At 34.8% G+C, this 57,671-nt stretch carries 46 protein-coding genes and 1 other annotated feature (1 of these 47 only partly in view); of the genes, 10 read left to right on the top strand and 36 right to left on the bottom strand.

The features are described 5' to 3' along the window. Positions 1-1,490: the 5' portion of a group II intron reverse transcriptase/maturase gene (gene ltrA, locus ACTXGU_RS15095; protein WP_443482363.1), read on the bottom strand. It extends 367 nt beyond the left edge of the window; 1,490 of the gene's 1,857 nt are visible here — the first part of the coding sequence; it begins with the start codon at positions 1,488-1,490; the stop codon falls past the left edge of the window. A 756-nt stretch (positions 1,491-2,246) separates the two neighbouring features. Next, entirely contained in the window at positions 2,247-4,253 is a 2,007-nt protein-coding gene (gene dnaE, locus ACTXGU_RS15090) for a DNA polymerase III subunit alpha (RefSeq protein WP_443482352.1), read from the bottom strand. 210 nt (positions 4,254-4,463) lie between these two features. Between dnaE and ACTXGU_RS15085 the strand changes: the two genes are divergently transcribed. Further along, positions 4,464-4,796, top strand: coding sequence for a YtrH family sporulation protein (locus ACTXGU_RS15085; RefSeq protein WP_443482351.1), 333 nt, complete (start codon positions 4,464-4,466; stop codon positions 4,794-4,796). Further along, positions 4,797-5,306 (top strand): sporulation membrane protein YtrI, encoded by a 510-nt coding sequence (gene ytrI / locus ACTXGU_RS15080; protein WP_443482350.1) that lies wholly within the window; start codon positions 4,797-4,799, stop codon positions 5,304-5,306. Positions 5,307-5,563: 257 nt separating this feature from the next. On the opposite strand, the gene ACTXGU_RS15075 is transcribed toward ytrI, so the two are convergent. The 3 genes from ACTXGU_RS15075 to ACTXGU_RS15065 form a co-directional block, all read right to left on the bottom strand. After that, the gene (locus tag ACTXGU_RS15075; RefSeq protein WP_443482349.1) at positions 5,564-6,499 is read right to left on the bottom strand and encodes a DHH family phosphoesterase; all 936 of its coding nucleotides are present in this window, start codon (positions 6,497-6,499) and stop codon (positions 5,564-5,566) included. 476 nt (positions 6,500-6,975) lie between these two features. Continuing rightward, on the bottom strand, positions 6,976-8,298 hold the full coding sequence (locus ACTXGU_RS15070; protein ID WP_443482348.1) for a DRTGG domain-containing protein: 1,323 nt from the start codon (positions 8,296-8,298) through the stop codon (positions 6,976-6,978). Between the two features lie 319 nt (positions 8,299-8,617). Beyond that, a complete protein-coding gene (locus ACTXGU_RS15065; RefSeq protein ID WP_443482347.1) occupies positions 8,618-8,863 on the bottom strand; it encodes a hypothetical protein in 246 nt (81 codons plus the stop codon). Positions 8,864-9,423: 560 nt separating this feature from the next. On the opposite strand from ACTXGU_RS15065, the gene ACTXGU_RS15060 reads away from it, so the two are divergent. Next, positions 9,424-10,521, top strand: coding sequence for a M24 family metallopeptidase (locus ACTXGU_RS15060; RefSeq protein WP_443482346.1), 1,098 nt, complete (start codon positions 9,424-9,426; stop codon positions 10,519-10,521). A gap of 168 nt (positions 10,522-10,689) precedes the next feature. Here ACTXGU_RS15060 and ACTXGU_RS15055 read toward each other — a convergent pair whose 3' ends face one another. After that, positions 10,690-10,839 (bottom strand): hypothetical protein, encoded by a 150-nt coding sequence (locus ACTXGU_RS15055; protein WP_443482345.1) that lies wholly within the window; start codon positions 10,837-10,839, stop codon positions 10,690-10,692. A gap of 111 nt (positions 10,840-10,950) precedes the next feature. Here ACTXGU_RS15055 and ACTXGU_RS15050 point away from each other — a divergent pair, with 111 nt between their 5' ends. Then, positions 10,951-11,397: a universal stress protein gene (locus tag ACTXGU_RS15050; RefSeq protein ID WP_443482344.1), complete on the top strand. Its 447-nt coding sequence runs from the start codon at positions 10,951-10,953 to the stop codon at positions 11,395-11,397. Positions 11,398-11,511: 114 nt separating this feature from the next. Here ACTXGU_RS15050 and argH read toward each other — a convergent pair whose 3' ends face one another. The 19 genes from argH to ezrA form a co-directional block, all read right to left on the bottom strand. After that, positions 11,512-12,894 carry an argininosuccinate lyase gene (gene argH, locus ACTXGU_RS15045; protein ID WP_443482343.1) on the bottom strand — a complete coding sequence of 461 codons (1,383 nt, stop codon included), beginning with the start codon at positions 12,892-12,894 and terminating at the stop codon, positions 11,512-11,514. Then, on the bottom strand, positions 12,891-14,099 hold the full coding sequence (locus ACTXGU_RS15040; protein WP_443482342.1) for an argininosuccinate synthase: 1,209 nt from the start codon (positions 14,097-14,099) through the stop codon (positions 12,891-12,893). The genes argH and ACTXGU_RS15040 overlap by 4 nt, the downstream gene beginning before the upstream one ends. A gap of 348 nt (positions 14,100-14,447) precedes the next feature. Beyond that, positions 14,448-14,957: a MogA/MoaB family molybdenum cofactor biosynthesis protein gene (locus ACTXGU_RS15035; protein WP_443482341.1), complete on the bottom strand. Its 510-nt coding sequence runs from the start codon at positions 14,955-14,957 to the stop codon at positions 14,448-14,450. A gap of 18 nt (positions 14,958-14,975) precedes the next feature. Further along, positions 14,976-17,270: an RNA polymerase recycling motor HelD gene (gene helD / locus ACTXGU_RS15030; protein WP_443482340.1), complete on the bottom strand. Its 2,295-nt coding sequence runs from the start codon at positions 17,268-17,270 to the stop codon at positions 14,976-14,978. A gap of 36 nt (positions 17,271-17,306) precedes the next feature. Continuing rightward, positions 17,307-18,143: an EcsC family protein gene (locus tag ACTXGU_RS15025; protein ID WP_443482339.1), complete on the bottom strand. Its 837-nt coding sequence runs from the start codon at positions 18,141-18,143 to the stop codon at positions 17,307-17,309. 151 nt (positions 18,144-18,294) lie between these two features. Further along, entirely contained in the window at positions 18,295-19,482 is a 1,188-nt protein-coding gene (locus ACTXGU_RS15020) for an acetate kinase (RefSeq protein ID WP_443482338.1), read from the bottom strand. Between the two features lie 236 nt (positions 19,483-19,718). After that, positions 19,719-20,708, bottom strand: coding sequence for a class I SAM-dependent methyltransferase (locus tag ACTXGU_RS15015; protein ID WP_443482337.1), 990 nt, complete (start codon positions 20,706-20,708; stop codon positions 19,719-19,721). 138 nt (positions 20,709-20,846) lie between these two features. After that, a complete protein-coding gene (tpx, locus tag ACTXGU_RS15010) occupies positions 20,847-21,347 on the bottom strand; it encodes a thiol peroxidase (protein WP_443482336.1) in 501 nt (166 codons plus the stop codon). Positions 21,348-21,625: 278 nt separating this feature from the next. Continuing rightward, complete coding sequence (gene ytfJ, locus ACTXGU_RS15005; protein WP_443482335.1) at positions 21,626-22,075, bottom strand: GerW family sporulation protein; 450 nt, start codon at positions 22,073-22,075, stop codon at positions 21,626-21,628. A 28-nt stretch (positions 22,076-22,103) separates the two neighbouring features. Next, the gene (locus ACTXGU_RS15000) at positions 22,104-22,775 is read right to left on the bottom strand and encodes a DUF2953 domain-containing protein (RefSeq protein WP_443482334.1); all 672 of its coding nucleotides are present in this window, start codon (positions 22,773-22,775) and stop codon (positions 22,104-22,106) included. A 151-nt stretch (positions 22,776-22,926) separates the two neighbouring features. Next, positions 22,927-23,460, bottom strand: a complete 534-nt coding sequence (locus tag ACTXGU_RS14995; RefSeq protein ID WP_443482333.1) for an RDD family protein — start codon at positions 23,458-23,460, stop codon at positions 22,927-22,929. A gap of 11 nt (positions 23,461-23,471) precedes the next feature. Continuing rightward, positions 23,472-24,491: a signal peptide peptidase SppA gene (gene sppA / locus ACTXGU_RS14990; RefSeq protein ID WP_443482332.1), complete on the bottom strand. Its 1,020-nt coding sequence runs from the start codon at positions 24,489-24,491 to the stop codon at positions 23,472-23,474. Between the two features lie 432 nt (positions 24,492-24,923). Then, positions 24,924-25,853, bottom strand: a complete 930-nt coding sequence (gene rarD / locus ACTXGU_RS14985; protein WP_443482331.1) for an EamA family transporter RarD — start codon at positions 25,851-25,853, stop codon at positions 24,924-24,926. A gap of 343 nt (positions 25,854-26,196) precedes the next feature. Beyond that, positions 26,197-27,804 carry an amidohydrolase gene (locus tag ACTXGU_RS14980; protein ID WP_443482330.1) on the bottom strand — a complete coding sequence of 536 codons (1,608 nt, stop codon included), beginning with the start codon at positions 27,802-27,804 and terminating at the stop codon, positions 26,197-26,199. A 94-nt stretch (positions 27,805-27,898) separates the two neighbouring features. Continuing rightward, positions 27,899-29,482, bottom strand: coding sequence for an acyl-CoA synthetase MbcS (mbcS, locus tag ACTXGU_RS14975; protein WP_443482329.1), 1,584 nt, complete (start codon positions 29,480-29,482; stop codon positions 27,899-27,901). A gap of 248 nt (positions 29,483-29,730) precedes the next feature. Beyond that, positions 29,731-29,931, bottom strand: coding sequence for a small, acid-soluble spore protein, alpha/beta type (locus tag ACTXGU_RS14970; protein ID WP_443482328.1), 201 nt, complete (start codon positions 29,929-29,931; stop codon positions 29,731-29,733). A gap of 125 nt (positions 29,932-30,056) precedes the next feature. Then, positions 30,057-31,268, bottom strand: a complete 1,212-nt coding sequence (gene thiI, locus ACTXGU_RS14965) for a tRNA uracil 4-sulfurtransferase ThiI (RefSeq protein WP_443482327.1) — start codon at positions 31,266-31,268, stop codon at positions 30,057-30,059. Further along, complete coding sequence (locus ACTXGU_RS14960) at positions 31,269-32,411, bottom strand: cysteine desulfurase family protein (RefSeq protein ID WP_443482326.1); 1,143 nt, start codon at positions 32,409-32,411, stop codon at positions 31,269-31,271. Positions 32,412-32,945: 534 nt separating this feature from the next. Continuing rightward, positions 32,946-34,658, bottom strand: coding sequence for a septation ring formation regulator EzrA (gene ezrA, locus ACTXGU_RS14955; protein WP_443482325.1), 1,713 nt, complete (start codon positions 34,656-34,658; stop codon positions 32,946-32,948). A 436-nt stretch (positions 34,659-35,094) separates the two neighbouring features. Between ezrA and hisJ the strand changes: the two genes are divergently transcribed. Further along, positions 35,095-35,892 carry a histidinol-phosphatase HisJ gene (gene hisJ, locus ACTXGU_RS14950; RefSeq protein ID WP_443482324.1) on the top strand — a complete coding sequence of 266 codons (798 nt, stop codon included), beginning with the start codon at positions 35,095-35,097 and terminating at the stop codon, positions 35,890-35,892. Here hisJ and refZ read toward each other — a convergent pair. Next, the gene (gene refZ, locus ACTXGU_RS14945; RefSeq protein ID WP_443482323.1) at positions 35,881-36,504 is read right to left on the bottom strand and encodes a forespore capture DNA-binding protein RefZ; all 624 of its coding nucleotides are present in this window, start codon (positions 36,502-36,504) and stop codon (positions 35,881-35,883) included. The genes hisJ and refZ overlap by 12 nt on opposite strands. Before the next feature lie 507 nt (positions 36,505-37,011). Here refZ and ACTXGU_RS14940 point away from each other — a divergent pair. After that, the gene (locus tag ACTXGU_RS14940) at positions 37,012-37,494 is read left to right on the top strand and encodes a GAF domain-containing protein (RefSeq protein ID WP_443482322.1); all 483 of its coding nucleotides are present in this window, start codon (positions 37,012-37,014) and stop codon (positions 37,492-37,494) included. 329 nt (positions 37,495-37,823) lie between these two features. On the opposite strand, the gene ACTXGU_RS14935 is transcribed toward ACTXGU_RS14940, so the two are convergent. After that, positions 37,824-39,701 carry a sensor domain-containing diguanylate cyclase gene (locus ACTXGU_RS14935; RefSeq protein ID WP_443482321.1) on the bottom strand — a complete coding sequence of 626 codons (1,878 nt, stop codon included), beginning with the start codon at positions 39,699-39,701 and terminating at the stop codon, positions 37,824-37,826. Positions 39,702-40,652: 951 nt separating this feature from the next. On the opposite strand from ACTXGU_RS14935, the gene rpsD reads away from it, so the two are divergent. Next, a complete protein-coding gene (gene rpsD / locus ACTXGU_RS14930) occupies positions 40,653-41,255 on the top strand; it encodes a 30S ribosomal protein S4 (RefSeq protein WP_443482320.1) in 603 nt (200 codons plus the stop codon). 221 nt (positions 41,256-41,476) lie between these two features. On the opposite strand, the gene tyrS is transcribed toward rpsD, so the two are convergent. Further along, positions 41,477-42,733 carry a tyrosine--tRNA ligase gene (gene tyrS, locus ACTXGU_RS14925; protein ID WP_443482319.1) on the bottom strand — a complete coding sequence of 419 codons (1,257 nt, stop codon included), beginning with the start codon at positions 42,731-42,733 and terminating at the stop codon, positions 41,477-41,479. A 132-nt stretch (positions 42,734-42,865) separates the two neighbouring features. Then, positions 42,866-43,083, bottom strand: a binding site (T-box leader). A 128-nt stretch (positions 43,084-43,211) separates the two neighbouring features. On the opposite strand from tyrS, the gene ACTXGU_RS14920 reads away from it, so the two are divergent. Further along, positions 43,212-46,136 (top strand): transglycosylase domain-containing protein, encoded by a 2,925-nt coding sequence (locus ACTXGU_RS14920; protein WP_443482318.1) that lies wholly within the window; start codon positions 43,212-43,214, stop codon positions 46,134-46,136. 102 nt (positions 46,137-46,238) lie between these two features. Here ACTXGU_RS14920 and ccpA read toward each other — a convergent pair whose 3' ends face one another. Then, a complete protein-coding gene (gene ccpA / locus ACTXGU_RS14915) occupies positions 46,239-47,237 on the bottom strand; it encodes a catabolite control protein A (RefSeq protein WP_443482317.1) in 999 nt (332 codons plus the stop codon). Positions 47,238-47,672: 435 nt separating this feature from the next. Then, a complete protein-coding gene (locus ACTXGU_RS14910) occupies positions 47,673-48,749 on the bottom strand; it encodes a bifunctional 3-deoxy-7-phosphoheptulonate synthase/chorismate mutase (RefSeq protein WP_443482316.1) in 1,077 nt (358 codons plus the stop codon). A 343-nt stretch (positions 48,750-49,092) separates the two neighbouring features. On the opposite strand from ACTXGU_RS14910, the gene ACTXGU_RS14905 reads away from it, so the two are divergent. Further along, positions 49,093-51,249: a cell division protein FtsA gene (locus tag ACTXGU_RS14905; protein ID WP_443482315.1), complete on the top strand. Its 2,157-nt coding sequence runs from the start codon at positions 49,093-49,095 to the stop codon at positions 51,247-51,249. A gap of 49 nt (positions 51,250-51,298) precedes the next feature. Here the strand turns inward: ACTXGU_RS14905 and ACTXGU_RS14900 are convergent, their stop codons facing one another. From ACTXGU_RS14900 to ACTXGU_RS14880, 5 genes are all read right to left on the bottom strand, one after another. Beyond that, positions 51,299-52,513: an Acg family FMN-binding oxidoreductase gene (locus ACTXGU_RS14900; RefSeq protein WP_443482314.1), complete on the bottom strand. Its 1,215-nt coding sequence runs from the start codon at positions 52,511-52,513 to the stop codon at positions 51,299-51,301. A gap of 18 nt (positions 52,514-52,531) precedes the next feature. Continuing rightward, positions 52,532-53,179 (bottom strand): TetR/AcrR family transcriptional regulator, encoded by a 648-nt coding sequence (locus tag ACTXGU_RS14895; RefSeq protein ID WP_443482313.1) that lies wholly within the window; start codon positions 53,177-53,179, stop codon positions 52,532-52,534. 343 nt (positions 53,180-53,522) lie between these two features. Continuing rightward, positions 53,523-53,852 carry a bacillithiol system redox-active protein YtxJ gene (ytxJ, locus tag ACTXGU_RS14890; RefSeq protein ID WP_443482312.1) on the bottom strand — a complete coding sequence of 110 codons (330 nt, stop codon included), beginning with the start codon at positions 53,850-53,852 and terminating at the stop codon, positions 53,523-53,525. Between the two features lie 51 nt (positions 53,853-53,903). Continuing rightward, positions 53,904-54,326 (bottom strand): YtxH domain-containing protein, encoded by a 423-nt coding sequence (locus ACTXGU_RS14885; RefSeq protein ID WP_443482311.1) that lies wholly within the window; start codon positions 54,324-54,326, stop codon positions 53,904-53,906. Between the two features lie 29 nt (positions 54,327-54,355). Continuing rightward, complete coding sequence (locus tag ACTXGU_RS14880) at positions 54,356-54,832, bottom strand: DUF948 domain-containing protein (protein WP_443482310.1); 477 nt, start codon at positions 54,830-54,832, stop codon at positions 54,356-54,358. Between the two features lie 258 nt (positions 54,833-55,090). Between ACTXGU_RS14880 and ACTXGU_RS14875 the strand changes: the two genes are divergently transcribed. Beyond that, positions 55,091-56,206 (top strand): aminopeptidase, encoded by a 1,116-nt coding sequence (locus ACTXGU_RS14875; protein ID WP_443482309.1) that lies wholly within the window; start codon positions 55,091-55,093, stop codon positions 56,204-56,206. 91 nt (positions 56,207-56,297) lie between these two features. Here the strand turns inward: ACTXGU_RS14875 and murC are convergent, their stop codons facing one another. Then, positions 56,298-57,596 carry a UDP-N-acetylmuramate--L-alanine ligase gene (murC, locus tag ACTXGU_RS14870; RefSeq protein WP_443482308.1) on the bottom strand — a complete coding sequence of 433 codons (1,299 nt, stop codon included), beginning with the start codon at positions 57,594-57,596 and terminating at the stop codon, positions 56,298-56,300. Between the last annotated feature and the right edge of the window lie 75 nt (positions 57,597-57,671).

Here is a 57,671-nt window from a genome sequence, read left to right as displayed (position 1 = left end):
ATTAGTGCTCTTCCCCTGACAGTGTAATTGCATATTTCCTTTTTGAATTGCATTGGAGCCTTATGTGATATTTTAGCAATTGGTATTATTGCTTGACTACATAAGTAATGAATTCCTTTGCTCTCACCGTAATTATCTTTAATAAATTTACTCATTGTCCCAGATGGTGTTTCAATGTCTTTAAAGCGATTTCTCCTAATATTTAAAGTAAGGTAATCCACTTTATGAAAATCTTTACTCACGTGAGACGCGGCATTGTAATAGTTGTGTAAACCACTTATTGTCGCATTATATATTCCTATATTCTTTGACAATTCTTTTGGTTTACCATGTTGTATTTGTTTTACAACCGATTTGACTTTTTCGATAGATTTGCTCAATGCTTTATCATTCATTATCGACTTTACAGTAAATTTATCTTTGCTACTCTTTTTGTGTGCACTCCATTTTGTCCCTTTACGAACTACTTTCATTTTGAATCCAAGAAATTCTGAATAGTTCTTTTTAAGGTTAACTATATTGGATTTTTCCTCACTTATCTCCAAGAATAATCTTTCTTTTAACCATTTTGTTGTTGCTGCTTTGATTATTCTTGCCTCTGTTAGAGTTCTGCAAAAGATTTTAAAGTCATCTGCATATCGAACGATATGCATTTCCTTTAATCCTGTTTTACTTAAAGCTCTGTTTACTGCAATTGAGCAACTATATTGATGTTTAGTTTTTAATCCATCCCATTGTGAATTTATCCACCAGTCGAGTTCATTAAGAACGATATTTGATAGAAGAGGCGATAAGATTCCTCCTTGAGGAGTTCCTATATTAGGGATTCCTTCTCCAACAATTTCTGCCTTTAACATTTTCGAGATAATAGAAATCAATCTTTTATCCTTGATTCCCATACTCCAAATCTGTTTAAGCAGTTTTCCATGATTTACATTGTCGAAGAATCCTTTTATATCTATATCCACTACGTAATGCAAATAACTTCTTTGCATTAGGTGATAACATCTCGCAATTGCATGTTTGGTACTTCTGTTTGGTCTAAATCCAAATGAATAATCATAGAATTTAGCTTCACATATTGGTTCAAGTACTTGTTTTATACATTGCTGTATTATCCTATCTTCTATCGTTGGTATCCCTAAAGGTCTTTGTTTTCCATTTGCTTTAGGAATTAGAACTCTTCTTACTCTATGGGGATGATAGTTACTAAGTCTCTTTCTAACATATTCCACAATTTCCTCAGGATTAAATTTTGTTAAGTCCTTAATCGTTTTCTTATTACAACCCGCTGTTAGACTTCCTTTATTTGATTTTATTTTCCTATATGCTACCAAAATGTTTTCTCGACTAGTTATTATTTCCATAATCCCTTTAAAATCTTTACCTTGTTGAGAATCCTTATAAAGATTATCGTATACACTTTGGATATCATAGTACTCATTGAATCTAAGCGAACCCTTTTTCAAAGCCTTTTCTTCTACATTCATTGTCAAAGTCGGTGTACCTCCTTTGAGTTTTCACTCAAGGTGGATTACCTCTCTTAGTCTTACTCGAACCTCTGATTACCTTATTATAACTTTTGAATTTAACTCTTGACTTGTGCCTATCCCTCCACCACTTATTATCATGGTTTCTTCGGTACTGTGGCACTACTTTCACTTAGATTAAAATAAGTTATAGCTTTAAGCTTTTCCTTATTACCGTTTCATCGAAATTAGGATTTCTCCACGTTCTAAGCTTTCCACGTTCCCATAACTTTATCTTTACATATACTTTTAGGTGCTTCCTTTGCGCCTGTTAGCTTCGATAGTGCCTGTAACACTATAAGGTATTTCATAAAATCAACTTTTACTCTACCTCACTAACCCCACATTTAAAGTGGTAATAGCCTTTCGACTATCTAGAACTTTAGACACTTACATTCGGAAGTTCGTCAGTTTTTATAAATAAACATTCTCACCATGAGTATTTTGTAGACCCCCGGCATATCACGAACCATATCGATTACTTAATACTTTCCTGACAGGTGGGCTCTAGCCACTTTTGTACCAATCTTTACTTGTATCTTTCTTGACTTAGGTTGCTTCTGCCGACTTCACCAAGCTTCATAAGATAAAATCCCTAAAATTTTATCCCATGTTGGAGTATTAGGGAGTTAGTTTCAAGGCGTTACCCTATCATTCCTAACTTCAAGTTATAAGTTCTCTACCTTTTATAGGTATGTCGCTTTTCGGATGTATTCCTTATGCGAAACGTGTCACACTGATTTGTTCTTGGTATACAATAACCCCGTACGTACTCTCTAAAATATCTTTTAAGTCATCGTGATAGTAATGAATTGGTTCTTTTCCATGCTTTCTATTAATATACAACGGAATATTTTCCATTGGACCAGGACGATAAAGTGCATTTACTGCTACAATGTCTTCAAATTCTGTAGGTTGTAATTTTTTTAATACATTTCTCATTCCATCAGATTCTAACTGGAATATTCCGGTTGTTTCTCCACTGCTTAATAACTGATAAACGGCCGGATCATCAAGTGGAATTTCTTTAATGGATATTTTTTGCTTCGTCACACGAAAAATAATATCTATGATTGACTCTATTAAAGAAAGATTTCTCAACCCTAAAAAATCCATTTTTAATAGTCCCAGCTCTTCCAAATACTCCATGCTGTATTGCGTTAAATAAATATTTTCATGACCTGATTGGATAGGGATAATCTGAATTAGCGGCTGTTCGCTTAATACTACCCCAGCAGCGTGTGTAGAAGTATGGCGCGGCAACCCTTCCAGTTTGCAAGCAGTTTCAAAGATTGTTTGGTTTCTTGGTGACTCTGCGACAAAGGTTTGCAAACTTTGAGATTGTTTTATACTTTGCTTTAAGGTAATTCCTATTTTAGATGGAATAGAACGAGACAATCCTTCTAATTCCTGCATCGATAAACCGAAAACACGTCCTACATCTCTTAACGATGCCTTCGCAGCAAGCGTTCCAAATGTAATAATTTGAGCAACATGCAACTCTCCATATTTATTTTTTACATATTCTATTACTTTTTCTCGTTTAACATCTGGAAAGTCAATATCAATATCCGGCATCGTAATCCGTTCAGGGTTTAGAAAACGTTCAAATAATAAATGGTATTTGATTGGATCAACATCTGTTATATACAAAACATAAGCAACAATAGAACCGGCAGCTGAACCTCTTCCAGGGCCTGTTAAAATATCATTTTCTCTTGCATATTTCATAAAATCCCAAACGATTAAAAAATAATCACTATAATCCATTTTATTAATGATTTTCAGTTCATAACGAAGACGTTCGATATGTTCGCTTGTTGGTTGTCCATACCTTTCCATTAATCCTCGCTGGCACAATTCTTCCAAATACTTTTGCGCCGTTTTTTCTGTTGGAACAGGATATTTTGGCAACCCGGTTATTTGTTTATCCATTTCTATGTTGCAGCTGTCCGCAAGATTCCACGTATTTTCTAACACATCTGGATCACTTGAAAATAGTTCAAGCATTTCCACTTTATCTTTTAAATAATACTGATCTGTATCCCATTCATCCTTATGTATGTCAGCTAATTTCATTCCATTTTTTAATGCTGTTAAACATCTATGAGCAAAATGATCCTCTTGATTCGCATATAAAACATTATTTGCCGCTACTCTTTTCACCTGTTCTTGTTCGGCTAGCTTTAAAATACGGTCATTTAATACATTTTGTTGCGAAATCTCATGGTTTTGAATCGTTAGAAAAAAGTGACCTGGAGCAAATATATTTTTATACAAATGAACGATATTTTTAGCATGAGTATAATCTTCTGCTAATAAAGATTGTTCTATTTCTCCTTCTCTTCCAGGCGTTATTGCAAATAATCCTTCCGAATAATGTTTCAACCACTTGATAGGAATCCCTTTTGGATTTTTTGTTTGAATAGCGCTGGAAATTTTCAGAAGCTGCTGGAAGCCAATATTGTTTTTTGCCAGTAATACGAGCGGGTTCGCTTGCTCGTTGTCTTCACTAATGACATCTACCGTCAATCCAATGATAGGCTTTATCCCTATATTTAGACATTCCTTATAAAAGGAGGCTGCCCCATACATAACATTGCGATCTGTTAGTGCAACTGCTTTATAGCCCCTATTTTTAGCTTCAGTTACTAATTGTTTAATAGAAGCTGTACTGGAAAGAAGACTAAACGCACTAGAAACTTGCAAATGAACAAATGACATTATTTTCACCACCCTATATCTTGGCTCATTTATAAAAAAAATTAATTTTTATTAGAATAACATTCGTTTTCTTACTATTATAGTAGGTTTAAAAGAAAAAAGAAAATACGTTCTCATTTCCCTTCTTAACTTAGCAAATAATTCATATTTAAGGATGTTTGTCCATATGATGAAGTAAGATCATTATCCAAAAATGTGAGGTTAAATAAAATGAATCAACAGCCATTTTTTTCATCTTTTATTGAAAGTTATTTTATTGCTCTCGGCGTAATGGTAGGAGGAACACTTGTTGGTGGGCTTGCAGCTTTTCTGACAGGTAAACCGCTGCTTACAGAAGTTCATCGAATATCAGATATGATCAGGATTTGGGCTATTGTAACCGCAATTGGCGGGACATTTGATACGATATACAGCTTTGAAAAAGGATTGTTGGATGCTGCCACAAAAGATCTCTTTAAACAAATTTTATTGATCGTTTCTGCATTTGGTGGTGCACAAACAGGCGCAACCCTAATTAAATGGATTACACAGGAGTATATATAAATGAGAGTTCCACCATTGTATAAGAGCCCAGCATTTCAACGTTTTTTTGCTGGAATGGTCATTGGAGGTTTAATCAGCTGGTGCATTTTTTTATTTATGTTTGGCGTGTGGCAAGAACGGTACAGCAAAGAATTAAAAGCGCAAAAAGATACCATTGCCGAGCTAGAAAATGAAAAAGATATTTGGCAAAAAGAATTTTCAAACTTAAATAAAAACACAGAGGAAAAATTAACTATCCAAGATTTAATAGTAAAAATTAATAGTAAAGATAAAAAAAGATATGATATCAATCCTGTAAGTGTACATGAAATGGAAGTATCTATAAAAGATGATCTTAGCACCATTATTGCTAAAGATATGGATCAAGTGTTTAAAAGCAGAGAATTATTAAAAAAATCGATTGAAAACAAAGTCATCCTTTCAGACGGCAAACGCTATAAGTTTAAAGTAACCGAATTATTTATTTACACGACTGTTTATATCGAAATTAGTGTAGCTTTTGCAGACTAAAAAGAGGAGTAGCATGATGATTCCACTCCTCTTTGGCTGTCGAGAAACGCTCGATTTCTTCGTTGTTCGCCTTGCTCGGATGCTCATTACCAGGAAAAAGAGGATGAACGACTAATTACGTCACGTCCTGTGACAACATCGTTCTGACCAACATCCTGTTGCCCGCCGCTCCTCCCAAAGCTTCACGCCTCGAAATACAAACGTTTTCGATCAGCCTAAAGTTTCTGCAATTATTACATTTTCTACTCCTCTTTTTATTATTTTTTACAAATTTCTTCCAAATCACTAATAATAGAAGGAACGGTATCCCAATCCGTTATACTTGCTCCTGATGCCAGCGGATGCCCGCCTCCATTATACTTCTTGGCAATAACATTAATTATTGGTCCTTTTGAACGGAATCTTACTCTGATTTGGTCTTCTTCTTCAATAAAGAATACCCATACTTTAACACCTTTAATGTTTCCTAAATTTCCAACAAGCATAGAAGCTTGAGAAGGTGTTGCCTCAAATTGATTTAATATTTCTTTTTTTATCGCCATATATGCTACGCCACTTTCCACCATCACAAAATTTTGCAGCACATATCCACTTAATTTAATCACATTCGGGTCTAGCTCATACATTTGATTATATATATCTGTTCTGGAGAAATCATAATTAATTAGATCTCCAGCGTAACTGAACGTTTTTTCTGTTGTACTCGGGTACAAAAATCTACCCGTGTCTCCTACAATTCCTGCATATAACAGCCTCGCTGCTTCATCATTTAATATTAACCCTTGTTCTTTGCCAAATAAATAAAACTCGTAAATCAATTCACTAGTAGAACTTGCAGACGTATCTACCCAGACAAGATCACCATATGCATCATCATTTGGATGATGGTCTATTTTAATTAGCATGTCTCCTGTTGTATATCTTTTATCACATACTCTGTCTTGGTTGGCAGTATCACAAACAATCACTAATGCATTTGTATATTCACTATCTTCTATTACATCTAGTCTTCTTAAAAAATGTAAGGACGTTTCTTCTTTACCAACTGTGTATACTTTTTTAGTCGGAAATGATGCTTTAATGATTTCCGCTAGTCCACCTTGTGATCCATATGCATCTGGATCTGGGCGAATATGTCTATGAATTATGATTGTTTCGTATTTTTTTATAGCATCGAGTATATTTTGTTTCATATTTTTCTCCTGTCCACTTTAAAGTATAAAAATTTTTATGTTTCTAGTTAGATAACTGTCTAGCTCCAGCGCCTAACCCTTGTGAAAAATAACCCTTTGCCTCTAAAAGTAAGGCTGTTTTCTCCGAGTTTGTTGTTTTTATGTACTCAGCAGACTGAATACACGTAGACTCCTGTGGGAATGCGAGAAAGACGAGACCCCACACGAGGAGGCTCGACGCTCGCCCACGGAAAGCGAAGTGTATTCGGGCTGCGGGTTTAAAAGCAACAATCTATACGAAACAGCCAAAAGTAAAGTGCACTTTTGAGCCAAGAGAACATTTTTCTTCGGGTCTATTCAAGGCGCTTCCGCTTTTCTTTGTCTAGCTTCAGCGCCTAGCCCCTGTGAAAGATAACCTCTTGTCTCTAAAAGTAAAATGCACTTTTGAGCCAAGAGAACATTTTTCTTCGGGTCTATTCAAGGCGCTTCCGCTTTTCTTAATTTCTATCAATCAATTGGCACATCATCATTGCCTTGCCTACGAGAACGTCTTGGTTAAATACTTCCACATCCACTTTTCCAAACTTTCTTCCAACTTCTAAAATTTTCGGGAAAATTTCAATGACACTGTCCATCTGAACTGGTTTGATAAAGTAGATGGTCATGTTTTCGACGACAAGGTCTCCTTTTTTATATCCTCCTCTTAACACTCTGTTTACTGCTTCTGTGACGATAGTAGTAAATACTCCATACGAAATAGTTCCAATATGATTAGTCATTTGTGGGGTGACTTCACACGTAAAAGAATTTTCCCCTTTTGCTTTTCCTTTTGTTAATACCAGCTGGTTTGTCACAATATCATCAATTGTTTCGCCTGTTTGCGGCTGCCTCTGATTCATCTGCAGTGCTTTTAATACATCTTGTCTGCTTATAATCCCAACTAAATGATTTGTTTCATCTACAACAGGAAGCATTTCAATTCCTTCCCATACCATCATATGGGAACAGGAAGCCACACTCGTCTTCCCGCTTACAGTCATCGGTTGTTTTGTCATAATCTTATCAATAGATAGATCATTGGATTTTCCAATGATATCCTTGGAAGTGATCATCCCTTGTACTTTCATATTTTGATCTACAACTGGAAACCTTCCATGTAATGTCTCCTGATTAAGCTTATGCCAATCCTCTACTTTATCCATTATTCTTAAATAGACTGTATCCTCTAACGGAGTTAATATATCTTCAACAAGTACGATTTCTTTTTTTATTAATTGATCAAAAATCGCTCGATTAATCATTGCTGCAACTGTAAAAGTATCATAGCTAGTTGAAATGACGGGAAGTTGCAAATCATCAGCCAACCGTTTGATATGATCTTCTGTATCGAAACCGCCAGTAATTAATACTGCTGCCCCTGCTTTTAAAACAAGCTCATGTGCACGAACACGATTTCCGATAATTAATAAATTTCCTGCACCAGTGTAGCGCATCATAGCATCTAGTTTCATTGCACCAATGACAAAACGGTTTAATGTTTTATGTAAGCCTGCTTTTCCACCAAGAACTTGTCCATCGACAATATTAACGACTTCTGCGTAGGTTAGCTTTTCGATATTTTCTTTCTTTTTTCTTTCAATACGAATGGTACCAACTCGTTCAATAGTGCTTACATATCCCTTATTTTCAGCCTCTTTAATCGCGCGATATGCAGTTCCCTCACTTACACTCAGCGCTTTGGCTATTTGCCTTACAGAAATCTTTTCACCAACTTGCAATTCATCAATATAACTTAATATTTGTTCATGTTTAGTAGCCAAAACGTTCACCCTCATTTTTATTTCCAATACAAAAGCAATTACTTAATTAAAAATTCAGATTGAAAATTCTGTACTTTTTATAATTATGTATCTGTTACTTTTTAAATCCAACACAAATAAAAACACAATTATTATCTTTATTATAGAGTCTATATGCGCCGGATTCAATTACTTATCTTTTCTCAAGTAAGGAAAACAAAAAAATATACGTAAAGAAAATTTCTTTACACAGAAAACTCCCATGGAGACGCGTACTCGTTCTTCATGGGAGTTTTTATGAATAATAACATTCGTGTATTATTTGTCCTGTCCACTACTTCTACTGATAATAACGAACCTTTTTTCTCTTTTGCATCTTGTTGATTTTTTTATTTGGTTGCTGCTTATTTTTTGGTGTATATAAAATAGCGGTTAAATTCCCTGCTATCACCATAAGCGCAAATGCTAGCCAGCTGAGGGAGAAAACACCAGCCAAACCATCATTATATGGTGCCAGTCTTGGAACTCCATAATATAGAAGTACTCCACATAATAACAAACATAATAAATATCTATTTTTATTCATACTATTTCCTCCTTCCTCTATTATTCCCATTTTATGCGGACAACGAATAAAAATGTCTAAGCGAAAAGTATTTCGCCTCTCAAATGTTTACAAGTCTGTTATATGTTGATAATCTAAATAGATAAAACATATAAATCAATAGATTAGAAAAATTTTTCCTATCGTTCTTACTGAGAATTATTGTTCGAACTAAATAAGTGTCTTTTAAAATAGCCTACCCTGAAAAGAAGTTCCGCAGCGTGAATACACTACGCTTCTTGCTTAGCGAGCGCCGAGCCGCTTCGTCGCTACGCTCCTGCAGGGTCTCGTCTGTCTCGCTTTCCCGCAGGAGTCTTCGTGTATTCACGCTGCTCTGCGCTATAAATGTGGAGACTGCTTCTTTCCATGTGCCATGGTGCAAATTTTGTTGCATGGGTGTCTACCCTGAAAATAAACTCTGTCAAAAGGGGCTTTCCAGCTCGTTTTTCCGCAGGAGTCTCGCAGATTCTCTTCTTAAAAACAACATTATCGATTAACAGAGGCAATAAGATAAAACAAACTATTTTTGGAGGTAATTTTATATGGAAGAACAATTTAAACTAATAGGAAATTGGATGATGGAAGAAGAAATAGATTTTACCTTTTTAACTTCCACCGATAATATTTTTTATTTTAGCGGGTTTTATAGTGATCCACATGAACGATTACTAGCATTAATTTTATTTCCTCAAGAGCAGCCAATTTTAATTTGTCCTGCTATGGAAAAAAATGATGCTAAAAATGCTGGATGGAAATATGACATTATCGGCTATAGTGATATAGAAAATCCATGGGAAGCTATCCACCAGAAGATTACTGCTAAAACACATACTGTAAAAAAAGTTGCAGTGGAAAAAGATCATATGAATGTAAGCAGATACGAATCTCTTCGCAGCGGTTTTCCTTCTATAAAACAATTTATTTCTGCAGAAGAAAAAGTCAATCAGCTGCGCATGGTGAAAACAGAAAAAGAACTTTCTTACATACGCGAAGCATGCAAATGGGCTGATTATGCGATAGAAGTTGGGTGTAGTGAAATTGCAGAAGGGAAAACAGAAATGCAAGTCCTGGCTGCTGTTGAATATGAATTAAAGAAAAAAGGGATTGCGAAAATGTCTTTTTCTACAATGGTTCTTACAGGGAAAAACGGAGCATCTCCTCATGGCAACCCAGGGGACACACCCATTCAAAAAGGAGATTTTGTTCTGTTTGATCTAGGTGTTGTAGTAGACGGCTATTGTTCTGATATTACAAGAACCGTTGCTTATGGAGAGGTCAGCGATCAACAAAAAGAAATTTATGATACAGTTCTTAAAGCACAGCTTGCGGCAATTGAAGCATCAAAACCTGGTGTAGCCTGCAAAACGGTTGACCTGGCTGCGAGACAAGCCATTCGCAATGGAGGATATGGAGAATACTTTCCTCATCGTTTAGGGCATGGTCTGGGTATTAGCGTACATGAATTTCCTTCCCTGACAGAAACAAATCCATTAGTGCTTCAAGAAGGAATGGTGTTTACGATTGAACCTGGAATATATGTGCCGAATATTGCAGGCGTTAGAATTGAAGACGATGTATATGTGACAAAAGATGGCGTAGAAATATTAACTAAATTCCCGAAAGAGCTGCAAATACTATAAAATCTAATGCGTGAAGGTGACTCAAAAAGGTTATACAAAACTTTTAGTGTCAGCGCTCTAAGGAAAAGAAACTGCTTGCTTTAACATGAAGCAGCATTCTGAAAAAAACGGAGCCTCCAATGTTGATATATCTAACCATTGGAGGCTCCGTTTACTTTTGAGTCACTCTTATGCTTTTTTGTTATTGTCTGTTTTCGTTGGAACTGCTTGGTCAATCGCTCCATCATTATACGCTTCCTTCACTTGAGCGATTACTTCATCTGTTCCATTTCCCTCGAATGTGCCACTAACTGTTTTATTTTCATCTTTACGATTCATTCCATGTAATCCTCCTAATATAAATTCTTTTTTATTCTCTCATGAGCAAGGAAAGATTATGCATGTTCAGTTATATATTATATAATATATACATAAAGGAGGTTTCTTAAAATGAGCTTACATTATGAAAATATACTTGTTGCTGTTGATGGTTCACTAGAAGCGGAAAAAGCGTTTAATAAAGCGGTTGTTTTAGCAAAAGATAATAATGCAGCCATTGTAATTGTACATGTCATCGATACTCGCTCATTTGCAGCTGTTGCTGCGTACGATCAAGAAATTGCCACAAAAGCAGATGAATATGCCAATGAATTAATTGATAAATATATGGAATTTGCTAAACTAGCAGGCATTTCCAATGTAAAAAAAATAATCGAGTTCGGATCACCTAAAGTAATCATTTCAAAAAATATTGCTAAAAAAATGAATGCTGATTTAATTGTATGCGGTGCTACTGGTTTAAATGCTGTTGAGCGATTCATTATTGGAAGCGTTTCAGAAGGAATTACAAGAAATGCACCATGTGATGTACTTATTGTTCGCAGCGATAAGAAATAATTTAACATATCCACTTCTTTACAAACAAAAAGGGTACCTAATTGCTTAAACATCACCTTTATTTTTCCAAACGGAAAGTAAGTGAAAACAAGCCTATTAGGTTACCCTTTTTTATTATTTACTGTTGTTTACACATGCCTTTGCTTTCGCAATTGCTAGTTTAATTTGTTCAAAGCCTGTACCACCAGCACTGTTTCTACGTTGAACAGCCGTAACTGGATTTAATACATGATAAATATCATCCTCAAACAACTCACTTGCATCATTAAATTCAGCTAAAGATAAGTCGCTTAAATAACAATTTTTATTTACACAATATAAAACAAGTTTTCCAACAACCTCATGTGCTTCACGGAATGGCATACCTTTATCTGATAGATAATCTGCTAATTCCGTTGCATTGGAGAAGTCATTTTTAGTAGACTGTTCCATTACATCCGTATTAACTTTCATCGTTTCAATCATGCCAGCAAAGATTTTTAATGAACCAGTAACCGTTTTAACTGTATCAAACATACCTTCTTTATCTTCTTGCATATCTTTATTATACGCAAGCGGCAAACCTTTCAACACCGTTAGAAGACCCATTAAGTTTCCATAGACACGACCAGTTTTACCGCGAATCAGCTCAGCCATATCTGGATTCTTTTTCTGCGGCATAATGCTGCTTCCTGTTGAGAAGCTGTCATCTAGATCAATAAACTTAAATTCCTGGCTTGACCATAAAATAATTTCTTCGCTAAAACGAGATAAATGCATCATTAAAATCGAACTTGTTGATAAAAATTCTAAAATAAAGTCCCTATCACTTACAGCATCCATACTGTTTTCATAAATAGAATCAAACTCCATTAATTCAGCACTATACATGCGGTCGATTGGGAAGGTTGTCCCTGCTAATGCCCCAGCACCAAGTGGCGAAACATTAATTCTTTTTAAGTTCTCCTGCAATCGACTCTTATCTCTTTCAAACATCCAAAAATATGCCATTAAATGATGGGCAAACGAAATAGGCTGTGCTCTTTGTAAATGAGTATAGCCAGGCATAATCGTTTCCACATTTTCTTCTGCCTTTTTAATCAGCGCATTTTGAAGCTCTTCTATGTAAGAAAGAATGACTTTTACTTGTCTGCGCAAATATAAATGCATATCCGTAGCAACCTGATCGTTGCGGCTTCTGCCCGTATGAAGCTTTCCACCGACAGGACCAACTAAATCTGTCAGTTGGCTTTCTAAATTCAAATGAATATCTTCAAGTTTAACGGAAAAAGACAATTCCTCTTTTTCTGCCTTTTCTTTTAATGTAAGCAAACCGCTTTTGATTTTTTCGGCTTCTTCTGCTGTTAAAATGCCGGTTTTAGAAAGCATTGTCACATGGGCAATGCTCCCTTCTATATCTTCCAGCACTAATTCTTGATCGAAAGGAATGGATGCGCCGAATTCATCTACCCATTCCTCTGCAGATTTTGTAAATCTGCCGCCCCACAATTTTTTCACACTGTCACCTTCTTGTTGTTTTCCACAATACTTTGAACTTTTGTTGGAAGACCCCATAATTGAACAAATCCAACAGCCGCTGAATGATCAAACTCATCCTCTGAGCTGTAAGTTGCCAATTTCTCATCATATAGAGAATATGGAGATTTTCTTCCTTCAATAATAGCATGACCTTTAAATAATTTCACGCGAACTGTTCCTGTTACGTTCTTTTGTGTTTCTTTTAAGAAAGCCTGCAATGCTTTTGTAATTGGGGAGAACCAAAGGCCATCATAGATTATCTCTGTTAGCTTTTTCTCAATAACCGGTTTGAAGTGTGCTACTTCTTTCACCAATGTAATATCTTCTAATTCTTTATGTGCTTTAATTAATGTCATAGCAGCAGGACACTCGTATACTTCACGAGATTTAATTCCTACAAGACGATTCTCTACATGGTCAATTCTTCCAATACCGTGTTTTCCTGCAATTTTGTTTAATTCCAAAATTAAATCAGATAATTTGTATGGAATGCCGTCAATGCTTACAGGTACCCCTTCTTTAAAATCAATTTCGATTACATCAGCAGTATCTGGTGTATTCTCTAGGCTAGCTGTTAATTCATATGCTTCTTCCGGAGGAGCAGCCCAAGGATCTTCTAATATTCCACACTCATTCGCACGGCCCCATAAATTTTGGTCGATAGAGAATGGGCTATCTAAGTTGATTGGAATTGGAATTTCTTTTTGTTTTGCATATTCAATTTCTTCTTCACGTGACCAGCCCCACTCACGTACTGGAGCTAATACTTGCAAGTTTGGATTTAATGCTTGGATGGATACTTCAAAACGTACTTGGTCGTTTCCTTTTCCTGTACATCCATGTGCAACTGCTACTGCATTTTCTTGTTCCGCAACTTCCACTAGTTTTTTTGCAATTAGTGGTCTTGACAATGCAGATACTAATGGATATTTTCCTTCATATAAAGTATGTGCTTGTAAAGATACTAACGCAAAGTCTTGTGCAAACTCTTCTTTTGCATCAATAACGTGTGATGATACTGCTCCAACAGATAATGCTTTTTTCTGAACAAAGTCCAAGTCTTTTCCTTCGCCTACGTCAAGGCAGCATGCTACTACATCATACCCTTGATCCTGAAGCCATTTAATTGCCACTGATGTATCTAATCCACCTGAATACGCTAAAACTATTTTTGGATTTGCCATTATTTGTGTTCCTCCTATATATACGAATAAATATTCATTAATTTATATTTTTATTCAAAAACTATACTACTCACTTTAACAACTTTTATACGGAAATTCAATAGTAATTATATAAAAATATAAAAAAATTTATTTGTTTTATTCTTTATGCTAGAGTACTAGTTATATTTTGGAGAAAATCAGATGAGAAAGCTGAAAATTAAAGAAAATAAGGGTTATATCCTCCCTGGATTTGTTTGAAAATTTACACTTCAAGTCCTATATATTTAGAAAAGATCATTTATTCACAACTAGAGGAAATAGAAAAAAGAAAGCAGCTTGCTTTCTTTTTTTTATGCATAAAGTTATTCATATTTTTTGAAGTTCACTTACTATATGACTTAATTCAGGAAGAATCAGTTTTTTCATTGCTAAACGCACCGCACCTGTTGATCCAGGGGTAGCAAAAACAACTTTATTATGAATAGTTCCCGCTATTGCTCTCGAAAGAATGGCAGCAGACCCAATATCTTCCGTGTAGCTCAGCATCCTGAACAGCTCGCCAAAACCATTTAGCTCTTTTATAAATAGTGGTTTTAGTGCTTCAATCGTTACATCCCTAGGTGAAATTCCCGTTCCTCCATTTAACAATACTGCATCGATTTCTTGTGATTGTACACCGAGTATAACTTCTTTTCTTATTTCATTCATATCATCTTTTATAATAATATGTTCCGAAACAAAGTGATTTTTTTCCTGTAAAAGTTCCCTCATTAATTTTCCGCTTGTATCTGTATCAACTGTTCTTGTATCACTGACGGTAATAACTTTGCAATTTATTACTTCATATTCTTGTTTAATATGTTTATTTTGACTCATTTGACACCTCTTTATCTTCTATTTAGACTCTATCTTTATATTGTTTGCCTCTATCCTATGAAGTAATAGGTCATTTTCATGTTTAGCAAACATATGCAGCATATGCATCGGTCTGGTCATCGCAACATAAAGCAGTTTTATGTCTATTTCCTCCATCTGAAAAACTTCTTGCAAAGAAACAATCAATACTGCATCAAACTCTAATCCTTTTGATAAATAAGATGGAACGATAATGATGTGTTTTTTTTCCAATTCTTCACTTTCCCTAAGAAGCTGGATTGGAAAATCTGTATGCTTTTTAAATAACGAATGAATAAGTCTGCATTCTTGATCTGTTTTTCCGATTACTGCAATGGAATAATAGCCTTGCTGGTGAATATTATTTATTGTTGCAGACAAGCTTTCAATCAGCTCTAACTTCTTATTATACGAATGAAAAACAGGTTTTTCTCCCCGGCGAACCACTGGTTTTACTTTTGGCATATTCTTATCCACCAGATTTAAAATATCATTGGCTGCTTTCATGATGTCAATTGTAGTTCGATAGCTTTTCTCCAGCGTTAAATAATTTGCTCTTGGAAATACATCCTTTCTTAATGTGTGCCAGTTTTTTAAACCTCTGAATGAATGGATGCCTTGTGCCAAATCACCGACTAATGTGAACATATCTGTTTCCAAGCCTGCTTTTAAAGCATAAAGCTGAAGTGCACTATAGTCTTGCGCTTCATCAATGACGATATTTTTCGCCTTTAACTCTTTCTCAATGCCAAAAATTCTGTGCTGCATATAAAAAAGGGCGCCTAAATCCTCTACTTCGACCTGCTTTTGTTTTAATAGCTTTTGTTGAAAAGCTACAATAAAAGTAATTTGCTCATCTGTTAAATAATCGGAAGCATAATCTTTCCATATTTGTTCACTGGAAAAAAGGGTTTGATAATATCCGTAAAGCGTATTAGTCGGCATTTTATCCATGTACTTCTTGACTGCTGTTTTCGCTTCCTTTTTTATTTGGTTTATTCTTTCCTCTTTTTTATCTAAAAAATAAACAACACGTTCTTTTCTTTTTATTGGATCTTTAATAGCAAGGGCATAATCCAGGGCATTTTCATACTTTTCGGTCAACTTATTTAATATGATTGTTTTTTTTCGTTTTAAATCAGCCTGCAATACGCCTTTGATTTTTTGTTTTCTTTTTAAAAATGGCAGATAATCATACTCTTTTTTAAATAATCTTTGCAGCTTCTTTGCGCCGTATAATGGAAACTTTTCTATTCTAAAATCCTCTTTTGGACTCATTTTATCCATTATTTCCTCTAGATAGCGATCCAGTACTTTTTTATAAATGAGCGACCCTTTAAAGTCAGCCAACCATTTGATCATCTCTTCATTTTCATATTGATGTTGAAGCAAGCCTATTAGCTTGTCATTTGGTTTCATCATTTTTATTTTTTTGCCTATGCATAATTGAACATAATCGATATAGGTTGTTTGCCTGATCTTCTCTACCCCTAAATCAGGTAGTGCTTCTGAAATATATCCAATAAACATATTGTTTGGTGCAATGATCATGAGCTGCTCTGGTTGAAAATATTTTGCATAATGATAAATAAAGTAGGAAATTCGATGCAAAGCAATGGTGGTCTTGCCACTGCCTGCTGCACCTTGCACAATAATCGGCCGGTTAAGATCAGCACGAATCACTTTATTTTGTTCTTCCTGAATGGTTGATATAATTTCAGTCAGGCGCTGATCCGCTTTTCCAGCTAATGACTGCTGCAGCAGTTCATCTGTTGTTGTTAAATCAATATCCTGATAATGAATAAGGCTTCCATCCTTCATTTTAAATTGCCTTTTTAATGAAAGATACCCGTGTATTTCTTCTTCATTCGCTAAATAAGAAACGTCTCCTAAGCGTCCGTCATAATAAACATTTGCAATTGGAGACCGCCAATCTACTATGATTGGTTTTTGTGTATCTTTTTCATATAAGGACGTTTTTCCAATATAATAGATGCCTTTGTGCTTCTTCCCTTTCATTTGATAATCAATTCGAGCGAAATACGGTGCATTCATCAATCTTTTTAATGTATGTAGTTCTGTAGTCGCGATATGCAGAAATCTGCTGTTTGTTAATAGTTGTATATAGCTCAAGCTGCTGTCTAAATAGTCAAGATCAGCACTTGCCTGTTTTATATCTACTTCCAAGTTTCCCTTGCTGTGCAATGCTTCTTCGATGACTTGCTCCATATATTGTTTCGTGTATTCAAGGTATTCCTTTTCAGCTTGAAATTCCACATCAATATGATGATCCATTCCTATTCTCCTTTCTAGGAAATGAGGCAGATAAATTTAATGGTTGGGAGGGGATTCTTCCATGTCTTTTAAAAGAAGATAACTTTTTTGATAATATTTATGGGTGAACTCCGTTATTTTTCTTGTAAACTGATAGTTTGCTCCACTGCCAACTATCATGCCAATGGTAGAGGATTTTTTGCTGAAGAAATAAATACATAAAAGTTTCACACTTTGCTTCACTAATAAAAGAAAGGTGCTCTCATCGACTATTTCTTCTTTTCCTTTGTAAAAATAATCTTGCTTATATAAATCTTCCATTAATTCAATCCACGCCTCTCCTTGCAGTTCTTTAGGAAGACAGGCTGCATGAAATACTTTTAATACCGCCATAATTTCATATGGACTAATTGCCGGACGTCCATATATTGAGGCAATGACTTGAATAGCACGAAGATTTATCACTAAAATCGCTAATATATCTGTTAATAGTAAAGAAGATTTTCCGATTCCTGTTGTACACCCTTGCCCAAATGCCAACATTCGATAGCGTGCGATTTGCTCTTTTACAATAAAGTTTAATTGATCAAGCGTCAGCTTATTCATATCTTCGAGGCTAAAAATCTCTTCATTAAATAATCTTGCAGTTTGCATTATTTTTTCGGAGACATTTTTTTGAAAGGTGGAATTAAATAGGATAGAGTGAACATAAAACAGAGAACTGTCCAATATTATAAATAAGGATTCTTTTGTTGTATCTGGAAGCAATGATATTCCCCTATCCATAAATCTCTTATATACCATTTCTCCATAAGTTGGTTCATAGTCATATAATTGCTGTTCCCATTTCTCTATTGTATGCAAGTAATATTTTTCACTTTTCGTTAAAGGCATTTTATCTCCTCCATACATATTTCTTCCAGTTATATATTGTAGGATATCACAATGTTGCCTAAAACAGTTACAAAAACGAAAAAACCCGAATTTTGTACACTTTATTGTGTACGTAACTCGGGTTGTTATATATGCCATAGTTACTGGATTATTATTTTGCTAATCTTACTACATCACGAGCAATCATTACTTCCTCGTCAGTAGGAATAACAAGCACTTTTACAGGAGAATGCGGATAGTTAATAAACGCTTCATTTCCTGATAATTTATTTAATGTTGGATCCCAGTATACTCCCATAAATTCAAGACCTTTTAGTACTCGAGCACGAACGATTTCACTATTTTCACCAATACCTGCTGTAAAAATAATTGCATCTACACCGTTCATTCCTGCTGCATAGGAACCAATATATTTATGAATATGGTCTGCAAATACAGTTAAAGCAAGTTCTGCTCTATCATTGCCTTCATTTGCAGCTTCCGTAATATCACGTAAATCACTAGAGAAACCAGAAATCCCTAATAAACCACTCTTTTTATTTAAAACTTGCAGCACTTCATCTGCTGTTTGATTTGTTTTATCCATAATATACGGGATAAGAGCTGGATCAATATTACCAGAACGTGTACCCATTGTTACCCCAGCTAGTGGTGTGAATCCCATGGATGTATCAATTGATTTACCGCCTTCAATTGCTGCAATACTTGCACCATTTCCTAAGTGACAAGAAATTAATCGTAATTGATCAATAGGACGATCTAATAATTCTGCTGCACGTTGTGAAACATATTTATGTGATGTTCCATGAAAACCATATTTACGAATGCCAAACTTTTCATAATACTCATAAGGAAGGCTATATAAATATGAACTTTCAGGCATTGTTTGGTGGAAAGCTGTATCAAACACAGCAACAGCAGGAACATTCGGCAATACTTGTTGGAATGCACGAATACCTGTAAGGTTTGCTGGGTTATGAAGTGGTGCTAATTCAGATAATGCGTCAATTTTTTCTAATACTTCTTGTGTAATTAATGCAGAATCTGCAAATTCTTCTCCACCATGAACAACACGGTGTCCAATTCCTTCAATCTCTTCTAATGAAGCGATAATGCCAAGCTCTGTTAGTTTACTAAGTAAAATTTTAACAGCTACATCGTGATCTGGAATTTCTGTCACTTCTTTAATTTTTTCTCCATTTGCTGAAATATTAAAAACAGCCTCATTTAAACCAATACGTTCGATTAAACCTTTTGTAATCACTTCTTCACTTGGCATGTCAAAAAGTTGAAATTTTAATGAAGAACTTCCTGCGTTAATTGCAATAATTTTTGCCATAAAATAAATTACGCCCCTTTTATATAACAACATTTTTTGTGTAATGTCTGACACAGAACAGTATTATTATGTACAACAGACATCATAAGTATCTCTCAATTTCTCATTTAAACATTGTACTAGCAACATTTCAAGCACTTAATCAATAGTTCTGTGTTTTTTTAAGTTTTTATTGAATTTTTTCATTAAATTGTCAAACATGTGAAGAAAATAGTAGTAACTGTTTTATTACATAATTATGCTTGTTTATTTTCTTTTATCCACTCGTCAATCTGCAGCAATATTTTTTCCATCTGCGTGATATTTGAAAGATTTGGTATCTTCGCAAGGAGCACTTGATTCGGCGTCTGAACGCTTTCCCCTTTTTTCTGCAGCACTAAAATACTTTTCGCTGCCTGTTTATTTTTAAATAAAGAAAAAGGCAATTGCAATATACTTTGGATATATACTTTTTCTTTAAAAAATTGATGCAATTTTCCTGCTTGTTCACTTTCAAATAACCCATTTGGTACCATGCAAAATACGTACCCTCCATCTTTGAGATGATTAATACTTTGCTCTAAAAAAAGATGATGCGCATAGGAATGCCCAGTCTCCGCCTTCAGCATATACTCGCTTGCACCTATATCATTAGGATAATAACCGACTGGAAGGTCACTGACAATCACGTCTACAGGATCGATAAACAGTTTTTCCAAACTATCTTGATTATAAAATTGAATAGGCTGCTCTTGTAAATTTGCATTGATATAAGCAAGCTGCAATAATAACTCATCAATTTCGACACCAAATGCCTCTATATGCTTCCCTGGCTGATGATTAATAATGGTCGTTAACAAATTTCCTGTTCCAACGGCTAAATCAAGGAGACGCATCTCTGTTGGTCTATAAAACTTTTGCACAAGATAACCGATAAACATACCAATAGAATCTGGTGTCATTTGGTGATTAGCTTGTACATTTTCTTGCATTCCCTTTAGTATCGCCAACTGAAAACTTTTACGTATTTCCTCTTTGCTATACGTATCCAAAGAAACAGATTCATAGCTTTTTTTTAACCTTTTGACACTGTACTCACTTAAGTTTTCTAGTAATATAGCTTCTTGAAATATATTTTCCCCTGTTAACGCTAACGCTTCTAAGTATGTACAATCTTGCTCTTCTTTTATGACAATCGCTGTTTCATTAAAAACAGTAAATAATTTTTCCACTGGAACCATTTTCATTTTAATACCACCCAATTTTTATTTCCACTTAATCTCTTCCATCGATAACATTTGTGATCTTCACAAAGTAAAAAGTCTCGAAAAGTTTCCGAGACCCTTACTATTATTAACAATGCAATTGCATTTGTAAACATTATATTATTTTGCTTGTTTTACTGCTTCTATTGCTGCTTCATAATTAGGATGATTGGTTGCTTCTGCTACATATTCTACATAAGTTACCGTATCGTTAGCATCTACAACAAAAATTGCACGGGTTAATAAACGCAGCTCTTCGATTGCAACACCATATGCTTTTCCAAAAGAAAGCTCTTTATGGTCTGAAACGGTTATCACCTTGTCAATGCCAGCTGCAGCACACCATCTTCTTTGAGCAAATGGCAAATCAGCACTCACTGTAATAATCTGCACATTTTCTAGTTTGGCAGCTTCTTCATTGAAGCGGCGTGTTTGAGCATCACAAACTCCTGTATCAATAGAAGGAATGACACTAAATAAACGAACTTTCCCTTTGGAGCTGTCTAATGTTACTTCAGACATGTCGTTTGCTAAAACAGAAAAATTTGGCGCTTTATCTCCAACCTTAATTTCCTTTCCAAGTAATGTTACTGGTTGGTTTTTAAACGTAATCGAAGCCATTGTTTTTATTCCTCCACTTTTTTTCAATATGTACTATATTTTCATCATATCTTTTGATGGCACCAATTGCAAAGAAAAAGGTCTGACATGATAAGTAAATCGTTGTAAAAAGGACTTCCTCCTTCGATTCACTTTTTTTATGTCAGACCTTGTTTTTTTATTTATTGGCTCTGTTAAATTCCATTGTTGATTTTCAAAAGGTCAGGGAATCCACTCCCTTTCCTATAAACAACCCTATCGTTTAACAGAGCCTATTCATTTAATCAAGCTATTTAAAATCAAAACTCAATATCTTCTTTTGGTTTTGATGGTTGTGGATTAGGTGATGCTGATTGTTGATTATTTTTTGAAAGCATTTGTTGGATTTTTTCAACTACTTGTGGTGCAAAGTCTAATATTTTTTCATAAAGATGAGTACTTTCATCTAAATGAACCATTTTTACTCCTTGACTGTTCACAATTAGAAAAGCAATTGGTGTGATGGAAACTCCTCCACCGCTACCTCCACCAAAAGGGTGCTTCGCATTCAAATTTTCTTTTGAAGAATTATTTTCCAGTGTAAACTCACTTCCACCTGCTGCAAATCCGAAACCCACTTTCGATACTGTAAGAATAACACTTCCGTCCGGTGTTTCCACAGGATCTCCTATGATGGTGTTTACATCAATCATTTCTTTTAGACTTTCCATCGCAGTTGTCATTAAACCTTGAATTGGATGATCTGACATATTCTTATTCCTCCCAATATTTCACTATTTATTTTTGGACAGACGTAGTGACATCATTTGATTTAAATTTAGGAAATCCGCCTTTCCAAAATTTCACGATTTTAATTCCTGCTACAATAGCATTCCCTAGACGGAATTGAAACATACACTTAAATAATGTTTCTGATTGCCTTAGTTGAAATTGCGGATTAATCGTTATTTTCGGTATATTCTTCATTTTCATATGGTGACTTAATATACCTATTATCGCCCCTTTAACCCCCCATAACGCTCCAGCAATTGTTCCTGTCTGGGCAGCATCACCTAATCCTACAATTGTATGCCACTCGATATTTTTTACGGTGACTTTAGAAAAAAAATATCTCATAATTCGATTAAAATTTGTTACATGCTGCAAAAGTTCTTTAGTATTAGAGAGGATGTTTAATAAATCTTCCGCTGAAAATTGTTTTATTTTCTTATTATCTTCTGAATCATTTATTTCTGTTTCTTCTTTCACTACCATAGTAGGAGAATTATTATCTATTTTAATTAAAGGTATTTTCTTTTTATATTTTATAAGTCCAAATAATACTCTGATTTCAATCGATAAATCATCATTATCTTTTGCATGATAGTATTGTACATTTACTGTTAGTTTCATTAAAAATAGTAAAATAAGCAGGAACAAAATAATGCCAACAATATTTAAGATTTCCATCCACTTCACACCTTTCAGCAATCTATTATCGGTATTTTCTCCAAAAAATAAACCTGGATTTTACAAGTTTTAGGAAATAAAAAATGAGGCCTTCATTAGTCGAATTACCGACTATCGAAAACCTCATTTTATAAATCATATTATGATGATTTTACTTAACATGAACAACTGCTGTATCGGCAAATAAATCATGCAAGCCTTGTTTTTTTGGCAAAAATGCTACTAATACGTAAAGAATAAAAATACTTGCAGAAATAAAACGACCAATCCATTCTCGGAAAAGAACCGTATCCCACGACAAGTGCTCCTTCTTTAACGGTATTACTTTTAATCCAAATATCATTTTTCCTAATGTTTGCTTCAAAAATTTTGTCATGAGGACAAAATATAAATAAAAGACAACCGCTGTTGAAATATTTACAGTTGAAAAAATTCCACCTTCATGCAACGGAATATCCATCCAGCGAAAAATTGGGTAAATAAGAATTCGATTGAGACTCCCGATAATAAGCAAATCTGCTAAATATGCCCAAAACCTCATCCAAAATCCTGCATATTGAAATTCGTTTACTTGTGCAATTGCATCCATTTTATTTAACGAAACGGATTCATCCTGTTCGTTCATTGCTGAAACGATGTTTTCTCGTTGTTCATTTTGTTCTTCAAGATCAGAATAATTACTCATGTTCTCCCCTCCTATTCTGCATATAAGTACATAAGACGAGGCGAATTTGTATTTGTAACAAGTTTTAACATGTTAGCTATGTCTTTATCCTCACCCATTAATTTTAATTTGTTGGCACTCATTCCTAGAATGGAAGCAAACCCAGTATTATCTGTATAACTTACAACTGTAGGATTTTTTAACTTATAATCTTTTTTCATTTGCTCTACTACATCGTCAAAATAACCAAAATCGTCAATTAAATTTAGTTCTTTCGCTTGGCTTCCATCGTAAATTCTTCCATCAGCAATTTTTTTCACGTCCACTTGTGACATTCCTCTTCCATCAGCAATTACTTTTACAAAGCCTTCATACGAATTATTAATCATTGTTTGCAGAATATCTTTTTCTTCTTTTGTCATGTCTCTTGAAGGACTCATAATGTCTTTATAAGGACCACTTTTAATCGTTACAAAATCGACACCATATTTTTCTGCAAGTCCTTTATAATTTACGCCATGCATAATAACACCTAGTGAACCCGTTAATGTTTCAGGACTTGCAAAAATTTTGTCAGCTCCTGCCGATATATAATAGCCGCCAGAAGCAGCCATTGATCCCATCGAAATATAGACTGGTTTTTTTGCTTCTTTTTGAATTTCTGAAATTTTATCATGTATTTCTGCACTTTCCACTACTCCGCCGCCAGGAGAATTTACTTTAATAATAAGTCCTTTTACATCATTATCTTCTTTTATGTGGTTTAATTTTTCCATAAAGGCTTGATGATTATAACCCGGTGAAGATAAAAGCGATGCCGGATCCCCTCCTGTATCCTGAATCGTTCCATTCACATCCAATACAGCAATTTTCTCCATATCATTTCCATCTTTAATAATATCCTCAGCAAATGCATTATTTTTTTCATTTAGAATGCCTTCAAATGCACTTTCCCAATCTGTCGTCATAGCAGTTGATACTGCGCTTGTTATAGCCGAAAAAATAAAAATAGCCGCAGCAATCCCTAAAGCTGCCCATCTTTTTCCATTCATGTAAAAATTCCCTCCTAAATTAACTTCATCAGTATATACGGTCCTTTTATTAAAATGTTTCAAAAATAGGGAATTTTATTATTAAAATCGTGTTTTTTTACAAAAATAATCCTGCAAGCACACCTTTTAGCTGCTATAAGGCATTATCAATGCTGAAAATTGGATTTTTTATTAGGCTCTTTTCGTATAGATTGTTGTTATGTAACCCGCAGCCTGAATACACTTCGCTTTCCGCGGGCGATTGCCGAGCCTCCTCGTCGCTATGCTCCTGTGGGGTCTCGGCTTTCTCGCTTTTCCCGCAGGAGTCTACGTGTATTCAGGCTGCTCAGTACTTCCACAATGTTTATTATTTTATTCAAAAACAACAAACTTTTAGAAAACAGCCTTTTATTATAAATAAAAAAGAAGCATAGAAATAAAAAAATGCTCCTTTTATCTACCAACAACTTCTTGTTTTTTCTGCTTGGTGAATAGTAGACTTAATTTTGTTTTTGACAACGAATAAATAGCCAGAGCTGTCCATATAAACAGAAATGCGATTAAATGGGTAGATGTAAACGCTTCATGAAAAAGAAATACCCCTAATAGCAAAGTTAAAGTGGGTGTAATATACTGAATAAACCCTAACATAGAAAGAGGAATTCTTTGGGCTCCTTTTGCAAAAAAGAGCAATGGAATAGCCGTTAACACTCCCGTCATCATTAATAATACATCCATACTAGTAGAAACCGTTACCAGTGCATGGTCTCCTTTTATAAATAAGTAAATCATATATCCAAGCGCAAATGGTGTTATAAACATTGTTTCAATCGTTAAACCAATCTCTGAATCTAAAAAAAGCAATTTTTTCGTCAGCCCATATAAACCAAAAGTAATAGCTAATGATAAAGCAATCCATGGAAACGTACCATGTGAAATTGTTAAGATCAGGACACCGACTGCTGCTAACGCAAAGGAAAGATATTGAGCTTTTGTAAGCTTTTCTTTTAGTACGATCATACCTAATAGCACACTAACTAATGGATTAATATAATAGCCAAGACTTGTTTCAATCACTCTGTTTGCATTTACTGCCCAAATATAAATAAACCAATTGCCACTGACTAGGACAGACGCTATAAATAAATAGAATGCCTGTTTTTTATTCGTTTTAAACGATTGCAAAGTAATGAAAACTTTTCTCCATTTTTTTGTTGCCAGTACAAGAATAATCATAAAAACAAAAGACCAAAGAATTCTGTTTGCTAATATTTCATCTGCACCTACTTCTTGCAAGTACTTCCAATAAACAGGGAATAATCCCCAAATCAAATAAGCTATCGCTGCAAAAACGGCACCTATTTTCACGTCATGTTTTGACATCCATATCGCTTCTTTCTATTATCGAAATATTCCCAATTATAATGCTAAAATATTATAAAAACAACAATTTTAAAACAAAAGACTGTTTTCTCAAAGTTTGTTGTTTTTTACGTTAAAAAAATAGGAAAAGAAGTACTCAGCAGACGGAATACACGTAGACTCAAGTGGGAATGCGAGAAAGACGAGACTTAAGCAGAGCGTATGCTCACGAGGAGGCTCGACGTTCGCCCGCGGAAAGCGAAGTGTATTCCGTCTGCGAGTTTAAAAGCAACATTCTATACGAAAACAGCCAAACAAAAAAAGATTAGATACTATACATCACTAACCTTTTTTGTTTTTATTTTTACTGGATGGAGCCACACTCATACATAACCTTTCCGCCAATCACTGTTTTTGTTACTTTTAGTTTTTCTATTTCTGTTTTTTCTATTTCAAAAATATCCCGATCTAAAACAGTAAAATCTGCGGCGTTGCCTTTTTTAATGACTCCTCGTTCTGTTTCACGGCAAATGGCATAGGCACTTCCTTTCGTATATAAACAAACTGCTTCATAAACAGATAGCGCCTCTTCCATCTGATAACCTTTCTTGCTAACATCAAATTTATTTGTTCTAGTTACTGCAGCTTGTATCCCTAATAGTGGACTTGCTGACTCAATTGGCGCATCTGAACCACCAGCACAATGCACCCCTTCTTCTAATAATGTTTTCCATGCATAACAATATTTCATATTATCTTTTCCAAGTCGATCGATTACCCATGGAAAATCAGATGTGACAAAACATGGCTGAATATCTAATATAACAGGTAATTTTTTCACCCGTTCCAACAAGTCTTCCCGAAGCATCGTTGCATGGATTAAACGATCTCTCCCAAACCCTTGTAACGGGTGTTTTTCCATTGCATTTAACACCATTTCAAATGCAGCATCGCCAATTGCATGTACGGCAACAGGAATTTCTTTTTCCCGTGCAGATTTTACTAGGTTATTTAGCTGCTCTTGTGTAAAAATACATACGCCTCTTGTTGTTGGATCATCATGATAAGGTTTGCTTAAAAATGCTGTTCTGCCGCCAAATGCACCATCTGCAAATATCTTCATTGCTCCTAGCTCTACCCATTCTCCACCGCTTAAATATTTCCCATTTGCTTGTACCATGTCGGAAAACACTTCATGGTGCACCAATAAATGCGTACGAAAGAAATTGCCATCTTCTTCTATAACTTTTTTAAACGTACGATAAGTTCCTTCGTATCCATGATAATAATATAAATCTTCTGTATGAGCACCTGTCAACCCTAATCGGTAGGCAGCTTTGATTGCTGTTTTTAATGCTTTTTCGACATATTCATCGGTTGCTTTTGGCAAATGCTTTTTAATAAGCTCTTGTGCTTGATCTTTTAATATCCCATTTAATACACCATCTTCGTCGCGTTCTATCACTCCTCCAAACGGTACTTGTGTTTGTTCTGTTACCTCTGCTAGCTGTAATGCTTTAGAATTCACGGCAATAGCATGTTTACATATTCTATGAAGGAGGACAGGATGGTGCGGAACAATTGCATCTAATTCCTTTTTTGTAAATGGAGATTTCCCCTCCCATAAATTCTCATTCCAACCATCTCCAATGACCCATTCCCCATATGGAATTTTTTCAGCAAAACGAGCAACTTTCTGAAGCGCCGCCTCTTGAGAAGTACATTCAGAAAGATCTAATCGCAGCAGCTTTTCCCCGTAGCCGATAAGATGCATATGACTATCAACAAAACCAGGAAGCAAAGTGTCGACATGTAAATCAATTGTATTATCTATACGAGGTTGATACTTTTCCTCTAATAATGCTTTTTTACCATAATCTACAATAGAGGAACCTTCTATGTAAATTGCTTCTACTTTATGCCCTTCCTCCTGTAATGTATATATATTTCCTCCAAATATTAATGTTCCCATGATACTCCTCCTGAAGAAAGCTGTTCGAAATAAATAAGCAGATATGTATATATTAACGATACAATCTGCTTATTCCTTCTATTTTTTATATAAATTAAACTTCGTACTGTTTTTTTCTTTCGTTGTCTCTTAATTCTACACGACGTGTTTTACCAGAAGTCGTTTTCGGCAACTCTTCAATAAATTCTATTTTTCTAGGGTACTTATAAGGTGCTGTTAACTTCTTAACATGCGTCTGCAGTTGTTTTATTAATTCATCTGTTCCTTCTAGCCCGTCTCTTAATACGACAAATGCTTTTACAACATTCCCTCTGATTGGATCTGGACTTGCAACAACTGCACATTCTTTAACAGCAGCATGCTTTACAAGCGCATCTTCTACTTCAAATGGACCAATGGTATAGCCAGAGCTAATGATAATATCATCACTGCGTCCTTCAAACCAAAAATATCCATCCTCATCCTTTTTTGCTCTATCGCCAGTAATATAATAATCGCCTCTATATTGTTTTTGTGTCCTTTCTGGCTCTTTAAAATATTCTTTAAATAACGCAGGTGTTGATTTATGTACAGCTATATCGCCAATTTCTCCAACCGCACAAGTTTCTCCATCTTCATTAATAATTTCCACTAGATTTCCTGGCGTAGGTTTCCCCATTGAACCTGGACGTAGTTCTATCCCTTTTGTAATTCCTAGTAATAGCGTGTTTTCTGTTTGTCCATATCCATCACGAACATCTAAATGAAAATAATGTTTAAATACATCGATTACTTCTCTATTTAACGGTTCTCCTGCTGAAACTGCACTTTTTAAATTCGTTAACTGGAAAGATCCAATCTCTTCCACTTTTGCCATCAAGCGATATTCAGTTGGTGTACAGCAAAGAACGTTCACTTTGTATTTTTCCAGCAAACTCAAATATTTAACAGGATTAAATCTGCCATGATATACGAATCCTGTTGCACCTGATCCTAACACAGATAAAAGAGGGCTCCATACCCATTTTTGCCATCCTGGACCTGCAGTTGCCCATACTAAATCTCCTTCTTCTATACATAGCCAGTATGGTGCAGCTGTCCGCAGGTGAGCATATGCCCAACCATGTGTATGTACAACCCCTTTTGGATTACCAGTCGTACCAGATGTATACGATATAAATGCCGTATCTGATTTTTTCGTCTCACAAAGTGCTAATTCATCAGAAGCTTCTTTTGCTTTTTTGTCTAAATGGTCCCATCCTTCCACTGGATTCCCTAAGACAAAACGTTTAATAGACTGAATTTCATCTATAGCAGCGAGTTCCTCTATAAATGGATAGTAACTAATAACTGCTTTTACATCCCCGTGGTTTATGCGATATTGCAGATCTTTTGCACGGAGCATTTCCGAACTTGGAAGGATGATTAATCCTAATTTAAGGGCTGCTATATATACTTGATATGCTTCTACTAATCGCGGAACGATTACTAATACGACATCCCCTTTTTGTAATCCAGCTTCTTTTAAAACATTACCCATTTGGTTAGCAAGTTTTAACAGATTGGAATACGTTACTTCTTTCGTCTGACCTTCTTCGTTTTCCCATTTTAACGCTACTCTATCTGCATTTTGGGCAAACTTTTCTATCTCCGAAACAAAATTATAATATTCCGGAGCTAGTAATTCTTCTCGACACATTTCTTCTCCCCCTAATAAATAGGTTATAAAAAATCACTTTAGTCATTATACTATTTCTAGAAAATTTTTGAAATAATTATATCACAATCAATCGAAGTCATTTAGGAGAAAGTGGTTGAAAAAGAAGTAGGAAGTAAATAGAATTGCTTCTATTTTAGGTTACTGTTCATAAAGACATGATAAAACATTTATAAAAGTTAGAAAGGAGCGAGGCATTATACCTCACTCCTTGTAGCCATCATATAAAATTATTTTGCATAACCACCAAGTTGTTGTTCAGCCATTTGAACTAAACGTTTAGTGATTTCCCCTCCAACGGAACCGTTAGCGCGAGAAGTTGTTTCAGCACCAAGACTTACTCCAAATTCAGTAGCGATTTCATATTTCATTTGATCTAACGCTTGAGAAACACCAGGTACTACTAATTGATTTGAACTGTTGTTAGCCATGTGTATCACCTCCTTGTGATAATAGAATGTGTAATACACATGACCTTCATTCGTCATTTCTGTTGGTAATTGTTCACAAAAAAACCACATGGTGGCTTGTCCCTCGACACCACCATAACACAGCCTTAAAATAATGAATTTATTTCTTCAGACTGATCTATCCTAACATTTCTTTTTAAAATAATTGTTTCGACTTTCTCTACTGCCTGCTGTATCATTGGCTCAAAATCAACAAAGCTTTCGTAGTATTGAACTTTTTCTTTTTTTGGCTTTGTTTTTGGTAAGGAAGGTACAAATACGGTACAACAATCTTCATACGGTCTAATCGAAATATCATGGGTCTCTATCTTTTGTGCTATGTCAATAATTTCTGACTTATCTACCGTAATAAGAGGTCTTAAAATAGGCGTATTTGTCACATCATTGATTGCATACATACTTTCAAGCGTTTGACTGGCAACTTGTCCTAAGCTTTCTCCTGTCACAATAGCAAGCGCTTCTTGTCTCTTGCGTATTTCATCTGTAATCCGAAGCATCAGCCTTCTTGTCGCGGTCATTGTATAATTTTCTGGAATTTGCTTATGAATTAATTGCTGAATTTCAGTAAATGGAACAATATGCAAAACAAAATGTCCGTTTATATTAGCTAATTTGCTGGAAAGATCGATTACCTTTTGTTTCGCCCTTTCACTTGTAAATGGCGGGCTGAAAAAATGTACTCCTTCCAGTTCTAAACCACGTTTCATCGATAAATATCCAGCTACAGGACTATCTAAACCACCAGAAAGCATAAGCATTGCTTTTCCGCTAGTGCCGGCCGGCAATCCTCCAGCACCTGCTATATTTTCACATGATAAATAGACAGCCTCACTTCTTACTTCTATTTGCACATTAATAGTTGGATTTTTCACATCCACTTTTAACCCTGGAATATTTTTTAACAAATGAGAACCAAATAAATAATTAATTTCCCCAGTATCTAATGAAAAAGATTTATCTGCTCTTCTTGCACTAATCTTAAATGTATTTCCTTCTTTATAAAGAGAGGAAACTAGTTGCAATGCCACCTCTTTAATTGTATCAATATCCCTTTCCAGTTTAATTGCTGGACTAAATGATTGAATCCCAAAAATATTTTTTAATACAGTTGTTATTTCCTCTGGATTTTCACCGTTTAAAATCACATACATTCTTTCTCTTTTGGCTTCTACTTTTGCAAGTGGAAATGAAATTAATGCTTTTTCAATTGTTTTTCTTAATTTATCTACAAATATTTTTCTATTTCTCCCTTTTGTAGAAAGTTCCCCATAACGAATAAGTATACGATCATACATCATTTATTTCATTACACCTCTTAACCATTTTATTGTTTCAACTATTACGTCCATTGTCTTTTTCATTTCTTCCATTGTATTGTCATAACATAAGCTAATTCGAAAAGAGCTTTCTGCCACATGCTGCGGAACTCCCATGCCAACCAACGTTTTGCTTACCGTATTATTTTTAGAAGAGCATGCACTTGTTGTGGAGATAAAAATATTTTGTTCTTCTAATGCATGGACGAACACTTCTGCTTTGATCCCTATTACAGAAAAATTAATGATGTGGGGGACACTGTTAAAAGGAGAGTGTATGACCACATCTTTGATTTCTTGTAATTGATTTCGTAAAAATCGATTGAGCTGTTTGAGTTTTTCTATTTTTTCCTGTTGGACTTGCAATTGCATTCTAAGTGCTTTCGCAGTAGCTACTGCCCCTGAGACATTTTCAGTACCACTGCGCAAATTTCCTTCTTGTCCTCCGCCTGCCAATAATGGCGCTAGTTTTATACCTTGGCGAATATATAAAGCTCCATTTCCTTTTAACCCATGAAATTTATGAGCCGAAATAGTATATAAATCAACATTTGTCTCTTTTATCGAAATGGGTGCTTTTCCTATACCTTGCACACCATCGACATGGTAAATAATTTTTCGATCGTAGCTTTTTAACATTTTCCCAATTTGCTGAATCGGTTGAATAGAACCAATTTCATTATTCACATGCATGATAGAAACGATAATGGTATCTTTTTGAATATGTTGTTTCACTTCTTCTACAGATACGACACCTTTTTCATCAACAGGAATATAGGTAACAGAAAATCCGTCTTTTTGCAGTTGCTCGAGGACTTTATGAACAGAATCATGCTCTATTGCTGTTGTAATAATATGTTTGCCTCTGCCTTTATAAAAATGAGCAGCTCCCTTTAAAGCAAAATTATTGCCTTCTGTACCACCTGATGTAAAAAATATTTCCTTGCTATTTACATGCAGCAGGTCAGCAATTTGCTTCCTTGCTTGAAAAAGGAGTTTTTCTGCTTGTCCTCCTAATGAATGCAAGGAAGAAGGATTGCCAAAATAATTAGCCGCAACAGTTGTATATGACTTTAACACTTCTGGAAATGGCTTAGTCGTCGCACTATTATCTAAATATATCATAAGCCTCACCTTTCCTGTATACTTGCCAACTTTAAATCCTATCATAGTAACTTGTATTTGAAAATATAAATACATTCTATCGTAATATTTTTGTTTTGTTTAAATCAACATTATCGTTTAACAAAGCCTTTCCATAAAAAACTTACACGGAGACTCATCCCCCGTTTCCACCATCTAACAAGGAAAAGGCAGACTCAAACCTAATAAAGGCGCCGCGAGCGAGAGAAACTCCCCTATACATTCGAATAAAAAACAAAATATTGAGCACAATACCGTGTTTATTTCGATCCCAATCACGCAGCTCCGACCCTTTTTCCATACAAAAAAAGAGAGAAGTTCTACTTACGTAGTATCTCCCCTCTTAACATTCCACAAACATTTGCTTTTTTCGTTCTTTAGCCGCCCTGCTTAGTTTCATAAACTATCCGAAGTATTCCCGCTCTTCACAAGGTTCATGACATAATGACAAGCACAGCAACCATTAATAAGCTTATCAAAAGTTACCAAAATGAGCTATGTATACACACTCTATATTCAACTATATTGGTTTTCTTTTTCTGTTTGCTCGAGAATCCATGCTTCTAAACGTTTTGTACTTCCCGGTTCCACCTCTTCAATTGTGGTTGCAGCCCGCTCAAAAGCTTCTTTATATTGAAATTGTCTAAATGCCGCTTCTGCTTCTGATAAATTTCTTTCCACTCTCGGGTATTTGCGCCGGTATCTATTACCATATTGAATTAGTTTCTCTGCTAATAAAACAGTTTCTACCAACTCATTTGTTGCATAAATAAAGGAAGAAACAGTACTTTCTGCCTGTTCTAGCAAGGTATGTACAGATGCTATATCCAATGGAGCTTCTTCTAAAACCGTTTTTACTTTTGTAATACTTTTTTTCGCATCATGTAATAAATGAGTATATTCATTTGTTACACCAGGCAAATTACTATTTGTTACCAATCTAATGGACTGTGTAATTTCTTTGTTTAAATCTTTAATTTTTTCACGGGCCGCCACTTCATCTTTTCTTAATGCATGCAGCTTCTCGAATAAAATTATTTGTTCGTCTGATATACTTTCCAACTGCTCTTTCAGTAGCTTTAACTCTTCACATAACACAGAATGTGCTGCAGTTTCATTTAGTAGCTTATGTTCTAAAACCTCATATTGTTTATATAAGTGTTTTACTCGTTTTTCAAGCTTGTATTGCAGCTCTAAATCTTCATTATGTAAATGATAGCTTCTTTGCAATAATCCAAGTTCCGATTGCAGTCGTTCATTTGCTTCATTTATATTGCCAAGAACTTCTTTTGCTGATGCTAAATTTTTATTCCAATAATTTTTTGCAAGTACTTCTTTTTCCAACAAGTCATATAATACTTCTATCTTTTCTTGTATATCAGCTATAGTAGACTGGAGTTTTTCTACTTGTCCATCACGTATATAATTATTACATGATTGCAAGTCTTTTTCTATTTCCTCTACTTCAATATCCAATTGAATATGCTCTAAAATAAATCCTTGTTCAAGCATTTCTTGATAGCCATCTTTTAGCTCATTAATTTGCTCTGGTAATTTTGTTTGACACTCTATTAATAACGGGGGAATATGCTCGATTAAAAACCCAATATGAGATACAATTTCGTCTGTCTTCAACACGATTTCTCTAGCTTCTAAATAATCTCCGTTATTTGTTTTCTCTTCAAATTCGTTTAATAAAACGGAAGCATCTTTTAACATTGCTTCTAATTTTTTTTCTGTTTTACCAAAAGTATGTCTGTGTGCTAACAGTGCTTTTTTACTTTCCCGATATGCTTCTTGAAGTGTTTCCATCTCTGTTCGGTTTTTCTCTTCACTGCCAACAAGGTTATTTAATTCCTCTAACATAGATTCAATAGATTTTTCCATTTGTTCCATTTTTTGACGAACCTTACTTTGTTTCTGTTTTGCTTTTTTAAATTTATACTTATCAATAAACTCTTCTGTATCAAAAAGCATCTCTTCTACATCTGGTAATTGTACTGTAACGATGTCATCCCATTTCGCTCTCCAATTTTCAAACAATTCTTCTGTTTGTCCGATCATATTTAACTGTTTTACTTTAGAAAGCTCTTCTAGTACCGGCCGATTCATAATATCAATCTTCCAATTTTCTAAGTCATCAACCATCCTATAATATTTTCGTTTAATAAAATATCCAGACGCGAATAGGCATAAGATAATGACTACTCCTGCAATTATGTAATCCATTTGAAGCCCCCTGTTCTAACACCGACCCATTTTATTCTATATTAAATGTATGTAAAGTTGTTTTTATTTGTATTTATGATACCATGTAACCGACATTTTTTGACTATTAATTTAATTTTTTTTTTAAAAGAAATTCAGTGAATTTTGCAGCTTGAACAATAAACCAAAGAAGAAAAGCGGAAGCGCCTTGTTCAGCCCTGAAGAAAAATGTTCATTTTGCTCGTGAAAGTACTTTTTACTTCTAATAGCAAAGGGTTATTTTTCACAAGGGCTAGGCGCTGTTATCTAGGTATGGACCCAACCGCTTAAGTTATCCACAACGTTGTTTCGTTTATGTTTCCTGGTAAGAAATAAAAATAAATATATTAAATGTTTCTTAGTCATCTGTATAATAATTGATAATAACATTTTTTTAGATGGAAAGGATGAATCTTTTATGTTAAAAAAAGATGGCCATATCCATACATCCTTTTGTCCACATGGAACAAAAGATGCATTGGCTGATTATATTGAAAAAGCAATTTCATTAGGATTTAACGAAATATCTTTTACAGAACATGCTCCCTTGCCAAAAGGCTTTGTAGACACTACTCCTACTAAAGACAGCAGCATGTCACTTGAAGAGCTACCACATTATATATCCGAAGTAAATGCTGTTAAAGAAGTTTATAAAGAAAAAATAAAAGTCAATGTTGGTCTAGAGATTGATTATATCGAAGGCTTCGAAAAAGAAATCCGTGACTTTTTAACAATCTGGGGAGATAAGCTGGACGACAGTATTCTTAGTGTACATTTTCTAAAAAAAGATCATGCATATGATTGTGTCGATTACAGTCCAGATTTATTTGCCGAAATGATAAAAAACTATGGAAGTGTGGAATCGATCTATGATTGTTATTATAAAACAGTCGAAAAATCAATAAAAGCAGATTTAGGACCGTTTAAACCTAGTAGAATCGGTCATATAACACTCGTACATAAATTCCAAAAAAAATATCCGATTAATAAAGACTACCTTCACACAATCATTGCTTTATTAAATGAACTAAAAAAGCAGAATTTAGAACTGGATTATAATGGTGCAGGTGTAAATAAACCATTATGTGGAGAGCCATATCCTCCAAAATGGATTGTTCAAGAAGCAAAAAAGCTGCAAATTCCATTAATTTACGGATCTGATGCCCATCAAGTGAAAGATTTAGGACAAGGTTGGGATCAGACGTTAGGAAATTGATAACGATTTTGCATCTAAACAAATCACTTCATCAATCCATTTATTAATTTCTTCTAGAAACTTTTTTGTAAAATACGCTTCATGTAAAAAAACATGGAGTACTTCTGTTAAATAATACGTATGAAGAAATGGCATAGATAAAAGACTTTTCAGCTGCATAATACTGTAAGGAATTGTTTGCTTTTTAAATTCTTTTTGTTTTATGCCTTCTTCTAAAATTTTTGTCAAATAAAAACGTTCTTTCACATAATACGTAGACATGATTTCACGGACTACTTGTGAATCAATGGAAACTTCCCTTAATACAAACCTCGTTAAATGTGGATGCAAACATTGAAAATTAATAATTGCCTCCACTACTTTTTTTAACCTCTCTGTCGCACTAAATGAAACAGAAGAAATGCCATATTCTAATACTTCTAAATATTTTTCAAAATAGTTTGTAAAGCAATATTCTAATAAACCATGCTTCCCCTTAAAATAATAGGAAATATTCGCTACATTAACATTTGCATGCCCTGCAATATCTCTAATAGATGTCCCATCATATCCATTTTGATTAAACAACGTAATAGCAGACTCGATAATGACTTCTCTTGCATTTTTTTTCATATTTGCTCGCCTCTTTCCTCTTGCTAATAAATTAAAAATATGATTGAATAAATTAAATCTCTGAACGTCGAGAAAGTGTTTATTAGGCTGAATAAATTACATTAGTCCATTTTTATCCATTGTAGTTTTGAACTACTTCTTATACCTTTTTTCAACAAAGCTGTTTTCTAAAAGTTTGTTGTTTTTGAATAAAATAATAAACATGGCTGAAGCACTGAGCAGCCTGCATACACGTAGACTCCTGCGGGAAAAGCGAGAAAGACGAGACCCCACAGGAGTATAGCATTGATGCGGCTCGGCACTCGCCCGCGGAAAGCGAAGTGTATTCAGGCTGCGGGGTAGATAACAACAATCTATATGAAAAGAGCGTTCAACAAAAATGGACCTTACTATAAAATTCTTGCTAACTATCAGCATTCCTTTAAAAGAATCTCGACAAAGTCTTCGCTATTTCAGCGTTTTTTTGCAAAAATATGTATAGTTGATGAAGAAAGTTAGGTGTATTTCATGTTTAACGTCGAATCATATAACGGTAACCGTGAAGAAAAGTATCAATTAGTAGAAAAACAGTTAAAAGCTCTTCTTGAAGGAGAAAGTAATATCATTGCCAACCTTTCAAATGCAGCAGCATTGTTGAATCACTTTTTGGACCGAGTTAATTGGGTTGGGTTTTATTTAGTGGAAGATGGGGAACTAGTGCTTGGCCCTTTCCAAGGTTTGCCTGCATGTGTACGTATCTCCTTCGGCAGAGGTGTTTGCGGTACAGCAGCAGAAAAAAAAGAAACGATTCGTGTAGAAGATGTTCATCAATTCCCAGGACATATCGCTTGTGATGCAGCTTCCCAATCCGAAATAGTAGTACCATTGCTGAAAGAAGACGGAACATTACTTGGTGTACTTGATATCGATTCTCCCGAAAAAAACCGTTTCGATGAAATAGATCAAAAATATTTACAACTATTTGTAGATACTTTAATTAAGTTTTTATAAGAAAGGCGGAATCGCCTTGTTCAAACCTTGTGAAAATTTTTATTCTTATCTTTTAAGAAGGCTGTTTTCTCAAAGTTTGTTGTTTTTCACAAAAAAAACATTTGGAAAAGTGTTTCTTAGCAGCCTGCATACACGTAGACTCCTGTGGGAATGCGAGAAAGACGAGACCCCACAGGAGCGTATGGCGACGAGGAGGCTCGACGCTCGCCCACGGAAAGCGAAGTGTATTCAGGCTGCGAGTTAAAATGCAACAATCTATACAAAAACAGCCTATAAGAAAAACGAAATAAAAAACTAGCTCCAACAAAATGGAACTAGTTTTTCAGGCTCTATTCACTTACAAGATACGTATTTTGAATAACCACTCTATCTTTTCCAGATTCCTTCGCCACATAAAGCGCTTTGTCTGCTCGTTTAAAAATAGCTTTATAATTATCGTTCATTTCTTTATTCCAATAGGATACACCGCATGAAATCGTTACAGAAGGAGAAGAAGTTTCTCTTACTTTGGACACAAGTCTTTCCGCAATAATAATTCCGATAGAAAGCGGAACCTTTGGCAAATAGATGGCTAATTCTTCCCCTCCCCATCTTGCGCCAATATCTGTACCTCTTATATTTTCCAATATAATATTAGCTACTTGAATAATTATTTCATCTCCTACTTGATGGCCATATGTGTCATTCACCGCTTTAAAATTATCAATATCAATAAGGATAAAAGTTCCTTCTGTATCTTCTTGTAAAGAATGATGTATTTTTTCATCAAGAAAATTCCTGGAGAATAATTTCGTTAGATGATCTGTAACAACTAATTTTTCTAATTCTTCTCTTAACATGGAGTTGGTTAAGGCTAATGTAGAATGGTGTATTAATGATTGTAATAATTTAAATGTATCAAATGAAAAGTGATATGGTGCTGAATGCATCACAATAGAAAACCCTTTTAAAGTACCTGTTTGCATCATTGGCACAGCCATAATCGATTTATACTTTACATTTTCATGCCCCTCAATAAAAAAGTCACCCAAAAATAATGCATCTTTTTCCATTTTAATTTTTTCTTTAAAATACTGAATATAAGATTCCGCTTCATTTGAATGAAAAAAAGGAGTACTTCCATGCAATACTGTAATGGCATTCGATTCTGAAGAGAAAAGAATAAATCCTACTTCTTCCGCATCAAAACTAGAAGAAATTCGTGCAGACATATAAGTCATCATTTCTGTTAATCTTAAGTTAGAGTTTAAACGATGTGACGTCTCATTAATTAACTGTAAATCAAAAACTAACTTTTTGGATTGTTGATATAGTTGTGCATTTTCCAATGCACTTCCTGCTGTGTTCGCTAATAATGTAATAAACTCGACTTCACTTTTCGGAAAATTAAATGTATTTGGCGCAATAACTTGCAACACACCGTAAACTCCTTGTTTTCCTTTTAATGGGGCATATAAAATAGATCTTCTTTCTTCCATAGAGTTCTCAAATTGAATATCACCTGTTACATACGCTTGCATAGCTGCAATATTTTCACTATCATACTCTAAATCCTTTATCGGCAAATCTATATGACTGTTGTTATCATGTGATAATAACAAATAATACGTAAAGGTTGGATAAACTTCCTGCAATGTATAAATAATTTCACCAAGTACACCTTCTATTTTCATAGAAGAATGAAACTTTTGCGTTACGCGAAATAATTGTTTATATCGTTTTTCCTCCATAACAATTTTTATTAAGCTTTGCACTTTATTAAGAAAAAAACCGCTCTCTTGACATAATACTTCTAATAATGTATTACTAAATTCATTCTCTACTGATTCTTCTTTCGTTTTTATCACAAAAAAATGTTGAAATACGTCTTTGTTTTTTAATGGTAATAACAAATCATAACCAGCAAGCAATTTAATTGAATTCGGTTTCCGATGTACCGCTTGACTCGCTAACAAAAGGTTCATTTCCTTTGTATTCGGCAAAAGAGGATAATGATCAGAAGAAGCAGTTGTTGCTTCCACCATCCAGTAATCATTCCATTCTTTACAACTATATAAGGCAACTTCCTCTACATTTAATACACTTTTTATGATAGTTAACATTTCACTAAGCAATTGTTCATAGTTTAAATTGTGGCTTTCTGTATCGACAATATCGAAAAAGCGACTTTTTATTTTTAATATTATTTGGTGGCCAAGCATATCCATCTATTTATCACCTAATTCACCTTACTTTTTCAAACTATTTTTTATACATCGAATCTTCTCTTTTACAAAGAAGAAATGTCTTTCATTTTTTACTAAATGATACATAAATGACGAAAGCAATGTACCTCGCTTATTTATTACTAGCTTTAGTGGGATATTTTAAAAAATTCATGTTTTTATTATGTATGTATTATCTTTCTTCACTGTGAAGAATATGTTTTGAAAACATAGAGTGGAAATCAAGTTAACTTCGGGATTTTAGAAAAATGAAGATAAATGACATTTTACAGCACAAACGACAGAACCTATGAAATAAACATTCTCCTTATTCTATACACAAAAGGAATAATTAGGAAAAACCTCTTGTTATAGAGGCTCTTTAACACATATTATTTACGTCATTCCTTATAAAAATCTAAGGTCTAAAGTTAAATAGTACTTGAAGAGGATGTTCAAAAAATCCGGGACCATAGCTGCCGAATCACTTCGTTGTAGTCTTATTTAAGTACTCAACAAAGTACTTCCTACTATCCAGGCTACCGTAACTCGACCTTCCCTGCTCTAATTGTCCTCTGTTTTGAATACGCACTGAACTGTATCATGTAAGAAATTATTACTAAAATAGTTATAATAATAATTATAGCATATAGGATGAAATGCTTGGTAAAAAATAATTTTTTTCATGAAATCTAAATTTTTCATCATAAACGAATAATTAAGATGAATATATACTTGACTTTCTATTATAGAAAACCATATAATATTCTTTGTGTAAAATATTGCAGCATATGTTAAAAGCTTTTTGTTTCATTCTGTTCCTCAATTTTATTGATGGTGTATTGTGTAACCCTTGGCTGCTAGGGCGAAGGTACATGAAGACAAAATGAACATAAATGCTGTTGCATCTGTTTTTATTTTATACCAAATAAAAACATGAAGGAGGAGTCAATTATGGCTCGATATACAGGTCCAAGCTGGAAACTGTCCCGCCGTTTAGGCATTTCATTAAGTGGTACTGGTAAGGAGTTAGATAAACGCCCTTACGCACCAGGACAACATGGTCCAAACCAACGTAAAAAATTATCAGAATACGGTTTACAATTACAAGAAAAACAAAAATTACGTCATATGTATGGTGTAAATGAGCGCCAATTCCGTAATTTATTTGATATCGCTGGCAAAATGCCTGGTAAACATGGTGAAAACTTCATGGCACTTTTAGAAACTCGCCTTGATAACGTTGTTTACCGTTTAGGTTTAGCTCGCACTCGTCGTCAAGCACGTCAGCTTGTAAACCATGGCCATATTTTAGTAGATGGATCTCGTGTAGATATCCCATCATACCGTTTAAAAGCTGGTCAAACAATCACTTTACGTGAAAAATCAAGCAACCTTGCAGTTGTAAAAGAAGCAGTAGAAGTTAATAACTTTGTACCAGATTTCTTAACTTTTGATGCTGATAAATTAGAAGGTTCATTCACTCGTTTACCTGAGCGTTCTGAACTTCCTGCAGAAATTAACGAAGCGCTTATCGTTGAGTTCTACTCTCGTTAATAGATATTCTTTGTTAATTATCTTATTTAAAACCCTAGAAGCATCTAGGGTTTTATTTTTTTGCTTTAGCAATTTAGTTAGCATTATTAAGTTTTATCTCTTTGCAGCTTCAGCACCTACCCCTGTGAAAGATAACCTCATGTCTCTAAAAGTAAAAAACACTTTTTGAGACATGAGGTTATCTTTCACAGGGGCTGATTAAGGCGCTTCCGCTTTTCTCATTAAAACTTAATTAAAAAGTATTTTTTCTTGCCACGGCGAATTACCGTGAACTGTCCTTCAATGCGGTCTTCTTCTGATAGTGTATAATCTAGTTCTTGTTTACGCTCTCCGTTAATATAAACTGCTCCATTTGTAACATCTTCTCTAGCTTGACGCTTGGAAGAAACAATGCCTGCTGCTACAAGCAAATCGACTAAAACAGCTTCGCCTTCTTTATGCTCATATGTTGGCACATCTTTAAACCCCTGTTTAATTTCATCTGCTGTTAAGTTTTTAATATCACCGCTGAATAACGCTGCAGTAATTTTAAGGGCCTGCTCTAATGCCGCTTCCCCATGAATTAATTTTGTCATTTCTTCTGCCAATGTTTTTTGCGCTTTGCGTAAATGCGGCTCTTCTTTAACAGCAATTTCTAATTCTTCAATCTCTTCTTTTGATAAGAACGTAAAGAATTTTAAATATTTTACTACATCAGCATCTGCAGTGTTAATCCAAAATTGGTAAAACTCGTATGGTGTTGTTTTTTCTGGATCTAACCATACAGCACCACTTTCTGTTTTTCCGAATTTAGTTCCATCTGCTTTTGTTACAAGCGGAATCGTAAATCCGTATGCTTTTGCTCCTTCAGGCATTGTTTTTCTAATAAGCTCTAAACCAGTTGTAATGTTTCCCCATTGGTCGCTTCCGCCGATTTGCAGCTTACAATCATGATTTTCATATAAATGTAAGAAGTCAAGGCCTTGTAAAATTGTATAAGTAAATTCTGTAAAAGAAATTCCTGTTTCTAAACGGGATGAAATGGTATCTTTCGCCAACATATAGTTAATGCCGATATATTTTCCATAATCCCGTAAAAACGTAACAATATCCATGGATCCTGCCCAGTCATAGTTATTTACCATAACTGCCCCATTTTCTCCATCAAAATCAAAGATTCGTTCTAATTGGCTTTGCAGGCATTTTACGTTGTGCCCAATAATATCAAGTGTCTGCAGCTTGCGTTCTTCACTTTTTCCACTCGGGTCCCCAATCAAACCAGTAGCGCCGCCCACAAGCACAATCGGACGGTGTCCTGCATTTTGGAAACGTCTTAATGTTAAAAATGGCAAAAGATGTCCGATATGCATACTGTCAGCTGTTGGATCTACCCCACAGTACAACGATGTCATGCTTGTGTTTAGTTGTTCCTTTAAGCCTTCCTCATCTGTTTGTTGGTATACAATGCCTCTCCATTGCAAGTCCTCTAATAAGTTCATATTTTGTATCCTCCATTTATTTCAAAATAAAATTATTTATCATTCCTATATTAATTGTTATTTTTATTCGACTGGCCTTCCACAGGATGTAGTGACTTCCTCTTTAAACAGCAAAAAGCCCCTGCATAAATATGCAGGGACGCAATGAAGCGCGGTACCACCCTATTTGAGAAAAAGATTTTTCTCCACTTAAAAAAGATAACGGCATATCCCGTTCACTGATACTACTTGTATTTCCCAGTGAAAGCTCGAGGAGGTAATTCATCCTTTTATTTATGCCGTTTTTCACCACCCAACGGCTCTCTAAAAATAGGGATAAAAGAACTACTTATTCCTGTCAACACAATAACGAATCCATATATAGTTGAGTTATTTTTATCATAAAAACAAGATATATGTCAAATGCTTTCTCGAAAAAAATCGAATTGTCCTTCTCCTTTATGCTATAATGTATGTGATTTTAGGGGGAATGATACAAATGAATAAAAAGTGGGAGTGGAATAATTTTATAGAATTATTCTCAAACTTCTTTACCAATAAAAAAACGGTCAAAGGAGCACGTGTTACATATGAAGTGACTTGGAATATCGTTTTACTATTTATTATTGTTCTATTAGTAGGCGGAGGATTTGCCGCAGGAATTGGAGCAGGATATTTTGCCTCTTTAGTAAAAGATGAACCGATTCGCTCCTATAACACAATGAAAAAAGACATCTATAATTATGAAGAAACATCTGAACTATATTTTTCCAACAATGTATATTTAGGCAAATTGCCTACAGACTTGGAAAGAGAAGAAGTAAAAATAAAAGATGTTTCTCCCTATTTAATCGATGCGGTTGTATCCACAGAAGATCAATATTTTTATGAACATAATGGGGTCGTTCCGAAATCTATTATGCGTGCTTTATTTCAAGAAGTTGCGAATACCTCTAGTCAATCCGGCGGAAGTACATTAACACAGCAGCTTATTAAAAACCAAATACTTACAAATGAGGTTTCTTTTAAAAGAAAAGCAAAAGAAATTTTACTTGCTCTAAGACTGGAAAAATTTTTTGATAAAGAAGAAATTTTAGAAGCATACTTAAACGTATCTACTTTCGGAAGAAATTCATCTGGTCGCAATATTGCAGGTGTACAAGCTGCAGCAAACGGACTATTTGGCGTTGATGTAAAAAAACTAACATTGCCTCAAGCTGCCTTTATTGCCGGATTGCCACAAAGTCCCTTCGGATACACTCCTTTTACACAAGAAGGAAAAGTAAAAGAAAACTTGGACCCTGGCTTATCTAGAATGAAAACCGTTTTAAAAAGAATGTATGATCAAGATAAAATTTCAAAAAAAGAATACGAAAAAGCAGTAAACTATGATATTACGAAGGATTTTATTTCATCGAAAGAAAGTCCTGTGCAAAAATATCCATGGTTAACGTATGAAATTCAAAAAAGATCCATCGAAATCATTGCAGAAATGCTAGCAAAAAAAGATGGATACAAGAAAAAAGATTTAGAAAAAGATGATATTTTAAGAGAACAATATACTACTCTTGCTGATCGTCAAATTCACCAAAATGGGTATGACATTCATAGCACCATTAATAAAAAAATATATGATAACATGCAAAAGGTTGCAAAAAATTTCCCATACTATGGAACTGTTAAATTTTCAGAACCTGTTGAAACTGGTGCTGTTTTAATTGAAAATAAAACAGGTAAAATCATCAGCTTTGTAGGCGGACTGGATCACAAAAGAGAAGCAACGAACCATGCCACTAGTTCAAAGCGTCCAAATGGTTCTACAATGAAGCCACTGCTCGTTTATGCACCAGCAATTGAACTGGGGACATTATCTCCAGGATCTGTTTTACCTGATGTTCCGTTAAGTTTATTGCCTGGAAGCAGCAGACCATGGCCGTTAAACTATGACAAACAATATCATGGATTAGTTACAGCAAGATACGCATTAACAAAATCATTTAATGTTCCAGCAGTTAAAGCTTACACAGAGATATTGCCACAAAAACCGGCAAGATTTTTAGAAAAAATGGGCTTTACTTCTCTTGTAGAAGATGATTATTACAATCGATCTACAGCATTAGGAGCATTGAGAAAAGGTGTAACAGTCGAAGAAAATACGAATGCATATGGAACCTTGGCAAACAACGGTGATTTTATTGATGCTTATATGATTGACAAAATCGTCGATAAAAATGGAAAAGTTATTTATCAACATAAAGTGGATCCTGTTAAAGTGTTTAGTCCACAAACAGCTTACTTAACATTAGATATGATGAGAGATGTTATTAGTCAAGGTACTGCAACCTCTTTAAGAAATCGCCTAAAATTCCAATCGGATTGGGCTGGCAAAACTGGAACGGGACAAGATTATAATGACACTTGGTTCGTTGCTACAAATCCGAATGTTTCATTCGGCGTTTGGATGGGCTATGACACACCTAAATCCCTTGATTTAACTTATAAAGGCTTATCATATGGAATGAGAAATATTTATCTGTGGGCAGATTTAATGAACGCAGCATATGATGTAGATTCTAGTTTAGTAGATCCATCTAAGCGTTTCCAAATGCCTGGCGGAATCGTAAGAAGATCCATTTGCTCTGTATCTGGATTACTTCCTTCTGAAGGGTGTTCCAAAGCTGGACTTGTTACAACAGATCTATTTAAGTCAGGCAGTGCTCCAAATAAAACAGATGACAGTTTAGTTGCTGGAAAAATTGTTCAGATCGGCGACAAAAAATACATGGCATTAGATTCTACACCAAGTGAATTTGCGGAATCAGGTTTAATGCTGAATCCAGACTATATTGAAAAACTATTCGGAATCAATGTTTCTGACCCTAGCAATCTTGTTCAAAATAACCCAACATGGGATAAAGTTGCGATTCCAACAGACAAAATAAGTGATAATGGGAAAACACCAGATGCTTTAAAAATAGTTCAAAACAAGGATGGAGTATCCTGGTCCCAGCATAGTGAGAATGATATTGTCGGCTACAGGATTTACAAAGACGGTCAAAAAGTTGCTAGTATAAAAGCTGGTGAAACACTTGCATTTAAAGGTGGAAACGGCGCCTACACCGTTAATGCTGTAGATATTGCCGGCAGAGAATCTTCTTCTTCCAACGTAATTACAATCGGACAAGAAAAAGAAGCACCTAAAAAGGATGATAATGCTTCTAAACCAGAAGAAGAAAAAAATCAAAATCCAGCAAATGAAGACAAGAATAATGAAACAGTATCACCTGAGAATAGCCAAAATAATCAAGTAGAAAATAAACCAGAAGAGAATAAACCAGTAGAAAATAAACCAGTAGAGAATCAGCAACCGTTAGATCAAAATCAAGGTGTGAACAATAACAATGGGGATACACCTTCTCCATAAACAATTTTACTTAAACAGCTCGACAATGCCTACAAGCATGTTTTATGCTTGAACATTGTCCAAAGAAAAAGGAATGGCTCTAAAAAAGCCATTCCTTTTTACTTATTTCGTAGATGCTCGTTCTTCTATACGGTGTGGAAGTACAACAATATGATCTTCCACTGTTTCTTTATTCATGTACTTCGTTAATAGTCGCATAGCTACAGCCCCAATATCATATAATGGCTGAACAATCGTCGTTAGCTGTGGTCTTACCATTAACGTAAGCTTTGTGTTATCAGAGCTGATGATTTCAAAATCCTCTGGAACATTATATCCCATATCCTCCGCTCCATGAATAACACCTATTGCCATTTCATCCGACCCAACACAAATTGCTGTAGGTTTATTCGGTAATTCCATCAATTTATCAAACGACTCTAAACCAGATTCATATGAATAGTCGCCTTCCATAACTAAATTTTCATCAAAGGCAATGCCTGCAGCTTCTAATGCTCTTTTATACCCAACAAGTTTTTCGTTTCGATTAATAGGCTCTTCTAAGCTCCCAAGTACAAGTGCAATGACTTTATGTCCTTTTTCAACAAAAGAAGTTACCACATCAAAGGTTGCTTGAGCATAGTCGATATTAACAGAAGAAATTTTCCCGCTTTCTTCTATACTTGCTGCAAGTACAATCGGAACTGGAGATTTTTCAAATTCCTGTACATGCTCTTCTGTAATATTGGCCCCCATAAACACAATGCCATCTACCTGTTTTCCTAACATTGTATTTAATAAATGGAGCTCCTTATCTTTATTTTGATCAGAGTTGCTTAATATAATATTGTATTTATACATCGTGGCAATATCTTCTATCCCACGCGCCAACTCCGCATAAAACGTACTGGAAATATCAGGGATAACCACCCCGACAGTAGTCGTTTTTTTGCTAGCTAAACCACGCGCTACAGCATTGGGTCGATAACCTAAGCGATCAATTACTTCTAATACCTTTTTTCTAGTTGCAGGTTTTACATTTGGATTACCATTAACTACTCTTGATACAGTAGCCATTGATACACTTGCCTCTCTCGCAACATCATATATCGTTATATTCATAATTATAAAACACTCCTTTTGTTCGTACATACCATCAGTTTATTTTGTTGCAAGTAGCTAGAAACTAATCATTTTACTTTGTCTTGATTTAGCTAATCTTGTCTAATTATGTATTTAATCATACGATAACGTTACAAATGCCGCAATGACAAGCTTTCATTTTTTTTCAAAAACATCTACTTTTTTTACTTTTTAATGTAATCACCCTCGCAGAAGTCTCGCAGATTCCTTCCTCTAAAAAACATGATCGTTTAACAGAGCCAAAGATAAAAAAAGCATAGGCTGATGATCCTCCAAACGTTTGGATAGAATCAAACCTACGCTTTTTTTCAAATCGCTCTGTTAAATTTCATTGTTGATTTATAAATGGTCAGGGAATCCACTCGCTTTCCAAATCAACATTATCGTTTAACAGCGCTTTTCATATAGATAAACTTATGCTTTTACAAACGGAGTTGCTTGAATGTTTTTATAAAATTCATCAAACTGGTTTAAATCCATTTGTTGTGCAGAATCAGATAATGCTACTGCAGGATCTGGATGCACTTCCGCCATCACTCCATCTGCACCGATTGCAAGTGCTGCTTTTGCACATGGCAACAGTAAATCTTTTCTTCCAGTAGAATGTGTAACATCAACAAAGACAGGAAGATGTGTTTCTTGTTTTAAAATTGGTACAGCAGAAATATCTAATGTATTTCTTGTCGCTCGTTCATACGTACGAATGCCTCGTTCACAAAGCATGATTTGATCATTTCCTTGTGAAATAATATATTCAGCCGCATTTATGAATTCTTCAACCGTTGCAGCTAACCCTCTTTTTAGTAGAACAGGCTTTTTCACACTTCCTACTGCTTTTAGTAATTCAAAGTTATGCATATTACGAGCACCAATTTGAATCACATCGATATAATCTAATGCTTCTTCAATATGCTCTGGACTAACAATTTCGCTGATTACAGATAAATCATATTCATCTGCTACACGTTTTAATATTTTTAAGCCTTCCACACCAAGACCTTGGAAATCGTATGGAGATGTTCTTGGCTTAAATGCACCTCCACGTAATAAGGTTAAGCCTTTTGCTTTAACCGATTCTGCAACTTTAGCAACCTGTTCATATGACTCAACAGAACATGGTCCGAATACAAACTTTGGAACTCCATCGCCAATTTTTGTTCCTTTTAAATCGATAATCGTATCTTCTGGTTTCTTTTTACGAGAAACTAGCAGCGCTTTGCTGTCATCATCTTGCTGCAATTGTAACCCAGCTTTGAAAATTTGTTTAAATAAATGAGCAACAGTTGCATTATCAAATGGACCGTTGTTTTTCTCTAAAATATTATCAAGCATTTTGCGTTCGCGTACCGGATCGTAACGGTGTGCACCATGTGTTACTTTTGTTTGGGCAATTTCTTGTACGAGTGCAGCTCTTTCATTAATTTTTTCTAGTATTTCTAAATTCACTTCGTCTACACGATTACGCAGTGCATCTAAATCTTTGTTACTCACTATTATCCCATCCTTTATCCTATGTCAATGCAGAAAAATTAATTTATATACACTTTCTATTTAAAAGGATTCCAAAAAGTCGCAAAGTTAAAGCCTCTAATCTCTTCGTTAGCTTGCTTCTAATTTGTTCCCTTTTTGAACACACACTTTAAACAAATTTTAATAATCTTTATCGACATATAAAAATATGTTACATTTCTTGTAATTGGGTTTATTATAAATCATCTTTTTTCCGTTGTCACTAATTTTCTTTAATAATTAAACGCTTTTAAGCGTTAAAGCATTGTAATATTTATTACTTCCTATCATTTCACTATTTTTAAATAATAAAGAAGGTGTCTTTTTGTCTAATAAAGAAAAGTTATTCGCTTTAGATATTGGTACTCGCTCTGTCGTCGGTATTATATTAGAAAAAGAAGAAGAAAATTATCATGTTTTAGAAATTCTTTCCGTTGAACATACAGAACGAGCTATGCTTGATGGTCAAATACATGATGTATTGGCGGTTTCTAAAATTATTCAAAAAATCAAAACGCAATTAGAACAAAATCATGGACCATTACACAAAGTGTGTGTTGCTGCTGCAGGACGTGCACTTAAAACAGAAAAATCTTCCTATTCTGTCAATATGGAAGGAAAACCAATGATGACGAAACAAGATATTTTACATATGGAGCTTACGGCTGTTCAAATAGCGCAAAGTTCTGTTGCAGAAAAAAATAATCGAGAAAAAAGTCAGTTTTATTATTGCGTTGGCTATTCTGTATTACGTTATGTATTAGATGATCAAGAATTAGGAAATTTACTGGATCAACAAGGAAATATGGCCACTGTCGAAATTATTGCTACCTTTCTCCCTAAAGTGGTAGTAGAATCTTTAATTGCTGCCTTACATCGTGCGAATTTAGAAATGGATGCATTAACATTAGAACCAATTGCCGCTATTAATGTACTCATTCCTCCATCCATGCGAAGATTAAATGTTGCACTAGTAGATATTGGTGCAGGAACATCTGATATTGCAATTACCGATTTAGGAACAGTTATTGCATATGGAATGGTACCAGTTGCTGGGGACGAAATTACAGAAGCAATAAGTGATCAGTATTTATTAGACTTTCCACTTGCTGAAGCAGCTAAAAAGGAGCTATCCAATCAAGATATCATTACCGTAACTGATATATTAGGATTTACAACGGAATTACATAAAAACGAGGTAATGGAGAAGATTTCTGTTGCGTTAGATAAGCTTGCGGACAGCATATGCAGAGAAATTCTTGCGCTTAATAATCAAAAAGCACCAAAAGCGGTTATGCTTGTCGGCGGAGGCAGCCAAACACCGGCATTACAGCAAAAAATTGCCGAGATGTTAGAGTTAACATCGAATCGAGTGGCCATTAGAGGGATGGATGCCATTACCAATTTGACGTTTGAAAATTCGATGATGAACGGTCCAGAATTAGTTACACCAATAGGGATTGCGATAGCAGCAGGAAAATCACCTGTTCAATATAAAACTGTATACGTGAATGAACAGCCAGTTCGATTATTTGAAGTAAATAAATTAACAGTCGGTGATTGTTTACTTGCCTCAGGTTTAAAATTGACAAAATTATATGGAAAACCAGGGAACGCCATGATTATCACTTTAAATAATCAAAATATCACCATTCCAGGCACCCATGGTCAAGCTCCGGTTATTAGCAGAAATGGTATAGAATGTTCCTTAGATGATACTGTTGAGAATGGAGAAGAATTAACGGTAAATAAAGGGGAAGATGGCCAGGCCGCAGTAGTGCAAATAAAGGATTTATTAGATGACTTAACAGAAAATATCATTAACATTAATGGTGAAAATCATAAGCTGCAAGCAACTATACGATGCAACGGCAAACCAGCATCACAAGAGACATGGATTCAAGACAGAGATGTTATAGAGTATAAACTTGCAGCTACTATTCAAGATGTCCTTCTTTCCCTGGAATTACATGATTTCCTTGCTGAATTAACACCATTTAAAGTAAAAATTAATGGAAAAGAAACTGTGTTCCCTGCATTTTCCGGAAAAATCCTACGCAACGGTATACAGGCTAAATTATCTTCTACATTTAATCATCGTGATGAACTAACGATAAAAAAGAGAAAGTCACCTACCGTCCAAGAGTTGGCAGAAATAAAACAAGTATTATTATACCAAGTCATCCCTATTACTTTTAATGGAAAAAAACTGACATTATCCAAGCAATTAGCTCAATTTAAAAGAAATGATCAAATTCTTTCCATGGAAGATAAGGTCTTTGATCATGATGACATTATAATAGAGCAAAAACCATTCGAAGGTTTTCTATTCCAAGATTTATTTGCGTACGTGCAAATAGATATGCCGAAAACAAATAACGGTACATTTGAATTAAAAAGAAATGGGAAAACGGCAACATTTTTAACCCCTATTAAAAAAGGCGACGATCTTGACATTATTTGGTCCGTTACGACATCATAAAGGCGGTGTCTGCGGGGCTTCGCATGTTGTAACAGCATCTGTTTACATTTCAAGTATGCGAAGCTCCGTCCCCTTTTCCTTCAATAAACTCCAGTATATCCTGTCGCATACTTTTCGGAGCTTCTTTTGTTGGCTTGCCCATGCGAACAAACATCTGAATCGTTTCTCCATGTAACGCATATTCCTGATGAATTTTATGATTCTGTTCTTTCATTTCTGGGTATTCTTCCAATACTTGACTAGGGGGCTGCATGACAAAGCCCATGCTGTGTGCAGTCAAAACAAGACGACTATAGATCATTCCTGCCTTCACCTGATTGCTTCTGCTATTATCTTTTGTCATAATCATCGCATATACTGGAGTGTTATTCACTCCAATCTGAGTGGACTTTACAAATAAATCAGCTGATGCTTTTTCATTATTCATAGAGGGAATAAGTGTCAGTAAGCCTTGCATTAGATGTTTTTTCATTCTCGTAATCCCTTGCCCTTCAACAGAAAAACCATATCGATATTTATTTTTTTGATACTCATTGGCACGAAAAATTTCTCCAGATTCTTTATTGATTCTGTGAATCTTAGATTCAATTTTTGCACCATCAATTGCAAATCGACCAAGATTTTTTACATTAGTATGATCCTGAAAAATCTTAATCGTAATACCAGCTTCATTACTCAGCTCATTTAACTGCTTGATTTGTTGATCAGTTAATGTAATATTCTCGTATTCAAATCTATTTGTATCCATCAAATAAAGATAAGGATAAAGTACATTTTCTTTTCTTTCCACTTTCTTTAAAGTAACTTTTGCTACAGGCTTTAGTTTCATGCTTTCCTTAATGTTCCGTTTATCATATTCTCCCTCAGGAAATAAGTCCAGACCTACATCATAGCCATGTTCTGCACCTGCTATTTTCACATATTCTAAAAAAGTCCCTTGAGAGATTAGCGTTTGTCTTGCATATGGATCGACTTGTTGTACTAGCTTTTTTGAATCCGCATACAGGTAAAATACATTCGGATTTTCTTTATCAAGTCGGATGATCCACGGCTGCATGTTGTGACCGCTAGCCGCTAAAAGCCCTTGTGATGCTAAACTTACTCTAGGGTCATCAAATTGTGATGCATAGCTTTTTTTCCATGGCTCTAAATATTTAGGTGTTAAAAAAGCACCGCTAACTATTAAGATTGTAAAAAATACAATTACTAGAAAAACCGACAATGATATGGTAAGAAAACTTATTTTTCTTTTCACCTTTTTCATTTCGTTTCTACCCCTTCTTTAATTTTGAATGGATCTTATTAAAAGCTCTAATGCTTCAGGAATCAAATCTTCAGAATTTTTTTGATGATAATGTTTAAAATAACTCTTCTTTCTCTTTGTCATCGTAAATACACCTACGATACATGACCATAAAATGAGGGCTGTATTAGTCAAATCTAAATTCTTACGAATATGCTCTTCCGCTACTCCCTCCTTTAATGCGTCAATCAAAAATCCAAATACTTTCTCTCCCAAAGCATAACATTCTTCCCTAGAATGATCTGGTATACCATTGTCAAAATCCTTTTCCCCGTTTTCATATTCAACGATTGCTTCAAAATAATCGGGATACATCTTGCTAAACTGAAAAAGGATTCTTCCCATTTTTCGAATATAATCTAGCGAGTCACCAACCTTTTTGTTCTGCCATTCTTTTTCTAGCATTTCTATTAATAGTCTGTAGCCTCTTAACATTATTTCAAAATAAATTTGTTCCTTGCTATTAAAATAAACATACACCGTTCTTTTACTAAACTCTGCTTCTCTCGCTACATCATTCATCGTTGCCACTGAATATCCCATTGAGAAAAAAACTCGTTCAGCAGCATCAATTATATCGTTTCGACGAATTTGTTTTTCTTTCTGTTTTCGCTCATTTATTCCCATTTAACACACCCATTCATCTATGTGCAATTAAGTAAACCCGAAGTTTACTTAATTGCATTATAAAACATATAATGACGATTGTCAGTAAAATTTTGTCTTTTTCATCTAAAAAAAGGCTCTGTTAAACGATAATGTTGTTTATAGGAAGGGAATCTACGAGACTCCTGTGGAAAAACGGGCTGGCAAGACCCCGCAGTGAGGTACGAGCGAGGAGGCTTGCCAGTTCGTCCGCGGAAAGGGAGTGGATTCCCTGACCTTTTGAAAATCAACAATAGAATTTAACAGAGCAAAAAAAAACGGATTCCCCAAATCGTTTAAAAACGTCTAGGGAATCCGTCATTTTTTATTTATTCGTATTAACAGCATCTGTTAAAGCATCAACGGTTATATTACGGTGAGATGCATTCCAAACGACATCATTATTTGAAAATAACAATACTTGTGGAGACTCATGCTTAATTTGATACGATTCTGCAATATGATTGGATAATGGTCTTGAATCCTGTACAGCTAAATAATAAGCATTAACATTTTCATTAGCTTCTGTAAATTGCTGATATTCATCAAAAGCAGCTTGGCTAATCGGACATGTTAGACTATGCTTTAACAGCAATACAGATGAATTATTTTGTACTTCTTTATCGAATTCTTCAATTGAATTTATTTTTTTCATTTTCATTCCTCCTAAGCATGTATTAAGAAAATTAGCAGTTTTTTTCTACGATTATTGATGGTATTTACTTTCTGTTTCGTCGAATGCTTTTTTCGTTTCTTCAAGCTTTTGCTGAATTTCATCATAACTAGTTTTTATTGGCTCTTCTACATCTTCACTTGCAGATGCTTTTTCACTATCATTCTTCACTTTTAACTTACTCATTAAATCATTCGAGTGCTTCGACACAGTTGTACTTAAACGGTCCGTTTTTTCTTTTGCTATACTTATAAAATCTGAACCTTTTTCCTTTACTGTACCGGAAAGGTCGATCCCTTTTCCTTTAAACTTATTAGCCTGTTCATTCACATCATTTATTAACTCTTTCCCTGGTTTAGGAGCAAGAAATAAAGCTGCTGCTGCACCAACAACACCGCCTACAATAGCACCTAATAAAAAATCTTTTGTACTCGTGTTTTCATATTCTTTTTTCATAATATGACCTCCTCCATTTATCCTGTTGTTTAATTCGTTTTACGTTTTGCCATCTCTCTGCGAGAATTCCACTGATCTCTAATATTCATCGCAATATTACTCCACTGAACAATTTGCGAAATTTTATCTTGGTTTTTTTCTAGAGTTGTTTCGACATTATTTGTAATAGACTGAACAGACTGATTAAATCCTCGAACAGACTCCCCTACACCCTTAACCGCATCTACTACGCTGTTTAAGCTTTCAGATTTTTGTTGAATATCTGCTGCTAAATGATTCGTTTTTTCAAGCAGCACAGTCGTTTCTCTTGTCACACCATCAAGCTGTCTTTCAAGGCCAGATAATGTTTTGGAAACACTATCTAACGTAATATGTAGGGATTTTAATGTTTTGGCCAGATAGATGACTAAAACAGTAAATGCAATTGCTATTAAAGCAACACTCCAATATAAAATATCAATCATAATGATTGCACCTCCACTTAGTACCATTACCAGTTTTACCATTTTTTCAACCATGACTTTATTATAGAGAAAAATGAAAAGAGAAACAAATATTTGTCCATTGAGTTACTTTGTCTTTGTTTGTACCTGCTATACAAAAATAATAAGGGGCTGAACCAATTTTATACCAATTTTTTTGTATACGATGAGAAGGTTTACCCTGGATAAATCTTCTGCTTGTTGGTTATTATTATTTAAGAAAAATATTTTTTCATGTACAATAGTACTATCGTATACATATTTTTAATTTTGGAGGTACATATGAAGGATCCACGAATAGAACAATTGGCGAAAAATCTTATTCAATACTCGATACAGTTGCAAAAAGGAGAAAAAGTGCTAATCGAAAACTTTGGATTGCAAAAAGAATTAGTAAAAGCGCTTGTTAAAGAAGCTTATGCAGTTGGTGGCTATCCTTTTGTTTCTCTAAAAGATAATGAAGTCAACCGAAGCCTATTATTAGGAGCTCAAGAAGAGCAATATGAAATGATGGCAAATTTCGAAGCAAATGTGATGAGTCAAATGGACGCATATATCGGTTTACGCTCTGGTGATAATATTAATGAACATGCCGATGTACCTGCTGAAAAAATGAAAATAGAAGGAAGCACAATCGGTAAAAAAGTACACCGAGAAATTCGAGTACCAAAAACAAGATGGGTAGTATTGCGTTATCCAAACCCTTCTATGGCTCAGCTAGCTAAAATGAGTACGGAAGCATTTGAAGATTTTTATTTTGATGTATGTAATCTTGACTACGGCAAGATGGATAAAGCGATGGACGAGCTTGTTGCCTTGATGAATAAAACAGATAAAGTGAAAATAACGGGACAAGGGACTGATTTAACTTTTTCCATTAAAGATATTCCTGCCATTAAATGTTCTGGGCAAATGAATATTCCAGATGGAGAAGTTTATACTGCTCCAGTCCGTGATTCTGTTAATGGTCAACTGACATACAATACTCCTTCTCCTTATCATGGTTTTACATTTGAAAATGTATCCTTAACTTTTGAAAATGGAAAAATTATAAAAGCAACAGCCAATGATACTGACAGATTAAATAAAATTTTAGATACTGATGAAGGCGCAAGATATATCGGAGAATTTGCTATCGGTGTTAATCCATATATTCTACACCCGATGCAAGATATTTTATTTGATGAAAAAATCGATGGAAGCTTCCACTTTACTCCTGGACAATGCTATGATGAAGCTTTTAATGGGAATCATTCCACTATACATTGGGACATGGTAAATATACAGAGACCAGATTACGGTGGGGGCGAAATTTATTTTGATGATGTATTAATCAGAAAAGACGGCAGATTTGTTATTCCTGAATTAGAGCCACTTAATCCGGAAAACTTAAAATAAGAACAAACTGGCAAAACTAAAAGCTTCAACAAAAAATCCACGTGGAATTTTTCCCAACGTGGATTTTTTCTTAAAGAAGTAAAACTTTTCTTTATACAAACGATTTTTCATAAGCTTCTTGGAACTTTTGAATATCTCCAGCGCCCATAAAAATAATAACCGCATTTCCATGTGTTTTTAATGAATAAATCGTCTCTTCTGAAGTAATGTTGCTGCCTGGGATTTTCTCGGCTAAATCATGAATGCTTAATTTCCCATGATTTTCCCTGGCGGAACCAAATATTTCACATAGATAAACAGAATCAGCTAAGTTTAAACTATCAGCAAACTCATTTAAAAAAGTTTGTGTTCTTGAAAATGTATGCGGCTGAAAGACTGCCACAATTTCACGATCCGGATATTTTTGTCTTGCTGCTTCAACTGTTGCTTTGATTTCTGTTGGATGATGGGCATAATCATCAATGACAACTTGCGAGCCTATTATTTTTTCTGAAAATCTCCGTTTCACACCTTGGAAAGATAGTAATCTTTCTTTCACAATGTTTGCATCCAAGTTTTCGTAATGGCTTAATGCAATAACAGACAGTGCATTTAAAATATTGTGATCGCCAAATGTTGGGATGGAAAAAGTATTGTAGTACGTATTTCGTACATATACTTCAAAAGTTGTTCCCTCTGTCGTTTTCACCACATTTCTCGCCTGAAAATCATTTTCATCGTCAAAACCGTAAAAAACAACTGGGACTTTTGCTTGTATCTTTTGAAGTTGTTCATCATCACCACAGGCAAAAATTCCTTTATTCACTTGCCATGCCATTTCCTGAAATGCAGAAAATACATCATCAACATTCGCAAAATAATCAGGATGATCAAAGTCAATGTTTGTCATGATCGCATAGTCCGGAAAATAAGACAGAAAATGTCGTCTATATTCACATGCTTCAAATGCAAAATATTCTGCTCCTTTTATGCCTTTTCCAGTACCATCGCCAATCAAATAAGCAGTGGGCTTCGCACCTTTTATTACATGGGAAAGCAATCCAGTTGTAGATGTTTTCCCATGAGCTCCTGTTACAGCAATACTAGTAAATTGTTTCATAAAATCACCTAAAAAACGGTGATAACGAAGAATTGGAAGGCCTAGCTTCATTGCCTCCTCCACTTCTTCATGTGTGTCTGGAAAAGCATTTCCAACTATTACATTCATGCCTGGACTTATATTCTCTTTATTAAATGGAAGAATAGTTATTCCAGATTGTTCTAAAGCTGCTTGTGTAAAAAAAGTCTTTTCTACATCAGATCCTTGTACCTGTAAACCCATATCATGCAGAATTAGTGCTAATGCACTCATTCCTGACCCTTTTATACCTACGAAGTGGTAAATAGTCATATAAAGAACCTCCAACTATCGTATATCTGTTAAACAGTATATGACATCAATCTTTAATTTGCTCATAGCATCCTT

Origin of the sequence: Niallia sp. 01092 (assembly GCF_052318935.1) — a bacterium.
Classification (GTDB): Bacteria; Bacillota; Bacilli; order Bacillales; family Cytobacillaceae; genus Niallia.
Note: the sequence above shows the minus strand (reverse complement) of the source record. Positions and strands in the feature narration are given on the sequence as shown.

Coding starts and splice junctions, on each gene's coding strand:
- dnaE (WP_443482352.1), bottom strand. CDS start 4,253: ATGTCATTTGTTCATTTGCAAGTTTCTAGTGCGTTTAGTCTTCTTTCC.
- ACTXGU_RS15085 (WP_443482351.1), top strand. CDS start 4,464: ATGAATCAACAGCCATTTTTTTCATCTTTTATTGAAAGTTATTTTATT.
- ytrI (WP_443482350.1), top strand. CDS start 4,797: ATGAGAGTTCCACCATTGTATAAGAGCCCAGCATTTCAACGTTTTTTT.
- ACTXGU_RS15075 (WP_443482349.1), bottom strand. CDS start 6,499: ATGAAACAAAATATACTCGATGCTATAAAAAAATACGAAACAATCATA.
- ACTXGU_RS15065 (WP_443482347.1), bottom strand. CDS start 8,863: ATGAATAAAAATAGATATTTATTATGTTTGTTATTATGTGGAGTACTT.
- ACTXGU_RS15060 (WP_443482346.1), top strand. CDS start 9,424: ATGGAAGAACAATTTAAACTAATAGGAAATTGGATGATGGAAGAAGAA.
- ACTXGU_RS15055 (WP_443482345.1), bottom strand. CDS start 10,839: ATGAATCGTAAAGATGAAAATAAAACAGTTAGTGGCACATTCGAGGGA.
- ACTXGU_RS15050 (WP_443482344.1), top strand. CDS start 10,951: ATGAGCTTACATTATGAAAATATACTTGTTGCTGTTGATGGTTCACTA.
- ACTXGU_RS15040 (WP_443482342.1), bottom strand. CDS start 14,099: ATGGCAAATCCAAAAATAGTTTTAGCGTATTCAGGTGGATTAGATACA.
- ACTXGU_RS15035 (WP_443482341.1), bottom strand. CDS start 14,957: ATGAGTCAAAATAAACATATTAAACAAGAATATGAAGTAATAAATTGC.
- helD (WP_443482340.1), bottom strand. CDS start 17,270: ATGGATCATCATATTGATGTGGAATTTCAAGCTGAAAAGGAATACCTT.
- ACTXGU_RS15025 (WP_443482339.1), bottom strand. CDS start 18,143: ATGCCTTTAACGAAAAGTGAAAAATATTACTTGCATACAATAGAGAAA.
- ACTXGU_RS15020 (WP_443482338.1), bottom strand. CDS start 19,482: ATGGCAAAAATTATTGCAATTAACGCAGGAAGTTCTTCATTAAAATTT.
- ACTXGU_RS15015 (WP_443482337.1), bottom strand. CDS start 20,708: ATGAAAATGGTTCCAGTGGAAAAATTATTTACTGTTTTTAATGAAACA.
- tpx (WP_443482336.1), bottom strand. CDS start 21,347: ATGGCTTCGATTACGTTTAAAAACCAACCAGTAACATTACTTGGAAAG.
- ytfJ (WP_443482335.1), bottom strand. CDS start 22,075: ATGTCAGATCATCCAATTCAAGGTTTAATGACAACTGCGATGGAAAGT.
- ACTXGU_RS15000 (WP_443482334.1), bottom strand. CDS start 22,775: ATGGAAATCTTAAATATTGTTGGCATTATTTTGTTCCTGCTTATTTTA.
- ACTXGU_RS14995 (WP_443482333.1), bottom strand. CDS start 23,460: ATGAGTAATTATTCTGATCTTGAAGAACAAAATGAACAACGAGAAAAC.
- sppA (WP_443482332.1), bottom strand. CDS start 24,491: ATGAATGGAAAAAGATGGGCAGCTTTAGGGATTGCTGCGGCTATTTTT.
- rarD (WP_443482331.1), bottom strand. CDS start 25,853: ATGTCAAAACATGACGTGAAAATAGGTGCCGTTTTTGCAGCGATAGCT.
- ACTXGU_RS14980 (WP_443482330.1), bottom strand. CDS start 27,804: ATGGGAACATTAATATTTGGAGGAAATATATATACATTACAGGAGGAA.
- mbcS (WP_443482329.1), bottom strand. CDS start 29,482: ATGTGTCGAGAAGAATTACTAGCTCCGGAATATTATAATTTTGTTTCG.
- ACTXGU_RS14970 (WP_443482328.1), bottom strand. CDS start 29,931: ATGGCTAACAACAGTTCAAATCAATTAGTAGTACCTGGTGTTTCTCAA.
- thiI (WP_443482327.1), bottom strand. CDS start 31,268: ATGATGTATGATCGTATACTTATTCGTTATGGGGAACTTTCTACAAAA.
- ACTXGU_RS14960 (WP_443482326.1), bottom strand. CDS start 32,411: ATGATATATTTAGATAATAGTGCGACGACTAAGCCATTTCCAGAAGTG.
- ezrA (WP_443482325.1), bottom strand. CDS start 34,658: ATGGATTACATAATTGCAGGAGTAGTCATTATCTTATGCCTATTCGCG.
- hisJ (WP_443482324.1), top strand. CDS start 35,095: ATGTTAAAAAAAGATGGCCATATCCATACATCCTTTTGTCCACATGGA.
- refZ (WP_443482323.1), bottom strand. CDS start 36,504: ATGAAAAAAAATGCAAGAGAAGTCATTATCGAGTCTGCTATTACGTTG.
- ACTXGU_RS14940 (WP_443482322.1), top strand. CDS start 37,012: ATGTTTAACGTCGAATCATATAACGGTAACCGTGAAGAAAAGTATCAA.
- ACTXGU_RS14935 (WP_443482321.1), bottom strand. CDS start 39,701: ATGGATATGCTTGGCCACCAAATAATATTAAAAATAAAAAGTCGCTTT.
- rpsD (WP_443482320.1), top strand. CDS start 40,653: ATGGCTCGATATACAGGTCCAAGCTGGAAACTGTCCCGCCGTTTAGGC.
- tyrS (WP_443482319.1), bottom strand. CDS start 42,733: ATGAACTTATTAGAGGACTTGCAATGGAGAGGCATTGTATACCAACAA.
- ACTXGU_RS14920 (WP_443482318.1), top strand. CDS start 43,212: ATGAATAAAAAGTGGGAGTGGAATAATTTTATAGAATTATTCTCAAAC.
- ccpA (WP_443482317.1), bottom strand. CDS start 47,237: ATGAATATAACGATATATGATGTTGCGAGAGAGGCAAGTGTATCAATG.
- ACTXGU_RS14900 (WP_443482314.1), bottom strand. CDS start 52,513: ATGAAAAAGGTGAAAAGAAAAATAAGTTTTCTTACCATATCATTGTCG.
- ACTXGU_RS14895 (WP_443482313.1), bottom strand. CDS start 53,179: ATGGGAATAAATGAGCGAAAACAGAAAGAAAAACAAATTCGTCGAAAC.
- ytxJ (WP_443482312.1), bottom strand. CDS start 53,852: ATGAAAAAAATAAATTCAATTGAAGAATTCGATAAAGAAGTACAAAAT.
- ACTXGU_RS14885 (WP_443482311.1), bottom strand. CDS start 54,326: ATGAAAAAAGAATATGAAAACACGAGTACAAAAGATTTTTTATTAGGT.
- ACTXGU_RS14880 (WP_443482310.1), bottom strand. CDS start 54,832: ATGGTAAAACTGGTAATGGTACTAAGTGGAGGTGCAATCATTATGATT.
- ACTXGU_RS14875 (WP_443482309.1), top strand. CDS start 55,091: ATGAAGGATCCACGAATAGAACAATTGGCGAAAAATCTTATTCAATAC.
- murC (WP_443482308.1), bottom strand. CDS start 57,596: ATGACTATTTACCACTTCGTAGGTATAAAAGGGTCAGGAATGAGTGCA.